The sequence below is a fragment of the Paraburkholderia sp. UYCP14C genome (genome assembly GCF_004197395.1).
Classification (GTDB): Bacteria; Pseudomonadota; Gammaproteobacteria; order Burkholderiales; family Burkholderiaceae; genus Paraburkholderia.
The window spans coordinates 115,344-170,346 of sequence record NZ_SELS01000004.1 but is presented as its reverse complement, the minus strand read 5'-3'; the positions used below and the strand labels follow the sequence as shown (position 1 = coordinate 170,346).

Below are 55,003 nucleotides of genomic sequence, written 5' to 3'. Positions count from 1 at the left end.
CTCAAAACGCTGATTGAGCGCTACATCGCCGAAGGTCAGCCGGTCGGCTCGCGCACGCTGTCACGTTACTCGGGCCTCGAACTGAGCCCGGCCACGATCCGCAACGTGATGTCGGACCTCGAGGATCTGGGGCTCGTGATCAGTCCGCATACGTCGGCAGGGCGCATTCCGACGCCACGCGGCTACCGTCTGTTCGTCGATACGATGCTGACGGTCGAGTCCGCCGCCGACGAGGAGGCGGTGATGCGCGCCGTCAAAACCACGCTGCAGGTCGGCGAGCCGCAGAAGATCGTTGCCGCGGCGGCGAGCGTGCTATCCAACCTGTCGCAGTTCGCCGGCGTCGTGCTCACCCCGCGCCGCAGCCACGTGTTCAAGCAGATCGAATTCATGCGCCTGTCCGACAAGCGCATCCTGCTGATCATCGTGACGCCCGAAGGCGACGTGCAGAACCGCATCCTCGCCACCCAGCGCGACTTTTCGCCGTCGCAGCTGGTGGAAGCCTCCAATTACATCAACGCGCACTTTGCGGGCCTCTCGTTCGACGAAGTGCGCCGCCGCCTGCGCGAGGAAATCGACGAGCTGCGTGGCGACATGACCTCGCTGATGCACGCGGCCGTCACCGCGAGCACCGACGAATCCGACGCCGGCGAGACCGTGCTGATCTCGGGCGAGCGCAATCTGCTCGAAGTCGCCGATCTTTCGTCGGACATGGCGCGGCTGCGCAAGCTGTTCGATGTGTTCGACCAGAAGACCAGCCTCCTGCAGTTGCTCGACGTGTCGAGTCACGCGGCCGGCGTGCAGATTTTCATCGGCGGCGAATCGACTCTGGTGCCGATCGAGGAAATGAGCGTTGTCACCGCGCCGTACGAGGTGAACGGCAAAATCGTCGGCACGCTCGGCGTGATCGGGCCGACCCGCATGGCCTACAACCGCGTGATTCCGATCGTGGACATCACCGCGCGGCTGTTGTCCATGACGCTCAGCCAGCAGTAGTCCTCGCGCTGCGTGGAGCTGCCGTCATCGCAGCCCGTGCCGGTCATGATGCGCGAACGCGAAGCGTCTGCCAATCGTCCGAATGGCCAGGGGTGTCTGGCGGCGCCGGGCAGGAACCGCGCCGCTATAATGAATCTCCATTGAATCGACTCGCCGCGTGAAGCGGTGATTTTCTGCTGCCTATGCGCTTCGACCTCGAGCGGCCATCACAGAACGCCACGTCGCATCGCGTCGCCGTGTTGCTGATCAATCTCGGCACGCCCGACGCGCCGACGCCGCGCGCGGTGCGCCGCTATCTCGCGCAGTTCCTGTCCGATCCTCGCGTGGTCGAGATTCCGGCGTTGCTGTGGCAACTGATTCTGCGTCTGTTGATTCTGCCGTTTCGCGGCCGCAGCTCCGCGAAAAAGTACGCGGCGGTGTGGATGCCCGAGGGCTCGCCGCTGCGCGTGCATACCGAAAAGCAGGTCGAGGGCCTGCGTCATCTGCTGCAACTGAACGACTACACGGTGCTGGTCGACTATGCGATGCGTTACGGCACGCCAGGCATTCCGGCCATGCTGAACCAGCTGAAGCTCGCGGGCGCCGAGCGCGTGCTGCTGATGCCGATGTATCCGCAATATTCGGCGTCGAGCACCGCGACCGCGTTCGACGAAGCCTTTTCCGCGCTCAAGCGCATGCGCAATCAGCCGGAAATCCGCACGGTGCGCCAGTACGCCGATCACCCGGCGTATATCGCCGCGCTCGCCGCCCAGGTGCATCACCACTGGCATCTTCACGGCCGCCCCGATTTCGCGGCGGGCGACAAGCTCGTGCTGAGTTTTCACGGTGTGCCCAAGCGCACGCTCGACCTCGGCGACCCGTATCACGAGCAATGTCAGCAGACCGCCGCGCTGCTGATGCAGGCGCTCGAATTGACCCCGGTCGAATGTCGCATCACGTTCCAGTCGCGCTTCGGCAAGGCCGAATGGCTGCAGCCCTACACGGCGCCGACGTTGAAGGAACTCGGCGCGGCAGGCGTGCGGCGTGCTGACGTGTTTTGCCCGGGTTTCACCGCCGACTGCCTCGAAACGATCGAGGAAATCGGCATGGAAGTGCGCGACGAATTTCTGCATGCGGGCGGCAAGGAGTTTCACCGCATCGCCTGTCTGAACGCGTCGCAGCCGTGGGTTGCCGCGCTCGGTGAAATCGTCGCGCAACATCTGCAGGGCTGGCCGGTGCAGGCGGTGCCGGTGCCGCACACCACAGGAGCTTGAATACGCAGATGAACTACCGCATTTCAACCGAACCGGGTGCGAAGCTGCGCATCGACAAATGGCTGTGGGCCGCGCGCTTTTTCAAGACACGTTCGCTGGCCGCGGATGCGGTCGACAAGGGGCGGGTGCGCATCGGCGGCGCGGCCGTGAAGCCGGCCAAAGACGTGCGTGTCGGCGATCTGGTCGAAATCGAGATCGAGCGCTACGTGTGGCAGGTCGAGGTACTGGGCGTGTGCGACGTACGCGGTCCGGCGAGCGTCGCGCAGACGCTTTATGTGGAAACGGCGGAGAGCAAGGCGAAGCGGCAGGTCGAGCAGGAGCGGCGCAAGGTGTACCACGAGCCGGCCGCCGTGCTGCAGGGGCGACCGACCAAACGCGACCGGCGCACTATCGACAGATTTTCGCGTGGGGATTGAAAAATTGCTCCACGGTGGCGTGTGCGCCGCCGTACTCGGTGGTGTGGTCGTTGACCGCACCGGACATGCAGATGGTCGTGGTGCCCGCGATCAGTACCAGTGCGACCACCCCGATTGCAACGGTCAGTTTCACGGTACTCCCCCACGTGGGCTGAAACAGGCTATCGGAACGACTGTCAGGTGTCGGTAAGGCTTACGTCAGATTAGGGTTAACGTGGCTTTGCCGCTCCATGAGTGGAGAATAGGTCAGTTGCGGGCTGCACTCAATCTCTATCTGATTGCGCCACATTAATGCTTGTTACGGCGCATTTCGCATGCACGACGGTGGTGCGAAAAAACGCCGGAAACCGCTTGAAACGGCATTTTCAGGCCCCATCTGGGGTCGGGTCTGGCGGATCGGCGCGAAGACGCGTGGCGCGATTGTGCGAAGCACGAATCGCCCCGCGCCGGAACGGCTTTTACCGCCTTTGGCTTTTACTTTTTAACGACTTTTCAGCGACATGGAAAACACGCAAGAGAACCCGACGAGCCAGAATCCCACGCCCGCCGACGAAGCCGCGCGCCAGGCCGCCGAGGCTGCCGGAGCCGCTGCTCAGCAGCAGGACGCCGGCGCCACCACTGAACCTGCCCAGGCAGCGGGCGAGCAGGCGCTGGCCGACGCTCAGGCGAAGATCGCCGAGTTGCAGGAAAGCTTCCTGCGCGCGAAGGCCGAAACCGAAAACGTGCGCCGTCGCGGCCAGGAAGACGTCGCCAAGGCGCACAAGTTTGCGATCGAGAGCTTCGCGGAGCATCTGCTGCCGGTGGTCGACAGTCTCGAGGCGGCCGTTGCCCATTCGTCCGACGACTTGCAGAAGGTCCGCGAAGGCGTCGAACTCACGCTGCGTCAGTTGAGCGGCGCGCTCGAGAAGGGCCGCGTCGTGGCGATCAATCCGGTCGGCGAAAAGTTCGACCCGCATCGCCATCAGGCCATTTCGATGGTGCCGGCCGACCAGGAGCCGAACACCGTCGTCGCGGTGCTTCAAAAGGGCTTCGTGATCGCGGATCGCGTGCTGCGTCCCGCCCTCGTGACCGTCGCGGCGCCGAAGTAAGCACGTCGACGCGCACTTCGGGCGTTTGCGCCTGCGTCGTCGCAGCGCGTCGCATCGCGTCGCAAAAGATCCAGTCGAATCAGGCACTTCCGGCGAACCACGCCGGGGGCGCCGTGCAGGCTGAGGGGGCGGGCTTGCAGCAAGGATTCGGCAGCGCGCCCCGTGATTGAAAAAAATTAAAGACCGCATCGCAAAAGAGGTCTTGAAAACGATGTGGCCGCACTTATTTTGAGTGCAGGTATGAATTCAGAGCGGATAGTCCGGCCGCCAGACGGGCCAACCGGGCGCTTTCCGCAGCGATCAAAGTCAGGAGATTTGTAAAAATGGGCAAAATCATCGGCATCGACCTCGGCACGACCAACTCGTGCGTGGCGATCATGGAAGGCAACTCGGTCAAGGTCATCGAGAACTCGGAAGGCGCGCGCACCACGCCGTCGATCATCGCTTACATGGAAGACAACGAGATCCTGGTCGGCGCGCCGGCCAAGCGTCAGTCGGTCACCAATCCGAAGAACACGCTGTACGCGGTCAAGCGCCTGATCGGCCGCCGCTTCGAAGAAAAGGAAGTGCAGAAAGACATCGGTCTGATGCCGTACAAGATCATGAAGGCCGACAACGGTGACGCGTGGGTCGAAGTGCGCGAACAGAAACTCGCGCCGCCGCAAATCTCCGCCGAAGTGCTGCGCAAGATGAAGAAGACCGCTGAGGACTACCTCGGCGAGACCGTCACGGAAGCCGTGATCACGGTGCCGGCGTACTTCAACGACAGCCAGCGTCAGGCCACCAAAGATGCCGGCCGCATCGCCGGTCTGGAAGTCAAGCGGATCATCAACGAACCGACCGCCGCGGCTCTCGCGTTCGGTCTGGACAAGGCTGAAAAGGGCGACCGCAAGATCGCGGTGTACGACCTGGGCGGCGGTACGTTCGACGTGTCGATCATCGAAATCGCTGATGTCGACGGTGAAATGCAGTTCGAAGTGCTGTCCACGAACGGCGATACGTTCCTCGGCGGTGAAGACTTCGACCAGCGCATCATCGACTACATCATCGGCGAGTTCAAGAAGGAGCAGGGCGTCGATCTGTCGAAGGACGTGCTCGCGCTGCAGCGCCTGAAGGAATCGGCTGAGAAGGCGAAGATCGAACTGTCGTCGAGCCAGCAGACCGAAATCAACCTGCCGTACATCACGGCGGACGCATCGGGTCCGAAGCACCTGAACCTGAAGATCACGCGCGCCAAGCTGGAAGCGCTGGTCGAAGACCTGATCGAACGCACCATCGAGCCGTGCCGTGTCGCGATCAAGGACGCGGGCGTGAAGGTCGGCGAAGTCGACGACGTGATCCTGGTCGGTGGTATGACCCGTATGCCGAAGGTGCAGGAAAAGGTGAAGGAGTTCTTCGGCAAGGATCCGCGCCGTGACGTGAACCCGGACGAAGCCGTGGCCGTGGGTGCCGCGATTCAGGGCCAGGTTCTGTCGGGCGATCGCAAGGACGTGCTGCTGCTCGACGTGACCCCGCTGTCGCTCGGCATCGAAACGCTCGGCGGCGTGATGACGAAGATGATCAACAAGAACACCACGATCCCGACCAAGCACGCACAGGTCTACTCGACGGCTGATGACAATCAGAGCGCCGTGACGATCAAGGTGTTCCAGGGCGAACGGGAGATGGCAGCGGGCAACAAGCTGCTCGGCGAGTTCAACCTCGAAGGCATTCCGCCGGCACCGCGCGGCGTGCCGCAGATCGAAGTGAGCTTCGACATCGACGCGAACGGCATTCTGCACGTCGGCGCGAAAGACAAGGCGACCGGCAAGGAAAACCGCATCACGATCAAGGCGAACTCGGGTCTGTCCGAAGCTGAAATCGAGAAGATGGTGAAGGACGCCGAAGCGAACGCGGAAGAAGATCACAAGCTGCGTGAGCTGGCCGACGCCCGCAATCAGGGTGACGCGCTCGTCCACAGCACGAAGAAGGCGTTGACCGAGTACGGCGACAAGCTCGAAGCCGGCGAGAAGGAGAAGATCGAAGCCGCGTTGAAGGACCTCGAAGACACGCTGAAGAGCAGCTCGAGCGACAAGGCTGCGATCGAAGCGAAGATCGAAGTGGTGGCCACGGCCTCGCAGAAGATGGGCGAGAAGATGTATGCCGACATGCAGGCTGCGCAAGGTGCCGAAGCGGCAGCGGGCGCGGCGGGCGGTGCCGGTGCATCGGCGGGCGCGAGCCAGCAGGCCGACGACGTGGTCGACGCTGAGTTCAAGGAAGTGAAGAAAGACTAAAGCCAGGTCGGCATCCGACCGTAAAGCCGTGCACGGCAATGTGCGCGGCCCGGCTGCACGACAGGGGCGCCCTTTGGGCGCCTCGAGTGCAAGAGCGGTTTTCGCGCCTGGCGAGCCCTTTGGGCTCTCCGGGCATGTTCGTTTTATGGAGGGCGTTGTTTTGAACCGTGGGCAAGCGCGGCGCAGACAGCGGCCGGACGAGTCGTGAGACTCCACAGCATTCACAAGGAGCTACCGCGTCGCTTTGCGCGGTGGCGTTGAACCGATATGGCGAAACGGGATTACTACGAGGTTCTGGGCGTCGCAAAGAACGCGAGCGACGACGAAATCAAGAAGGCTTATCGCAAGCTCGCGATGAAGCACCACCCCGACCGCAATCCGGGCAACAAGGATGCGGAAGAGCATTTCAAGGAGGTGAAGGAAGCCTATGAAATGCTGTCGGATTCGCAGAAGCGCGCCGCGTACGACCAGTACGGTCACGCGGGCGTCGATCCGAACATGGGTGGGGCCGGCGCACAAGGTTTCGGCGGCTTCGCCGATGCGTTCGGCGACATCTTCGGCGACATCTTCGGCCAGGCAGCCGGTGGTGCCGCACGCGGCGGCGGCCGCGCGGGCCCGCAGGTGTACCGCGGCGCCGATCTGCGCTACAGCATGGAAATCACGCTCGAGCAGGCCGCCCACGGCTACGACACGCAGATCCGCGTGCCGAGTTGGGTCTCGTGCGAAGTCTGTCACGGCTCGGGCGCGAAGCCCGGCACCAAGCCGGACACCTGCCCGACCTGTAGCGGCTCTGGTTCGGTGCGCATGTCGCAGGGCTTCTTCAGCATCCAGCAGACTTGCCCGAAGTGCCACGGCACCGGCACCTACATCCCCGACCCGTGCAATCACTGCCACGGCGCGGGCAAGGTGAAGGAAACCAAGACGCTCGAAGTCAAGATTCCGGCCGGCATCGACGACGGCATGCGCATCCGCTCGGCCGGCAACGGCGAGCCGGGCATCAATGGCGGTCCGTCGGGCGATCTGTACGTCGAGATTCATATCAAGCAGCACTCGGTGTTCGAGCGTGACGGCGACGATCTGCATTGCCAGATGCCGATCCCGTTCACTACCGCGGCGCTCGGCGGCGATATCGAGGTGCCGACGCTCGCCGGTCGCGCCAGCTTCACGGTGCCGGAAGGCACGCAGTCGGGCAAGACGTTCCGTCTGCGCGGCAAGGGCATCAAGGGGCTGCGTTCGAGCATCGCCGGCGATCTTTACGTGCACGTGCAGGTGGAAACGCCGGTCAAGCTCACCGAAGGGCAGCGCGATCTGCTCAAGCAGTTCGAAAAGGCGCTCGTGGAAGGCGGTGCGCGGCATAGTCCGCAAAGCAAGAGCTGGTTCGACCGCGTGAAGAGCTTTTTCGATTGATCTGATTTGGCGGTCAGCATGACGGTGGACAGTCGCGGCGCGGTGTTCGCGCTGCTCGACGATTGCGGTGCAACGGCGGCGCGTCCGTCGAGCCGCTTGTACACGGGTTTCGTGCGCGAGCGGGTGTGCACGGAGGCGGCGCAGCTCGAAGCCGTGTGCGATAGCGTCGCTGCGGATACCCGCAACGGCCTGCACGCCGTCGTGCTCGCCGACTATGAATTCGGCCGCGCGCTGATGGGTTTCGATGCGCGCCGGTCCTTTGAAACGCAGCGTGACAATGCCACGCTGCGTTTTTTATTGTTCGAACGCTGCGCGAAGCTTTCGCGCGACGAGGTCGACGCGTGGCTGATGACGGGCGACAACGATACGCCCGAACCGTCGGTCGCGGGCACGGCGAACGTGTGCGAGAGCGTCGATCGCGCCGAGTTCGATGCGGCGATCGACGCGATTCACGCCGCACTGCGTGCCGGCGATTCCTATCAGGTCAACTACACGTACCGCCTCGGCTTCGACGTGTTCGGCTCGCCGCTCGCGTTCTATCGACGTTTGCGGGCGCGTCAGCCGGTGTCGTTCGGCGCGCTGATCGCGTTGCCGGACGCTGCGTGGGTGCTGTCGTGTTCGCCCGAACTATTCGTCGAAAAGCACGGCCCGACGTTGCGCGCGCGGCCGATGAAGGGCACGGCGCCGCGCTCGCAGGATCCTGCCATCGACCGGAGCCAGGCCGAGTTCCTCGCCAGCGATCCGAAGAACCGCGCCGAGAACGTGATGATCGTCGATCTGCTGCGCAATGACCTGTCGCGGGTCGCGCGGATCGGCTCGGTCAATGTGCCGGCGCTGTTTTCCGTCGAGCCGTATGCGTCGGTTTGGCAGATGACGTCGACGGTGGAGACGACGCTGCTTGGCGGCATCACGTTCGCGACGATCCTGCGCGCGCTGTTTCCATGCGGCTCGATTACCGGTGCGCCGAAGCATCGCACGATGCAGTTGATCGACGTACTGGAAAGCACGCCGCGCGGTATTTATACCGGCGCGATCGGCTGGCTCGATGCGCCGGGCGACGATCAGGATTGCGGTGACTTCTGCATGTCGGTCGCGATTCGCACGCTGACCTTGACTGCGCCGACCGCGCAGGCCGGCGGCACGGACGCTCTGCGCGGCAGCATGGGCATCGGCGCGGGCATCGTGCTAGACAGCGTGGCCGCCGACGAGCACGAGGAGTGTCGATTGAAAGCACGTTTTCTGACGGGCGCCGAGCCGGGCTTCGAGCTGTTCGAAACGATGTACGCGACGCGGGAAGATGGCGTGCGGCATGTCGAGCGGCATCTGCGGCGCTTGTCGTCGAGCGCCGCGACGCTCGGCTTCCTGTGCGACGAAGCGCGCATCCGCGAGGAGATTTCAGCGCGCTGCGCCGCGCTGCCGGCGCAGACGCCGCATCGGATGCGGCTTGCTTTGAGCAAGAGCGGCGCGACCCAGATTACGACCGCGGTACTTACGCCATTGGCCGATGCGATGGTTGGTGTACTGCTCGGCTCCGACGCGCAGTTCGCGCCGACGCAAGCGGCCGATCCGCTGCTGCGTCACAAGACCACGCGCCGCGCCGACTACGACCGCGGCTGGCGCGAAGCCGAGGCGAAGGGCGCCTTCGATACGCTGTTCTTCAACGAACGGGGCGAGCTGACCGAAGGCGGCAGGTCGAACGTGTTCGTGAAGCTGGCGGGGCAATGGTGGACCCCGCCGCTCGCCTCAGGCGTGCTGCCTGGCGTGATGCGAAGCGTGTTGCTCGACGGGGAGTTGGGCCTGCAGGCAGCTGAAAAAGTGCTGACGCACGCGGATGTGCTGAACGCGGAAGCGCTGCTCGTGTGCAACGCGCTGCGCGGCGCGGTGCCGGCACGGGTCGTGGGTTAGCGCACTGAAACAAACCGGAATGCCGCGCGCTCGCGCGGCAAACGGGCATCAAAACGTGTGCTCGGCGCCCGGAAACGTCCCATCCTTCACCGCCCGCACATACGCCTCGACAGCCGCCTGAATATTGGGCTGTCCTTGCATGAAATCCTTCACGAAGCGTGGCCGCTTGCCGGGGAAGATCCCGAGCATGTCGTGCAGCACGAGCACCTGACCCGAGCAGTCGAGGCCCGCGCCGATGCCGATCGTCGGAATGCGCAGTTGTTGCGTGACCTCGCCCGCGAGTTGCGACGGGATCGCTTCCATCACGATCAGTTGAGCTCCTGCTTCCTGAACAGCGAGCGAGTCGCGCAGCAGCTGGCTCGCGCCCGCTTCGGTCTTGCCCTGCACCTTGAAGCCACCGAACGCATGCACCGACTGCGGCGTGAGACCCACGTGGGCGCACACCGGAATCGAGCGCTCGACCAGAAACCGCACCGTGTCCGTGAGCCATTCGCCGCCTTCGAGCTTGACCATCTGAGCGCCCGCGCGCATCAGTTCGACCGAGCTCCTGAACGCGTCTTCGCGCGTGCCGTACGTGCCGAAAGGCAGGTCGGCGACGATCAGTGCCGACGGCCTCGCGCGCGCGACGCTCGCGGTGTGATACGCGATGTCGGCCAGCGACACCGGCAGCGTGGTCGCCTGGCCTTGCAGCACGTTGCCGAGCGAGTCGCCGATCAGCAGCGCATCGACGCCCGCGCGATCGAGCAGCGCGGCGAAGCTCGCGTCGTAGCAGGTGAGCATCGCGATCTTTTCGCCGGCCTCGCGCATCGCCTGCAGTTTCGGCACGGTGACTGCGCTCCGGCTCGTCTCCTGCAAATAAGTCATGGTCAATCCAGTGAGAAAAATGAACAGGCCGCGCCGCTCACAGCGACGTGGCTTTGACGAAGAATTCCTTGCGGCCGCGCATCGTTTCGATGCGTTCGGCGAGCAGCGCAAGGTCCGCGTCGGAGTCGAGCGGATTCAGATGTTCGGCGTTGACCGTCAGCACGGGCGCGCGGTCGTAGTGGTAGAAGAATTCGTTGTACGCGTCGCACAGCGCGCGCAGATAGGCATCGGAAATCTGCAGCTCCATCGGCACCGCGCGCTTCTGGATGCGCGCGAACAGCACCTCGGGGCTCGCCTGCAGATAGACGACGAAGTCCGGCTCCGGCGCGCTGACGGCGAGCCGCGCGGCCAGCGTGCGATACAGCTGCCACTCGTCTTCCTGCAAGATCAGACGCGCGAACACGTCGTTTCGCTGCGTGATGAAGTCGGCGATTAGCGGCGTGCCGCTCGCCTGCGCGGCGCTCACTTGCTGCGCCTGCTGCGCGCGTTGCAGCGCGAACTGCAACTGCACCGGCAGTGCATAGCGCGTGGTGTCGCGATAGAAGCGCTCGAGAAACGGATTGTCTTGCGAGCGCTCGAACAGTTCGTGCATCGACCAGCGTTGTGCGAGGCGCCGCGCGAGCGAGGTTTTGCCGACGCCGATCGGCCCCTCGATCGCGATATAGCCGAACGGCGGGTGCAAGTGGGGCGCGGTGACCGTGAGCGGCGGCGAACTCATTCGCAGCGGCCTTTCTCGGCGGAATCGCCGGTGAGCGCACTGAGCATCGGGCACTGGCAGGGCGACTTCACCTTCTCGATGCGCTGATCGCTGACGCTGTCGAGCAGCGCGGCGGCCTGGCCATGCCGCGGAATGACGATCGCCGCGTCGATCTCGACGAGCGGCACTAGCGCAAACGCGCGCTCGACGAGGCGTGGATGCGGCACGATCAGGTCGGCTTCGTCGATGGATTGATCGCCATACAGCAGGATGTCGAGATCGAGCGTGCGCGGCGCATTGCGGAACGGCCGTTCACGGCCGAACTGATGCTCGATCTTGTGGCACAGCGCAAGCAGATGCCGCACGGGGAGCGTCGTTTCCAGCTTCACGACGCAGTTGAAATAGTCGTCGCCGCCCGCGTCGATCGGGGCAGTACGATACAGGCTCGATTTCGCGAGCACGGTGATGGCGTGCTGTTGTGCGAGGCACACCACCGCGTCTTTCAGGGTCTGGCGCGCGTCCCCGAGATTCGCGCCGAGGCCAAGATAAGCAACCGTCATGGCATAACTTCCTGCAACTATCGTTTTGACGGCTTTTCCGCGAACGCCGCGTCAGTCTTCGTGCGGGCCTTCATGACCCGCGTCGTTGTCCGTGCGTTCGGCGGAAGTGCCGCCCTCCACTCCGTCACCTGATTTGCGGTTTCTGGCGCCACCGCGCCGCCGTCGTTTTCTAGGGCTCCGGTCCTTCCCGCCTTGCGTGAGCAATGCCTCGCGCGCGGCGGCGTCTCCTTCGATGAACTCCGTCCACCACGCACCGACCGACTCGTCGAGTTCGCCCGATGCGCAGCGCAACAGGAGGAAATCATACCCCGCTCTAAATCTTTGGTGTTCCAGCAGCTTCAGCGCGCTGCGGCCCGAGCGTTTTTCGAGGCGCAGTTGCAGGCCCCAGATCTCGCGCATGTCGGCCGAGAAGCGCTTGTGGATCGCGAGCTTTTCGGTCTGCATGTCGAGCACTTCGTCCATCGCGCGATGCAGCGCGGGCACCGGGTACTCGCCTTCGGACTCGAACTTCTGCCAGCGCTGCTGCACGTCGTGCCACAACAGCGTCGCGAACAGGAAGCCCGGCGACACCGGCTTGCCGGCGAGCACACGTGCATCGGTATTAGAGAGTGCCAGAGAAATAAATTTCTCGCCGGTCGGCTGCTCGAGCACGACGTCGAGCAACGGCAGCAGCCCGTGATGCAGGCCTTCCTGACGCAGCCGCTTCAGGCACGCGAGCGCGTGACCCGACAGCATCAGCTTCAGCATTTCGTCGAACAGACGCGCGGCGGGCACGTTGTTGATCAGATCGGCCATCTTCTCGATCGGTGCGCGCGTGGCGTCGTCGATCTCGAAGTCGAGCTTGGCGGCGAAGCGCACGACGCGCAGCATACGCACCGGGTCCTCGCGATAGCGCGTGGCCGGGTCGCCGATCATGCGCAACAGGCGCGCGCGCATGTCGGCCATGCCGTTGTGGTAGTCCAGCACGGTTTGCGTGGCCGGATCGTAGTACATCGCGTTGATCGTGAAGTCGCGGCGCGTGGCGTCTTCGTGCTGCTCGCCCCACACGTTGTCGCGCAGCACGCGGCCGCTCGCGTCGACCGCGTGGGTGCGACGGTCGAGCTCGTCGCGCTTCAGACGCTTCGGCGGCGGCGCGTCGGCCGCGGGCGGATCGACCAGTGCGCGGAACGTCGAGGTCTCGATGATTTCCTGGCCGAACTGCACGTGCACGATCTGGAAGCGCCGGCCGATGATGCGCGCGCGGCGAAACAGCTTCTGCACCTGTTCGGGCGTCGCGTCGGTCGCGACGTCGAAGTCTTTCGGTTTTATGCCGAGCAGCAGGTCGCGCACCGCGCCGCCGACGATGAACGCGCGAAAGCCCGCCTGTTGCAGGCCCTCGGTCACGCGGATCGCGTTGCGCGAGATCAGCGTGGGGTCGATGCCGTGCACATCGTGCGGGATGATGACGGGGACGTCCGGCTCGGGCGGCGCTTTGGCGGCGGCAGCGGTGCCGGCGGACTTGCGACGCGGCCGCGCGGTCGTGCCGGAAGCGGTCGTGCCGGAAGCGGACTTGCCGCGCGCCGGCTTGCTGGCATGAGCATCGCCGTCGGCGCTGGCCTCGGCGCGGGTTTCGGCGGACAGCGTGTCGTCAGCGGTGGCCGCGTCCTGGCCGAATAGCTTGCGGATGAGTTTCTTGATCACGAGGGTTGGAAGAGTTCGAGGATGCGCCAGCCTTTGGCCTGCGCATGGGCGCGCAACGTGTCGTCCGGATTGGTCGCGATGGGATCGGTGACTTTTTCGAGCAGCGGGATGTCGTTGTGCGAGTCGCTATAGAAATAGCTGTGCTCGAAGTCGCTCCAGCTCTTGCCGAGCGACGCGAGCCACATTTCGGTGCGCACGATCTTGCCTTCCTTGTAGCTCGGCGTGCCGGTCGGACGGCCGGTGTAGGCGCCGTGCGGCTCGCCGCCGACGGTCTCCATCTCGCACGCGATCAGCGTGTCGACGCCGAACGCCTGCGCGATCGGCCGCGTGATGAATTCGTTGGTCGCCGTGACGACGCAGCACAGGTCGCCCGCTTCGCGGTGCTGTTTCACGAGTTCGATCGCCACCGGCTGGATGGCCGGCGTAATCACTTCGTGCATGTACTGCGCATGCAGGTCGGCGAGCTGCGCGCGCGTGTACTTCGCGAGCGGCGTCAGCATGGCGATCAGATAAGCGTGAATGTCGAGCTTGCCGGCCTTGTAGTCGGCGTAGAAGCGGTCGTTTTCACGGGCGAAATTTTCGGCGTCGACCATGCCTTTTTTCACCATGAAGCGGCCCCATTCGTGGTCGCTGTCGGTGGGAATGAGCGTGTGGTCGAGATCGAAGAGTGCAAGATTAGCCATGGGGGCCTATTTTACTTGAAGCGGGAACGCCGGCGTGTGAACCCGGCATGGTGGCGGGATCGGGCGACGCGAGCATGGTGCGCAACAGCGGCAGCGTGACTGCGCGCTTCTGTTCGAGCGAGAAGCGGTCGAGCGCGTCGAGCAGTGCCATCAGGCTCGGCATGTCGCGGCGAAAGTGCGTGAGCAGGTAGGCCGGCACGTCGTCGGCGAGCATGATGCCGCGCTCGCGCGCCGCGCGTTTGAGTACCGCGGCCTTGGCGGCGTCGGGCAGCGGCGCGAGGTGGAACACGAGACCCCAGCCGAGGCGCGTGCGCAAATCTTCACGCACCGTCATGCCGATCGGCGCCGCGTTGCCCGCGGCGACGAGCGCGCTGGTCGGATGCGCGCGCACTTCGTTGAACAGGTTGAACACGGCGATCTGCTGCGCGGCCGACAGCGCGTCGCAGTCGTCGATCGCATAGAGCGCGACACGCGGATCGAAACCGAAGGCGGCGAGGCTGCTCTGCGGGCCGGCGTAGCGCGCATGCCCCGGCGGCGCTTCTTGCACGAGTGCCTGCAACAGGTGCGTGCGGCCGCTGCCGGCTTCGCCCCAGATGTAGAAGGTGCGATCGGCGACCGGCCCGGAAGCGAGCGCGTCGTCGAGCTCACGCAGGCGCGTGACCAGCTCGGCGTTGGCGCCGGCGAAGAAATTGTCGAATGTCGATGGCGGCGGGGTGCCGAGATCGAGCGTCAGTTGACGAAGCACAGTAGGTTAATGCCGAAAATGAGGCTCGGGCCGCGAGTGGTCCGGTCCTCGGGGCCTGGAACGTTGCCAGGCGCTCAGTTGTCGTGAAGCGTGCTCGCCGGGTCGTGAGGCCGCGGGTCGCGAAGCGCGGCTAACGGAATTGTGCGGGTCGGCGGCGCCGGAATCGGGGTATCGTGTTGCAAAGTCGTTTCCAGGATCTCGTCGGAACGCGCGAATTCCAGCCGGGCGGCCAGCATCGGGTAAAATCGCATTTTACCGACCTTCTTGCTCTTCCCCATGAATCAACCGAAATCCGCCCCTGACGCCCAAGGTTTGTCGTATCGCGACGCCGGCGTGGACATCGATGCGGGCGACGCCCTCGTCGATGCCATCAAGCCCTTTGCCAAGAAGACCCTGCGCGACGGCGTGCTGGGCGGCATCGGTGGATTCGGCGCGCTGTTCGAAGTGCCGAAGAAGTACAAGGAGCCGGTGCTCGTGTCCGGCACCGACGGTGTCGGCACCAAGCTGCGTCTCGCGTTCCAGCTGAACAAGCACGACACGGTCGGCCAGGATCTGGTCGCGATGAGCGTCAACGACATCCTCGTGCAGGGCGCCGAGCCGTTGTTCTTCCTCGACTATTTCGCCTGCGGCAAGCTCGACGTCGGCACGGCGGCGACTGTCGTGAAGGGCATTGCGCAAGGCTGCGAGCTGTCGGGCTGCGCGCTGATCGGCGGTGAAACCGCGGAAATGCCGGGCATGTACCCGGACGGCGAATACGATCTGGCTGGTTTCGCGGTCGGCGCGGTGGAAAAGAGCAAGCTCATCGACGGCAGCAAGATCGCTCCGGGCGACGTGGTGCTCGGGCTCGCGTCGAGCGGCATCCATTCGAACGGCTTCTCGCTGGTGCGCAAGATCATCGAGCGCGCTAATCCCGATCTGAACGCAGACTTCGACGGCCGCTCGCTCGCGGACGCGCTGATGGCGCCGACGCGCATCTACGTGAAGCCGCTGCTCGCGCTGATGCAGCAGATCGAGGTGAAGGGCATGGCGCACATCACGGGCGGCGGCCTCGTCGAGAACATTCCGCGCGTGCTGCGCGAGGGTCTGACGGCCGAGCTCGACCATCGCGCATGGCCGCTGCCGCCGTTGTTCTCGTGGCTGCAGCAGCACGGCGGTGTCGCCGATGCTGAAATGCATCGCGTCTTCAACTGCGGTATCGGTATGGCGGTGATCGTGTCGGCGGCCGATGCCGAAGCGGCGATCGGTCTGCTGTCCGCGGCGGGCGAGCAGGTCTGGAAGATCGGCACGGTCCGTGAAAGCGCGGCGGGCGAAGCGCAGACGGTCGTGGTCTAAGTTTGACGAGGGTTCGCGTGGCGCGCCGCAATGGCGCGCCGCGCGGGCTTCGAAACCTTTGCTTTAAATCCCTCTCTTCAAATCTCCCGCTTCAAATCCCGCGCTTCAAGTCCCCGCTTTACATCCCTCCTGATTTCCTCCCGCCGACCGGCGTCTCAAACCAGTGTCTCGATCAACTCCACCACCCGCGCCGTCGCGTGCGGATCGCAGCAATCCACGACCTGTCTCTCCGGCATGCTGCGCAGCCAGGTGAGCTGTCGCTTGCAGAGTTGCCGCGTCGCGAAGATGCCCTTGTCGCGCATGGTCCGATAGTCGACCGCGCCGTCGAGGTATTCCCACACCTGCCGATACCCGACGCAGCGCATCGAGGGCATCTCGGGCAGCAGGTCGCCGCGCGCGCGCAGTTTCACGACTTCATCGATGAAACCGTGCGCGAGCATCGCATCGAAGCGCTGCTCGATGCGTGCGTGCAGCACGCCGCGCTCGGACGGCTCCAGCGCGACCGGCACGAAGCGCCATGCCGACGCGGAGTCGTCGGTGGGTGCGGGCGCGGCGAGCAGCGTCGACATCGGCTGGCCGGACAGCATGAACACTTCCAGCGCGCGCTGGATGCGCTGCGAATCGTTCGGCGCGAGACGCGCGGCCGTGACCGGATCGATTCCGGCGAGCCGCGCGTGAAGCGCCGGCCAGCCGTCGCGGGCGGCGTCGGCGTCGAGCGTCGCGCGGATTTCGGCGTCGGCGCCGGGCAGGTCGTTGAGGCCCTGCGTGAGCGCCTTGTAGTACAGCATCGTGCCGCCGACCAGCAGCGGCAACCGCCCGCGCGCATGAATCTCGCCGACGAGCCGCAAAGTATCGGCACGAAACTGCGCGGCCGAGTACGAGCCGGCCGGATCGACGATATCGATCAGATGATGCGGCGCGACCGCGCGTTCTTCCGCGGTCGGCTTCGCGGTGCCGATGTCCATCTCGCGATAGACGAGCGCCGAATCGACGCTGATGATTTCGACCGGCCGCCGCGCGGCAAGCGCGAGCGCGGCGGCGGTCTTGCCGGATGCGGTCGGGCCGAGCAGGCAGGGAATCGGAGTAGGGCGTGACGTCATGAGCAAGCGAACGAGGCGCGTTACTGGCCGCGCATGAACAGCCGATCGAGATCGGCCAGCGTCAGCTGATACCAGGTCGGACGCCCGTGGTTGCACTGGTCGGCGCGCTCGGTCGCTTCCATCTGGCGCAACAGCGCGTTCATTTCGTCGAGCGTCAGGCGCCGGTTCGCGCGTACCGCGTGATGGCACGCGAGCGTGCCGAGCAGTTCGTGCTGACGCTCGGTCAGCACGCGCGAGCCGCCGAACGCGTGCAGGTCGGACAGCACCGCGCGCGCGAGCGCTTGCAGGTCGGCGTCCTTCAGCAAAGCGGGGACCGCGCGGATCGCGAGCGTGGTCGGCGACAGCACCGCGAGGTCGAAGCCGAGCGCATCGAGCGTATCGCGCTCTTCCTCGACCGTGCCGATCTCGACCGGATCGGCCTGCATCGTCTGCGGGATCAGCAGCGGCTGCACGGCAATCGCGCGATCGGCGAGCGCGTTCTTGAACTGCTCGTACAGGATGCGCTCGTGCGCGGCATGCATGTCGACGATCACGAGCCCGTGGCGGTTCTGCGCGAGCACATAGATGCCGTGGATCTGGCCGAGCGCGAAGCCGAGCGGCTGGTCGTCGGTGGCGTCGAATGCTGGGGATGCGAGGCGCGCTGCGAACGGTGCTGAATCGTACGGCGGAGTCGTGTCGGTTGCCGAGTCGCGCGCTTCGAACAGCGACGCGCCTTCGACCCGGCCGGCAAGCGGATCCTTGCGGCCGAACAGCGCATCGTAACCGGCGAGCGGTTGCGCGACCGGTAGCGTGCCTTGCGTCATGCGCGCCTGGCGCATCCACGTGTTGCCGGGCTGCATTGCACCTGAGGCGCTGAATCCGCTGCCGCCGCCGCCAAAGCCGCCGCCGCTGCCGGCGCCGAAGCCAGCGCTGCTCGAAACACCAGCGCCCGCGCCAATCCCGTCGCCTACGCCGCTTGTCCCACCGAGCGGCGTCGACCCAAATGAAGCCGATCCGCCGGCCGACGGCTCAAGATGTGCCGCATGCCCGCCCGCCGTCGTTTCCGGCGACGCGCCCGCGTGCCGCGCGAGCGCGCGCTGCACCGCATGGAACACGAACTGGTGGATCGAGCGCGAATCGCGGAAACGCACCTCGATTTTCGACGGATGCACGTTCACGTCGACGCCTTCGGGCGGCAGATCGAGGAACAGCACGTACGACGGATAACGCTCACCGTGCAACACGTCTTCATACGCGGCACGCACCGCGTGCGTGAGCAGCTTGTCACGCACGAAGCGGCCGTTGACGAAGAAATACTGCTGATCGGCGCGACCGCGGCTCGCGGTCGGCAGACCGGCGCAGCCGTAGATCGCGAGCGGACCGGCGGATTCGTCGAGCGGCAGATGGGCGGTCGCGAACGTGTCGCCGAGAATCTTCGCGACGCGCGCGGGCGGCTCGCTCGCGTTCCAGTGTTCGACGGCCTTGCCGTTGTGCAGTACCGAAATCGCGACATCGGGCCGCGCGAGCGCGGCGCGGCGGATCTGTTCGAGACAGTGGCCGAGTTCGGTCTGTTCGCTCTTCAGGAATTTGCGCCGCGCGGGTGTGTTGAAGTACAGCTCGCGGACTTCGATCGTCGTGCCCTGGGTGCCGGCGGCGGGACTCAGCACGCCGGTTTCCGCGTCGATGCGCACCGCGTGCGGCACGTCGGCCGTGCGGCTCGTGATGCTCATCTGCGCGACCGACGCAATCGACGCCAGCGCTTCGCCGCGGAACCCGAGCGTCGCGACCGCTTCGAGCTCGGCAAGCGAGCGGATCTTGCTGGTCGCATGACGCGTCAGTGCGAGCACGAGTTCGTTCTCGGGGATGCCGCAGCCGTCGTCGGTGATCGAGATGCGTTTGACGCCGCCTTCGTCGAGCAGGATGCGCAGCGTCTGCGCGCCCGCGTCGAGCGCATTCTCGAGCAGTTCCTTGACCACCGATGCCGGCCGCTCGACCACTTCGCCGGCGGCGATCTGGCTGATCAGTTGATCGGGGAGCGGCTGGATCGCGCGCAGCGGACGCGGCGCGGGCGCCGGGCTGGAGGCTTCGGAAGGTGCGGCCGCGGCCGCGGTGCCCGCAGGCGTTTCGGAGAATTCGGACATGGCGAAATTATAGCGATTCGGCGCACAGTGCCCGCGCGCACGTCCAATCAGCAGATTTTCAATCGCGCTGAGGCACTTTCGGTATCATGTCGCGGTCAATTCGCAGTGGTCGGCCCGCCGCTTGCTTCTCCTGTTGCAGGGTCGCGCGGCGGCCGCTTCCCTCTACGCACACACTGGTTTAAAAGGACGTTCCTTGGATACGTTGCTACATTTCGCCAATCTTGTTCTGCACATCGACAAGTTTCTCGGGGACTTCATTCAGGTCTACGGCGCCTGGGTCTACGCGGTGCTGTTCGCGATCGTGTTCGCCGAAACGGGTCTCGTGGTGCTGCCGTTTCTGCCGGGCGATTCGCTGCTGTTCATCGGCGGCGCGTTCTGCGCGACCGGGCAGATGCATCTCGGCCTGCTGATCCTGTTGCTGCTGGTGGCGGCGGTCGCCGGCAATACGACCAACTATCTGATCGGCCGTGCGATCGGACCGCGTGTGTTCAATTCGCACATTCCGGTGCTCGAGCGCTTTCTCGATCGCGCCGCGCTGCAAAAGACTCACAACTTCTATGAGAAGCACGGCGGCAAGACCATCGTGCTCGCGCGTTTCATCCCGGTCGTGCGGACGTTTGCGCCGTTCGTCGCGGGCGCGTCGTCGATGACGTGGAGCCGCTTCCAGATGTTCAACGTCGTCGGCGCGCTGTTGTGGGTGCTGCTGCTGACGCTGCTCGGCTACTTCTTCGGCAACATCCCGTTCATCCGTCAGTATCTGAATGTGATCGTGCTGGTCGGTATCGGCGCGGCGATCGTGCCGGTCGTGCTCGGCGCGTTGTGGAAGATGCTGCGCAAGAATGGCGCGAACACGAGTCCGCGTTGACAACCGGTTGTTGAATACGCAAAAGGCGTCGCGAATCTCGCGACGCCTTTTTTTATGCCGCCGTGCCGACGCGGGTCGGGCCCGCGCGGACGTTGGATCAGATCAATCGCGCGTGATCGCGCGCGGTGCGAGCGGCGTTTCTGGCGTCGGGTAGCCGGCTTCCTTGAAGGTCTGCACGATCGCGCGATTGGTGTCGAAGTAGACCTGCCAATAGTTCTGGTTGGACGAGTAAGGACGCACGCACAGCAGCGGTCCTTCCGGCGTGAAGCTCAGGACCTCGATGTCCGGCGCCGGGTTTTCGGCCACGTTCGGAATCTTCGCGACGGCGGCTTTCAAACGCGCGATCGCATCGGTCGGATCGACGCCGTTGGCGATCTTTGCGGTCAACTCGACGCGCCGGAACGGCAGCACGCTGTAGTTCGAGATCGTGTCGGAAAAGATCTTGTTGTTGCCGACGATGGTCGTCACGTTGTCCGGCGTGACGATCGTCGTTCCGAACAGGCCCAACTCCGTGACGGTGCCGGTGACGCCCGCAGCCGTGACGAAATCGCCGACCTTGAACGGCCGCAGCACCTGCATGAACACGCCGGCCGCGAAGTGCGCGAGCAGGCCGCCCCACGCAGTACCAATGGCGAGGCCGAGACCGGCGAGCAACGCGGCGAACGACGTCGTCTGCACACCGAAGATTTGCAGGATCGCGAGGACGAGCAGCAGGTTCAGCAACGCGCCGAGAATCGATGCGAGGTAATGGGCGAGCGTCGGATCGACCTTGCCGTTGCGTGAGAGCATCTTGCGCAACAGGTTGGAAATCAACCCGATGACCCAGCGGCCGACGATCCACAGCACGATGGCGCCGATGACCTTGGTGCCGATGTCGATGCCCCGGGTCATGATGAATGCACGTACGGTTTCGATATCCAAGATGTTTCCTCGTTATAAGTTGCCATCAACGGATTGAACGACGGTGGTGCCATGACCCACAACGCGCGGTCTTCGGGAGTTATAGCCGACGCCGCCCGCATGCGCAAGGACCGTTCCTGCCTTGGGCGCGGGCGGCCATAGAGAGATGAAACATGGCGGGGATGGACGTGTAAGGCGGGGCGGGGCGTGCCGCACTTACATGCGCAGCCGCGATTCGGAATACGGTGACGTGCGGATGACAATCGCTTTGTCCCGGGCGTTTTTCAACGCGCGCCGGCGCGCCGATAGGCGATGCCACGAGAACGCGATCACGATTGCGAGCGCATACGCGCCAGCACGCTGAACAAACGACGTCGGCCGGACGAATTGTCCATAGCGGCTCTGCGCGTCGGCGAACACGACAAAGGTCAACAAGCCGTCGAGCACGCACGCGATCAGCGCGAGCATGATGAAAATTGCCGGGCCGCTCAACGGGGCGCCCGACCCGAACCGGTTATACAGCCGACAGGCCAACGATACGATGGCGAGCAAAGCGAGGTTCGACAGCAGATCGAACAGAAAGTTGGTCATTATCGGTTCAATGAAAAAGCAATGCGCCGTGGGGTTGCCGGAACGTTTGCTCGCGCAAGCATCAGACATGCTCCGCTGAGTCGGCGGCGATCATTGCATATCTTTTCATCTCGATAAATAACCGGAAAAAGCGAAGCTGCCGTCGCTCTTTCTCTCGTTTTCTTTTATTTGCAATTCTGATGTGAAATGTAAATTGCAAATTTATAGTACTGCAACGGATTTCGTGCGCTGGCTCTCAGAAGCGATATGAAATGCCGATCTGCAACGTCGGGTACCACCGGTAAGGCGACGCCTTGTCGCGCAGTTGCTGCAATCCGGTGTTGATGATCTGCTGACTCATCGCCGGTCCGGCCACCTGCGCCAGTGCCGGCGATATTGTGTACGAGGTCTTCGGAATGCCGTAGGCGACACCGAGATCGACCACGAGCCCCCAGCCTTTGGGTCTCGGGTGCAAGCCATAGCCGATGCCGAGGTAGGGCATCGCGGTCGGGTATCGGGCGGTCGCCGTCGCGTATTCGCCCGGGAAGGCCGGCGAGGCTTTGCCCTCGAATACGTACATGCCGTTGGTCGGAACCGAGTTGCCGCTGACTTCGTTGTCCGTCAGACGCAGGCCCGCGGTCACGCGAAAGCCGGTGCCGGCCCACGGAAAGAAATCGCTGTAGAGACCGCCTTGACGCAGCCGTATGCCGTCTTCGTAGCGGTTGCCGCCGACGTCGAAGTTGTGCGACAGATTGATCGCATTGAAGTCCGCGTGCACGCCGAACCACGACGTGATGCTCCACGCCGCGCCGACCCCGATGCCTAGCGTACCGCCCTGCAGATAGACCTCCTGCGCATGCGACGTTTCGATCAGACACGCCAAAGCCACTACCCAGATTACTTTTCCAGCTTTCATGGGTACCCCCTGAGCGGCGGGGCAGCCCGATCGTTTGCGGGAGGCGCTCGCCGTTTTGTCGTCTCTTCTTTCTCTCTTTGTTTCAGGACGCTCGAAGGCGTCGTGAAGCGATCATGCGAGCGGAGGGCGTGGATGGTCTGTGAGGTGCCGAACCATACGATCAAATGAATGGGGTCGGAGGCGCAATCAAGTGGGAACAGTCTTCTGGTGAAGAGGCGCGTCGCGTATGGCGGTCGAGTAAGGATTCGCTCCAGATTGGTGCGTCCTCAATCAATCAGGCGATGCCGCGCAAAACCTGCACTGTGGTGAAAACACCAAATCAATATTGTTTAAATTTTGACGAGTCGCGCCGTCCGTTTAGGCATGCGAGGATGAAATCGTCAATGGTTCCTGACATGCAGATCCAGTTACGGGGGCTCCATGAGTAGCATTCCGCTCATCTGGGCAGCGGTGCCGCATAACAGCGACGGTGTTGTCTTTCAGATCCGGCTTGGCCGCGGCCTTCAGCGGTTTCACGTGTCGCGGCGCGTGCTCGAGGATGTGTTCGAGCTCGAACGAAAAGCGTCCGATGCGCGCCAACTCGAATTCTTCTACGTGCACGAGCAACGCATCGTCGCACGCGCCAGCGCAAAGCGTGCGACGGCCTGCTCGGCCACCGTTTCACTACTGACGGCCGATTTCGGCGTGTCGAACGACCGGGAGCGTTGGGCGACGCCGGGCGGCGTCGCGCACGGCCTCATCTAGGCGAACCGACGTTTCGCCAGCCGCCGCGACCGGCGGCTGGGCGTGCGCCGAGCTTGCCCGTCAGCGCGCCTTGAGCTGCGCCTCGAGCACTTCGAACGTGCCGGGGATGACCATCGCGCGCGGATGAGGATTGGCGGCGGTGGCCGCTTCGGCCGCGCCGAACTTCGACGACACCAGATAGATCCGGTGCTGCTGCGCGTCGAGCGCCATCGTTTTCGCGCCTTCCAGCGTTGGCATGTTCTGCTCGACCGTGTAGTGGTCCGGATCGTCCTGATGGACGACCGTCAGCGTGCCGTCCGCGCCGTTTGAACTGAACGCGAGCTTCAAGGCCGGATCGAACGCCGCCGCGTCGGGGTGGCCGCCGATCAGCACCTCGGCCACGCGACGGCCCGACGTCGCATCGACGATCATCATGCGGTGATTGGCGCAAACCGAAAACAGGCGCTCGCTCGCCGGATCGATGGCGAGTCCGGTCGGCGACTCGCACCGTGCGAGCGGCCAATGCGCGTGCACCGTCGCGGACCGGCCGTCCATCTCGACGATCTCGGCGCGATCTTCGACATTGACGAACACGTGGCCGTGACTGTCCGCCGCGAGCGTCTCCGGCTTGCCGCCGACGCTCATCGTGGCGACGACCTTGTGCGCCGCGACGTCGATTGCGCTGACGCTGCCGTCGTGGCCATTGCTCAAGAAGATGCGCCGCAAGGCCGGCACGTACAGAATGCCGTCCGGGTCGGGGCCGCCGGCCTTGATGACGTCGACGACCTTGAGCGTGTCGAGATCGACGACGCTCACCGTATTGGCGCGGCCGCTGGTGACGAAGCCGAGCTTGCGGTCCTCGACGAACGCGAAGCCGTGGACGCCGTCGGTGTCGGCGATTTCGCCGATTGGTTTGCCGGTGCGCGTATCGATCACCTGCACGTGCGTGTCGCGGCTGATGAAGAGGTGTTGGCGAACTGCGTCGTAGGCCACGTAGTCCCAGCGTTCGCTGCCGTCGAGACCATAGCGTTTGGCGATTTCAAATCGATCCGCGTTGGCGGCCGTCGCTGCACGGACATTCGACCAAGTTGTTATTACGGATACCCAACGATATCGCGATCCGCATGCGAAGCGATGCGGCGCGCTCAGGTTTGTAAGTTTGCGGACACCGCTCGTTCATGCGTGTGCACTAGCATCGGCGGCGCCGTTCAGGCGGTGAATCACGTTGTGTCCTCTGTCGGCGATAGCGCCGTACCACTTCGCAGCAATCTCTCTTCATGTTCCGCACACGATGAAACGCCTTATCTGTTTGCCGCTCGCTGCTTCACTCTTCGTCGCTGCAAGCGCGGCGAGTTACGCCGCACCGTCCGCGGACGCGAGCTATCTCGACGCCCGTCAAATTCCGCTTGGCGCGCTGCTCGCGCCGCCTAGCGCCGATGGTTCCGAGCGCCAGCAGGCCGATCTCGACGCCGTGCTGAGCGCGCAGCGCAGCCGCACGCCGGAGCAGGTGGCGCGCGCGAAGGCGGACGCCATCAAGTCCGTGTTCCGATTCGCGGATGTGCTCGGGCCGGACTTCCACCAGACCGGTCTGCCGAACACCGCTGCGCTGTTCGAGGCCGTCGATCACGATGCCGAGCGGGTCGCAAAAGGCGGCAAGCAGTTCTTCAGCCGCGCGCGGCCCTTCGTCGCGAGCCGCGACGTGCAGCCGATCGTGCCGAAGCGGCCCGGCGACGATTACAACTCTTATCCGAGCGGCCATGCGACGTTCGGCTAAAGTTGCAGCCGGTATTGCAACTCGCGAGGCTACAAACCACCCGTGGCACAAACATGAATCGAAAATTACTAAAAAGATAAGAATGGAGTGGCGCGTGGTTGCTGGTTCGCGCTGTTTCGCGTTGTTTCGTTGAAGGGATGCCTGGTGTTTTGTGGGGGCGCGGAGGGGGAGGGAAGTGGCCTGGGCGGACGGCTACTTTGAGGCGGGGAAGAGGCGGCTCGCTTGCCGCGCGCACATCTGTTGCACGTGCGGCAACGGAAAAAGAAAAGGGCCGACATGCTTTCGCATGTCAGCCCTTGAATCTTTTGGTAGGCCGTACGGGATTCGAACCTGTGACCAACGGATTAAAAGTCCGCTGCTCTACCAGCTGAGCTAACGACCCAAAAGAGAAGCGAGATTATAGCGATGCGCCGATGACCTGTCAACTCAGCAAGGCCATCAGGCCAAAATGAAAAGCCCGGGCATCACTACCCGGGCTTTCAAGCGAGAGGCGCGCGTGACTATGACTTCGGGCACTGCGCGTTACTGCCGACAACTACATCAAAACGTGATCAATCCGCCGCCACGAACTACTTGATCTGCGACAGCTTGCTCTGCGCCGACTGCGCGACGTCCGAGCCGGCGTATTGCGAGACGATCTGCTCGAGCGTCTTTTTCGCCGCGGCCTTCTGGCCTTGTTCGAGCTGATTGTTGGCGATCGCGAGCAATGCTTCCGGCGCCCGCGGATGCTGCGGGTACTTGGCCACGACACCTTGCCAGACCGCCGTCGAACCCTTGTAGTCGCGCAGTGCATACAGCGCGTTGCCGAGCCAGTATTGCGCGGTCGGCTGATAAGGGCTGGTCGGATATTTGGAGATGAAGCTGCGGAACGATGTCGCCGCGTTCTTGAAGTCGCCGCTGCGGAATTGCTGTGAAGCCGCGTTGAACGCATCGGTTTCACCCGGCTGCACCTCGCCCTGGACGCCGTCCACCGTCTGCTGCTGCGGCTCGAATTTCTTCAGGCGCGTATCGAGATCGGTGTAGTAGTCCTTCTGCTGCTTTTGCAGCGTGGTGAGCTGGTTCGCCATGTCCTCGTTCTGCCCGCGCAGCGTCGCGACCTGCTGGTTCAGCTGGTCGAGACGGTTGGACTGATCGAGGATCGTGCGTTGCGCCGCCGACAGCTGGCTCGACAGACTATCGGTCTTCGAGCGCAGATCGAGAATGGCCTGGCGGGCCTGATCGTCGTCGAACATGCCCGCATGGGCGGGCACGGCCGCGAGGGCCGTGCCTGCGACGCAGGCCGCTGCGGCAAACCGCAGCCAGGAGAAACGATGCGTCATTCGGCTCATAACCCGTTGACTTACTGTTGATACACGAGGTCGGCGCGGCGGTTCTGTGCCCACGACGCTTCGTCATGACCGGTTGCCAGCGGCTTTTCCTTGCCGAGGCTCACGGCTTCCATTTGCGAATCCGACACGCCCATCAGCGACAGCGAACGACGCACGGCTTCAGCACGCTTCTGGCCGAGTGCGAGGTTGTATTCGCTGGTGCCGCGCTCGTCGGTGTTGCCCTGGATCAGCACGTGACGCTGCGGGTGGCTCTTCAGATATTGCGCGTGTTGTTGCAGCAGCGGTTGATAGTCGTCCTTGACCGAGTAGCTGTCGAAGTCGAAGTAAATGCTGCGCTTCGCGAGCGGGCTGTTCGGATCGTTCAGCGGGTCGACGTTGACCGTCGCGACGTCGTTCGGGTTCGGTTGAGCCGAGCCTGCGCCCTTGTTGGCGTTTTCGTCGAGCTTGACGCCCGAGTGACATGCGGCCAATGCACCGACCATCACGACGGCGAATGCGAAACGAAGTTTGGACATCATTTGATTACTCTCCTTGTGTTATTGCATCAACGTTATTGCATAAACGGGCCCCAGGACGGCTCGCGTACGCTGCCCCCCTGAACGGACAGGACCTGCCGAGTGCGACCGTCGGTCGATACTGCGGCCAACACGCCACGGCCGTTCACCTGAGTGGCGTAAAGAATGTACTGACCGTTCGCCGCGAAGCTCGGCGATTCGTCATGTGCAGTGTCCGTCAGGCCCGTGGCGGTTCCGCCTTGCAGGTCCTGGATGTACAGCTTGAATGCACCGCCGACGCGCGAGATGTAGGCAAGCTCCTTGCCGTCAGGACTCACACGCGGGCTGGTGTTGTAGCTGCCCGTGAACGTGACGCGTTGCGCGCCGCCGGCGCTTTCGCCTTGCGCCGACATCTTGTAGATCTGCGGTGCGCCGCCGCGGTCGCTCGTGAAATAGATCGACTGACCGTCAGGAGAGTAGGTCGGCTCGGTGTCGATCGAGCTGCCTTGCGTCAGACGACGCAGACCACTGCCGTCCGCGTTGACCGCGAAAATCTGCGTATTGCCGGTACGCGACAGCGCGACGGCGAGCGTGCGGCCATCCGGCGACCACGCCGGCGCACTGTTGTTGCCCTTCTGGTCCGATACGACGATGCGCTTGCCCGTGGGCAGGTCGTGGATATAGACGATCGGCTTCTTCTTCTCGAACGACACGTAAGCGACCTTGGTGCCGTCCGGCGACCAGGCCGGCGAGATGATCGGCTCGGGGCTCGACAGCGCGATATGCGCGTCCTGACCGTCGGAATCCGAGATCTGCAACTGGTAGCGGTTGCCCGACTTGATCACGTACGACAGGCGCGTCGCGAACACGCCGCGGTTGCCCATCAGCTTGGCGTAAATGTAGTCGGCGACCTTGTGCGCGCTCATGCGCAGACCGCTCTCCGGGCTCACCAGCACGAGGCCGCCGAGGCTTTCGCCCTTGACCGTGTCGTACAGCTTGAAGCGCACTTCGTACTGGCCGTTCGGCAGGCGGTTCACGCTGCCCGCGACGAATGCGTTGGCACCCTTCGCCTTCCACGCGCCGAGGTCGACGGAATCGGTCTCGGACACCGGCGACGAGCCCGCGTCGATGTTCGTGAATTTGCCGCTGCGTTGCAGATCCTGACGCACGATCGTGCTGACCTGCTGCGGAGAGTTCGCTTCATTGGCGAAATTCGCCGTTGCAATCGGAAACTGGGTGGATCCGACGCCCGTCACGAGGACGTTGAGTTGTGCGTTGGCGGCGCCGCCGACGGCGATCAGGCACGTTGCCACGAGTGTTCGCAGGCCTAGCTTGGTCATCAAACTCATGCTGTATGGGTTCCTCAAAACGGTTTACTTAATACTCGAAGACAGCAGACAGACCGGAAAACGGCTATTTCGTTCCCACCCACCGCCGCGCCTGGTGGGGCGCGGCGGTGGGTGTCGGTCGGCTGTCAGGCTGCCGGACGCAGCGTGATGGTGAAGAAGTCCGGCGTCTTGCCATTGACGTCCCGAGGCATCGGATCGGAGGCCTTCACCGCCCGCAACGCAGCGGCGTCCCACGCAGCGTTGCCGCTGCTGTGGGTAATGTTCGCGCTCAGCTGATTGCCATCCGGTGAGCAACGCACGGCGATCACGGTCTCCAGACCTTCCGTTTCGCCGCCCCAGGTCACATGCTGAAGCACCAGCCGGCGCACCTTGTCCGCATAACCCGGCGATGCCGCGTTGCCGCCCGAACCACTACCCGTGCCGCTCTTGCCCAGGCCGTTGCTGCTTGAACTGCTGCCGCCCACGCCCCCAGCGACGCCCTGCATCTGCGCAAGCCGCGCGCGACGCTCGGCGTCGAGCTGCTTCTTCGCCTGCGCGGCCGCATCGGCTTGCGCCTTCGCCTTCGCCGCTTTCTCGGCGTCAGCCTTCTTCTGCGCGTCCGCCTGAGCCTGCTTCTGCTGCTGCTCCTGCTGTTCTTTCAGTTGCTGCTGCTTTTGCTGCTCGGCAAGCTGCTGTTGCTTGAGCTTCTCGGCCTGCTGCTGTTGCTGTTGTGCCTGCTGCTGCTTGAGCTTCGCGGCCTTCTGCGCGGCGAGCTGGGCCGCCTGGTCGGCTGCCAGTTGCTGCTGACGCTTCGCTTCCGCTTCCTGCTGCTCTTTCAGCTTCAGCTGGCGCTGCTGCTCGGCGAGTTGCGCGGCGCGAGCCGCTTCCTGCTGCTGGCGTTTCTTTTCCTGCAGCGCGATGTCGGCCTGCTCGTCGCGCACGGGCGGGGCAGGGACGACCGGCGCGGGCGGCGGCGTGACGATCGGACGCGGGGGGATCGCCGAATCCGGCACCTCGGTCCACAGTTCCGCCTGCTCGCCCTCGGGCGTGCTGTTCTGCCACTGGATGCCGTGATACAGGAAGAATCCGAGCAGCGCATGCATCACCAGCGCGAACAGAAATGCTCGCCCGGTGCCGCGTTCACGCGGTGGCTGAAGCGGATATTCGGTGTTCTTGCGGATCATTGCGATTTGACGAGCAATCCAACGCGCTTGACGCCCTGAGCCTTCAACTCGGACATCACGTTCATCACGACTTCGTACTTCACGGTTTTGTCGGCGGCGATCACGACGGGCTGATCGGGGTGCGATTGTGCCCGATCGGCGATGAAACCTTTGAGGCCGGCTTTCGTCATGTCTTCCTGCTGCTGCGTGCCGGAGTCGTCCTTGTACTTGACGCTCATGTTGCCGTCCGCGCGGATGTTGACGATCACGGGCGGCGTCTGCTGCTGGGGCGCGGCGCCGCCGACGGTCGGCAGGTTGACGATCGACGGCGCGACGAGCGGCGCCGTGACCATGAAGATCACGAGCAGCACGAGCATCACGTCGATGTACGGCACGACGTTGATGTCGGCCATCGCGCGTCGCGAGCGCGAGCCGCGCATGCTGGAGGAGCGGGAGCCTGCCATCGTGGCCTCCTTAGTGTGCCTGGCGCTGCAGGATGTTCGAGAACTCTTCGATGAAGGTTTCGAAGCGGATCGCCAGACGATCGATGTCGTGCGCGTAGCGGTTGTAGGCGACCACGGCCGGAATCGCGGCGAACAGGCCGATCGCGGTGGCGGTCAGCGCCTCGGCGATGCCAGGAGCTACGTTCGCGAGCGTGGCCTGCTGCACGTTGGCAAGGCCGCGGAACGCATTCATGATCCCCCACACCGTGCCGAACAGACCGATATACGGGCTGACCGAACCGACCGACGCGAGGAATGCGAGGTTCGCTTCGAGCACGTCCATTTCGCGCTGGAACGCCGCGCGCATCGCGCGCCGGGCGCCGTCGAGAATCGCGCCGGGATCGTTCAGGCGTTTCTCTTTGCCTTTCAGGAATTCGCGCATGCCGGACTCGAAAATCCGCTCGAGCGCGCCGATCGTGTGGCGATTGTTCGCGGCGCTCTGATAGAGAGCCTGCAGGTCGCCGCCGGACCAGAAATCACGCTCGAAGCGTTCAGTTTGCGCGCGCGCCCGGCGAATCGCAAACCACTTGCGGAAGATGAAAGTCCAGGAGAGAAGCGACAGCAACAGCAGCAGAGCCATGACGGCCTGGGCCAGCAGGCTCGCGTTGAGTACGAGTGAAACGATCGACAGATCTTGTGTAGTGTTCATAAAGGTTCGTTTTAACGTCCCGGGAAGGGGGCGTCCGGCTGCAAGGCCGCTTCAAGCTTGCCGTGGGCAAAACGGAAGCTTCGGCGATATCGAAGCCGAACCATGCTTTGTGTTACCTGACCGGTATGAGTTCACTGGCCCCGTAACAACGAGGCGCAGGTATCGTCCGTTGACATGCCGCCGCTGCTCAGTCCGCGCTCTCGCTGACGCCCGGCCCGCGCCGCAGTGCGACGAGAACCGAAGGCGGGATCGCGGCTGGCCGCAGCGTCGCGCGGTCCACACAGCCAACCCGGACCGAACCGGTAGCAAGCAACGTGCCTTCGCGCCAAGCTTCCTGCACGAAATCTACCGAAGCTCGGCCAAGACGCTCGATCCGGCTGACAATTTTCACGATGTCGTCGAGCCGGGCCGGAGCCCGGTAATCGACCGCGGTACTGCGCACGATGAAAATCGCGTCGCTTTCTTCCGCAAGCCGATGCTGGTCGACGCCGCACGCGCGCAGCCATTCAGTGCGAGCGCGTTCGAAAAATTTCAGGTAATTGGCGTAAAACACGATGCCGCCGGCGTCGGTATCTTCGTAGTACACGCGGATGGACCACGTATAGCCGATTTCCGTGCCTGGCTGGCTGGTCGACATATTCATGCGGCGCATTCTACCGGAACGCACACCCGGGGGTCTGTTTCGAAGTGTGAGTTGCGTGTGGCGGGCGCCGGCGGCGCCGGGACTAGGGGCAGGTGACCGGCGCGGCGCGCGAACAAACGGGCATAGCGATGGGCGGCGGCGCGACCAGTAGAAGCGGCGGCCGCCGGCGCCTGCCTGCAAACTCAGCCGCGATTCACGGACAAACCGGCGAACGACTGCGCGACCGGCATCAGCTCGATCGTGTTGATGTTGACGTGGGCCGGGCGCGTGGCGATCCAGTAGATGGAGTCGGCGATGTCTTCGGCCGTCAGCGGCTGCACGTTTTCATAGACTTTGGCGGCCTTGTCGTCGTCGCCGCGATAACGCACGTTCGAGAATTCGGTGCCGCCGCACAGACCCGGCTCGATGTCGGTTACGCGCAGCGCGGTGCCGGCGAGGTCGGCGCGCAGGTTCAGACCGAACTGGCGCACGAACGCCTTGGTCGCGCCATACACGTTTCCGCCTGCGTACGGCCAGCGGCCCGCCGCCGAGCCCAGATTGAAGATATGCCCGCGATTGCGCTCGACCATGCCGGGCAACAGCGCATGCGTTACCTGCACGAGGCCCGTGCAATTGGTCTCGATCATGGTGTTCCATTCTTCGAGGCTCGCCTTGTGCGCCGGCTCGGTGCCGAGCGCGAGGCCGGCGTTGTTGACGAGCACGTCGATCGCGGCGAATTCGGCCGGCAGCGAGGCCGGCACGGCTTCGACGGCGGCGCGGTCGCGCACGTCGAGCTCGTACGGCAGCAGCGCGTCGCCGAGTTCGTCGGCGAGTGCATGCAGGCGGTCCTTACGGCGAGCGGTGGCGACGACACGATGGCCGCCCTTGACGAACGAGCGGGCGATGGCGGCGCCGAAGCCGGCCGACGCGCCTGTGACAAACACGATCATTGCAGTTCCCTGGTCGGTGCGAGACAAAGGCCGCAAGCCTACTTCCAATGCGGCGCTCCGGCAAGGATGCACGAGCCGGATCGGCTGCTGCTGCGGTGGCGCGCAACGGCTGCGCGGCGTGGCCGGCGCGCTTTCGTCAGAGGGTTGCGCAGCGGCGTCGCCGGTCCGTCCGGAGGCCCCGCCAGCGGCCGCCGGAGCACCCGCGAGTCGGTTGCCTATTCGAGCCTCTTCCAATACACTAACGCGCTCGACCCTGCGTGACTGGCGATAGAACCGAGTCGTCCGACTCAGCCGATTCAACCAATCGGGTTCAAGGTGGAACAACCCACCGTGAAGCGCAGGGTGCCGTTTTGCCGTTCGCCTGGGCAGCCGTGAACCGCGCGCACTAATCTGCGCTGACGGTGGCTGGCCTGCCTCGCGTGTGCGGCGACTCTCCACTCGCCACGTCAGGGCAAGCCTCGCCGCCCACAGTGCTGCGTACCCCGCTGTGTACCCTCTACGCAGGATTCGGCGCACGATCCGGTCAACCTGAAAACACTCAACGGAACCCGTATGTTTGACAGAGCCCAAAGCACCATCGCCAACGTCGATCCTGAACTCTGGAAGGTCATCGAGCAGGAAAACCGCCGTCAGGAAGAGCACATCGAACTGATCGCGTCGGAAAACTACACGAGCCCGGCCGTGATGGCCGCTCAAGGCTCGCAACTCACGAACAAGTACGCCGAAGGGTATCCGGGCAAGCGCTACTACGGCGGCTGCGAATACGTCGACGTCGCCGAGCAGCTGGCGATCGACCGCGTGAAGCAGCTGTTCGGCGCCGAAGCCGCGAACGTGCAGCCGAACTCGGGCTCGCAGGCGAACCAGGGTGTGTTTTTCGCGATGCTCAAGCCGGGCGACACGATCATGGGCATGAGCCTCGCGCACGGCGGCCACCTCACGCACGGCTCGCCGGTCAACATGTCGGGCAAGTGGTTCAACGTGGTCAGCTACGGCCTGAACGAAGCCGAAGACATCGACTACGACGCCGCCGAGAAGCTCGCGCAGGAACACAAGCCGAAGCTGATCGTGGCGGGCGCATCCGCGTTCGCGCTGCGCATCGATTTCGAACGCATGTCGAAGATCGCGAAGTCGGTTGGCGCGTACTTCATGGTCGACATGGCGCACTACGCTGGTCTCGTCGCCGCGGGCGTCTATCCGAACCCGGTGCCGCACGCCGATTTCGTCACCACCACGACGCACAAGAGCCTGCGCGGCCCGCGCGGCGGTGTGATCCTGATGAAGGCCGAGTTCGAGAAGCCGATCAACTCGGCGATCTTCCCGGGCATCCAGGGCGGTCCGCTGATGCACGTGATCGCCGCGAAGGCCGTCGCGTTCAAGGAAGCGCTGTCGCCGGAATTCAAGGCTTATCAGCAGCAAGTCGTCGAGAATGCGCGCGTGCTCGCTGAAACGTTGGTCAAGCGCGGTCTGCGCATCGTGTCGGGCCGCACCGAAAGCCACGTGATGCTGGTCGACCTGCGCGCAAAAAAGATCACCGGCAAGGCTGCGGAAGCGGCCCTCGGCGCGGCGCACATCACGGTCAACAAGAACGCGATCCCGAACGATCCGGAAAAGCCGTTCGTGACCTCGGGCATCCGCCTCGGTTCGCCGGCCATGACCACGCGCGGCTTCGGCGTAAAGGAAGCCGAGCAGGTCGGCAACCTGATCGCCGACGTACTGGACAACCCGGAAGACGCTGCGACGATCGAGCGCGTGCGCGCGCAAGTCGCCGAGTTGACCAAGCGCTTCCCGGTTTACGGCTAAGCCGTCATGCATTGCCCCTTCTGCCGCCACGCCGATACGCAGGTCGTCGACTCGCGCGTATCCGAAGACGGCGCGACGATTCGCCGGCGCCGCCGCTGCCCGGCCTGCGACAAGCGTTTCACGACGTATGAGCGGGTCGAGCTGGCGTTGCCGTCGGTCGTCAAGAAGGATGGCACGCGCACGGAATTCGATCGCCGCAAGATCGTCGCGAGCATGCAACTGGCGCTGCGCAAGCGCCCGGTTGCGGTGGACGCGATCGAAGCGGCGGTCGCCCGTATCGAGTATCAGCTGCTCGGCAGCGGCGAGCGCGAGGTGCGTAGCGAGCGCCTCGGCGAACTCGTGATGAACGAGCTGCGCGCGCTCGACACGATCGCCTACGTCCGTTTCGCTTCCGTGTACCGGCGCTTCGAAGACGTCTCCGAGTTCGAGGACGTGATCGAGGAATTCCGCCGCGCGGCTTCGCCGCCCAAGCCTTCCCGCAAGCGCTGAGCGCACGCGTGCCGCAGCTGAGCTGCGGTCATTCGCCTCCATCGCCTCGCGCATTTCGCGCTTTTCTTCTCGCATCGCTTCTCCCGCCTCCGTGATCGAACGTCACGTGCATTGTTGTGCACGCTAACGTCTGAATGCCACCTGGCCATTCGGACGATGGTCGGAGTGCTCGCAAATCGCTAGATTGGCTGCATCCATTCGAAACGCTCAGGGATGCAGATGAAATTCAAGGGGATTCGCCGGCCGTTGCGCGCCGGTTTCACGCTCGTCGAAACGCTGGCGGTGATCGCACTCGTGATGCTGATGGCCGTGATGGCGATGCCGTCGTTCGCCGCCTGGCACATGCGCGATCAGGTCGACGCGCGCTCGAAGGCGCTGCTTTCCACGTTCGCCTACGCGCGCAGCGAGGCGCTGCGGCGCGGCACGCGCATCACGGTGTGTCGCGTCGGTGCGGCGCGCGTCTGTCTCGCGTCGGGTCAGGCTTGCGCCGATGGCATCGCCGACTGGGCTTGCGGCTGGGCCGTATTCGTCGAGCGCGGCGGCAGGCCGTCGTTGTTGCGCGCGCAGCATGCGCTTGCGGCGGTGAGCATCACCGGCGTGCAGACGGAGATGACCTTCACGCCGCCGGCGGGGCAACTGATCGGTGCGTTCCGAAGTTTCGATATCGCGCCGCGAAGCCCATCGAAGTCGATGCAGGGGAACCCGTGGCGGCGCTGCATCAGTGTCGCGGCAGGTGGCCGCGCGCGGATCTCGGACGGCGCATGCGGAGCGACGTCATGAGCCGCCTCACATTCGATACCGGTGCGCGTGCATCGGCATGCGGCGGCAGTTCGCTGCTCGAGGTGATGCTGGCGGTCGCGCTGGTCGCGGTGAGCGCGCTGGGTTTGATCGCGGCGCAGCTGTGGACCGCGCGCGAAGCGCGCGCGATGACGCTGCGCGAGAGTGCCGCGTGGATAGCCGATTCGATAGCCGAAGCGACGCGCACGCCTGCCATGGGCGATGCCGCGCTCCATCAATGGAGCGCGTGGTCGAGCATTCTGTTGCCGCACGGCGACGCGTCGATCGGTGGCAGCGGAGCGGTCGCGACATCACGCGTGACGTGGGCGTCCGTGCGGGACCGGTCCATGGCGGGCGATGTGATCGCTGAACCGGCGGAGCCTTGTGGCGACGTCGATGCACCAGCCGGATCGTCGTGTGTCGCGTTGGGGTTCGTGAAATGAGGCGGCTGCAATGTTCACGCGGTCATACGCTGGTCGAATTCCTGATCGCGATGGCGCTCGGGCTGATCGTGACCGCGGGCGCCGTGTCCCTGTACACGGCGCAGCGCAACGCGTTCGTGCAGGCGAGCAACGCGACCAGGATTCGCGAAGCCGGGTTGACCGCGCTGATGCTGATCGGCCAGCAATTGCAGATGGCCGGCTTCGTCCCAGCGGATGTCGTCGGCTATCACGCGGCACCTGCGCTGTTCGGCTGCTCGGGCGGTCGTCCGAGCGGCGCCGACGACAGCCTCGCTTGCACTGCGTTGAGCACCGGCTCGGATGGCGTCGCGATCCGTTACGTCGCAGATGTCGTATCGACGTGGCCATCGTCGAGCGGGCAGGTCACCGACTGCGTCGGGCAGGCCGTCAAAAGCAGTGATGCGGTCCTTGGCGATCAGGGCGCGCCGGTGGTGAATCGCTACTTCGCCAACGTTAGCGGCTCGACCGGCGAGCCGGAGCTTTACTGCGCAGGCAGCGGCAATGCGGGGTCCGCGCAGCCGCTGGTCGAAGGCGTCGAGCGCGTGCGGTTGCGTTACTGGCTGGGCGGCGCGGCCGATGCGGTGACTGCGTCGGCCGTAGCCGCGAATCAATGGACGAACGTCGTCGCGGTCGATGTCTGCGTGCTGGTAAGCGGCGCGCCGCAAGGACAGCGCTCGAAGTACGTCGATTGCGATGGCGTGAGTACACTCGGCACCGACACGCGGCCTCGGCAAGTGTTTTCGCGCAGGGTTGCGCTGCGTAATCGCGCGGAGGCGTCGTCGTGATGCGCCGTGACGCGGCAATGCAACGCTGCCGTGCGTACCAAATAGGCGGCGCAGGCGGAACGGCGAAACACTTAGGCAAGCGAAATTGTCGGGGCGGTGCTCGACGGTCGGATCAACGCGGTGTGGTGCTAGCCATCGTGCTGTTGATCTCGGTCATGATGCTCGCCACGTCCGCGATCTGGTTCGAAACTTCGCTCGCGGCGGCACGCGCCGCGACCAATGTGCGCGACTATCTGCAGGCTTTTCACGCGGCGGATTCGGCGCTGACCTTGTGCGAACGCAGCGTGCTCTCGGCGAGTGGCGACGCGCCCGGAACACCGCTCCCGTCCGGCGAGCCGGCTCAATGGAGGCTTGAAACCGCGTTCGATGCCGCCGCGATCACGCCGATCGCGCAATGGCCGGGATCGGCGCGCGCGCCGCAATGTCTGATCGAGCCTTGGCGTCTCACGAACCGACCCAATGCTACTGCTTACCTGCTGACCGCGCGCGGCTTCGGGCAGAGCAGCGAGTCACAAGTCTGGTTGCAGATGGCGGTCGTGACCGAAGACGGCACGGTCGAACGTCATTGGCGGCGCGTTGCCGCAAGACCATTCTGAGGAACGCACCTACTGGACACCCATGACAAGGCCGACTACATTCGCATTCACGTTGCTCGAACTCGTGATCGCGCTCGCGATTGCCGCCACGCTTGCCGCGTTTGCCATCCCTTCGTATCGCAGCCACATCGCACGCACGCATCGTGTCGATGCGGCGTCGGCGTTATATCGGGTTGCGCAATTCGTCGAGGGAGCCGCGAGCGATGCTGTGCCGTCCTTGCCACCGGGCATCGATCAGGCGCCGCAGTTCGGCGCGCCGGTGTATCGCGTGCGCGTGTTGCCCGTGGGCGACACGAACGGCGGTTATTCGATCGAGGCAGCGCCCGTCGAAACGGGTCCGATGCGCGACGACCCGTGCGGCACATTCACGCTCGATGCGACAGGTCAGCGAGGCAATAGAAACGACGCGAGCGGCACGACGCTCACGAGCAGCGAATGCTGGAATACAGGTTAGCGGGTCAATGAAAGCTGACGCGTACGGCCGTGCGAGCGGGACATGCGATAGATCGCAGAGGGCTTCAGTAGCCGCTTCGCGTCGAATCGGCCTGCACAGCCGCCGACTGCGCAGCCGAAGCCGCCGAAGCCGCCCGCGCCGCCGCCGACTCGTTCTTCATCTGTTGCCAGATCCGGAACGCTTCCCACGCGCCGAGTGCAATGCTGCCCCACTTGAGCGCGGGCTTCGCGCCCGCGACGACCGTTGCGCGCAGCGGTTTGGCGAGCAACAGCGAAGCGAGCGAGCTGATGAACGGATACTGCTTCAGCAATGCGCCGATCGTGCCCGCGTTGAGCACGCTCGCCTTCGGGCCTTTACCGACGCGCACGCCGCCGAAGCCGGGAATCACGAACTTGAGCCAGCTGAAATGCGTGACGGCCTGGCGCAGTTCCAAGGTGGCCTGCGCGAGCTCGACGCGCTCGACGTCCGCGCGCACGAGCAGCAATTCCTTGCGCAGCGCCCGCAGATGCGGCGCACTCAGATCCTTCGACGGAAGGCGCTTGTTACGAAAGGCGGTATCGGGACGGGACTGGCTCATGGCGTGTCGGCGGCAGTGGAGGTGAAGCGAGGGATCGGATGCAAACAGACTTGCCCATCAGTCGCGGCTGCGAAACGCGTCGCGATCCTTTTCGAACTCGGCGATGGTCGCTTCGAATACCATCGGCGCGTTGCGCAATCCGCTGCGGGCCTTCAGCGCGCAGGCGAGGCCGGCAATCGCGTAGACCGCGGTGATGCCGGCAAGCGACTGCCATCGGTAGGTGTCCCAGAAGGCGATGGCGACCAGTGCGGTCAACGCGATCAAGGCCATCGTCGCGAGCATCATTGCCGCAAGGCCGAGAAACAGCACGCCGAGCAGGCGGTCTTTTTCCTCGGCGAGTTCGATGCCCACCAGTTCGAGCCGCGTCTGCAGGATTGCAAACACGGAACTGAGAATACGGCGCAACGGGCTGTGTTCTGCGCGCTGCGAGTGTGTTTCGGTCGTCATGGCTGTGGGCGTTGCGCGTGAGGGCCTGGCCGGCGCGCACGCGCGCCAGCAGAAGGGGACCGGCGAGGCTCGCGCCGGTCCGCCCGTGTCTCCGGTGCGCCGGACATGCGTGCTCCGGCGACCTCACCGGCCTTTACTTGCGATTGATCAGCAGACCGACCACGACGCCGATCCCGGCGGCGATGCCGATCGACGCCCACGGATGCTCGTGCACGTAGTCGTCGGTGGCGCGGGCCGCCTTCTTGCCTTTTTCGACGACCACGACCTGGACGTCGGCTGCCTTTTCTTTCGCCTGCTTCAGGCGCGTCAGCGCGGTTTCGCGCAGTTCCGATGCGCGTTCGCCGGTAGCGCTCGCGGCCTGTTTGAGCAGGTCTTCAGCGTCCGCGAGGACGGTTTTGATATCCGACATCAATCTCTCCTTGTTGACTTCCGACATTGACAGCTCCCTTTGTCTCACGCTACGCGTAAATCGTAACCAAAGAAACGGTCGCTGGCGAGCATAGTGCCGGTTGCGTGCCACCGCCGCCGCATGATCCGTTCCCGGCAGCGCGCGGCGACAGGACACCCGTTTGAGGGCACTCTGCTCCAGACCGGTATTGGATTGAGTTGATCTGTCCCGCAAAGTTTCCATCAAACGGGAGAAAATTACAAAAACGCATAAAGTACTGACGCGATGTTGGTTCGCCATGTACCACCGCGGCCTTATGCTTTATCGTGACGGGCCGCCGCGGGCACACGCCCGCGACCCCATCCGGATACCTTCCGAATACCCACAGGAGATGCACTATGAGTCTACGTCTTGGCGACATTGCGCCGGATTTCGAACAGGAGTCGAGTGTTGGCCGTATCAGGTTTCACGAGTGGCTCGGCAATAGCTGGGGCGTGCTGTTCTCGCATCCCGCCGATTTCACGCCGGTCTGCACGACCGAGCTGGGCCTGACCGCGAAACTTGCGAGCGAGTTCGAAAAGCGCAACGTGAAGACGATCGCGTTGTCGGTCGACAGCGCGGAGTCGCACAAGGAGTGGATCAAGGACATCAACGAGACGCAGGCCGCCAACGTCGGCTTTCCGATTCTCGCGGACGGCGATCGCAAGGTCTCGCAGCTTTACGACATGATTCATCCGAACGCGAACGAGACGTTCACCGTGCGCTCGCTGTTCGTCATCGATCCGAACCGGAAGGTGCGTCTGATCATCACGTATCCGGCGAGCACCGGCCGCAACTTCGACGAAGTGCTGCGCGTGATCGATTCGCTGCAACTGACCGACAGTCACTCGGTCGCGACGCCGGGCAACTGGAAGCAGGGCGATGACGTCGTGATCGTGCCGTCGTTGAAGGACGAGGAAGTCATCAAGCAGAAATTCCCGAAGGGCTACAAGGCGCTGCGTCCGTACCTGCGCCTCACGCCGCAGCCGAACCAGTAAGCTGCGCGGCCTCAAACAGAAAGCCGGTTCTTCGGAAGAAGAACCGGCTTTTTTGCACTAGCGGAACGCCAGCAGCGGAATCAGAAGAACGCCTGAATACCCGTCTGCGCACGGCCGAGGATCAACGCGTGAACGTCGTGGGTGCCTTCGTAGGTGTTGACGACCTCGAGGTTCACCAGATGGCGGGCGACCCCGAACTCGTCCGAAATGCCGTTGCCGCCGAGCATGTCGCGCGCGAGGCGGGCGATGTCGAGCGCCTTGCCGCACGAATTGCGCTTCATGATCGACGTGATTTCGACCGCGGCCGTGCCATCGTCCTTCATGCGGCCGAGGCGCAGCACGCCTTGCAGCCCGAGCGTGATTTCGGTCTGCATGTCGGCGAGCTTCTTCTGGATCAGCTGGTTCGCGGCGAGCGGCCGGCCGAACTGCTTGCGATCGAGCACGTACTGACGCGAGATGTGCCAGCACGCTTCGGCCGCGCCGAGCGCGCCCCAGGCGATGCCGTAGCGCGCCGAGTTCAAACACGTGAACGGACCGCGCAGGCCGCTCACGCCCGGCATGATGTTCTCTTCCGGCACGAACACTTCGTCGAGCACGATTTCGCCGGTGATCGACGCGCGCAGACCCACCTTGCCGTGAATCGCCGGTGCCGACAAACCTTTCCAGCCCTTCTCGAGAATGAAGCCGCGGATGTTGTCCTTGCCGTCTTCCTCGAGCTTCGCCCACACGACGAACACGTCGGCGATCGGCGAATTGGTGATCCACATCTTCGAGCCCGACAGCGAGTAGCCGCCGTCGACCTTCTTCGCGCGCGTGACCATGCTGCCCGGATCGGAGCCGTGGTTCGGCTCGGTCAGCCCGAAGCAGCCGATCCACTCGCCGCGCGCGAGCTTCGGCAAATATTTTTCCTTCTGCGCATCTGAGCCGAACTCGTAGATCGGCACCATCACCAGCGACGACTGCACCGACATCATCGAGCGATAGCCTGAGTCGACACGTTCCACTTCACGCGCGATCAGTCCGTACGCGACATAGTTCAGACCGGGGCCGCCGTACTGTTCGGGAATCGTCGGGCCGAGCAGGCCGAGCTCGCCCATTTCGCGAAAGATCCCGGCATCGGTTTTCTCGTGGCGGAACGCCTCCAGCACGCGCGGCAGCAGCTTGTCCTGCGAGTAAGCCGCGGCGGCGTCGCGCACCATGCGTTCGTCTTCGGTGAGCTGCTGATCCAGCAGCAACGGGTCTTCCCAATGAAACTGCGCGGCTACGGCCATGACGTATCTCCTGATTTCTCACTCAGAACAAGCTTGACTTGCGTTCCGCCTTGCGAAACAATGTTTTGCAAACGACGCCTGAGTGTATCACCCTATGACGCTGCCATCCACTTTCTCCGCTCCGCTCGACGAACGCAAATTCGTCGTTGCCCTTGCTCGCGGGCTGGACCTGCTGCGCGCGTTCCGGCCGGGCGACACGATGCTCGGCAATCGCGATTTCGTCGAACGCACGGGTTTGCCGAAGGCCACCGTGAACCGGCTCGCCTACACGCTGACCGTGCTCGGCTATCTGCGGCTCGACGAAAGACACGGCAAATATGCGCTCGACGCGGGCGTGCTGTCGCTCGGCTTCGCGCTGCTGTCTGGCTCCGATACGCTCGAACTCGCGCGCCCGCATCTGCGCAGCCTCGCGCGCGAAGTCGGCGCGGCGGTTTCGCTCGGGTGCCGGGACGGGCTCGACATGGTGTATCTGGAGACGATCCGCAGCGAAACCGCGCTGACGCTCGGCCTCGCATCCGGCTCGAAACTGTCGATGCTGACGAGCTCGATGGGCCGCGCCTATCTCGCGGTGCAGCCGCTCGAGGCCCGCACCGCGCTACTCGCGGAACTGAAAAAAGCCGCCGGCAGAATGGGGGCGATGCTCGTCGCCGAAGCCGAACAGGAGATCGCCGCGTTCGCGACCGAGCGCTGCTGCTATTCGTTTCGCGCGTGGCATGACGACGTGAACGCGGTCGCGGTGCCGTTTCGCGAGCCGCGCGAAAACCGCTGGCTCGTGCTCAGTTGCAGCGGGCCCGCTTCGTCGATGGGGGAGGAGGTGTTTCGCGAGAATGTCGCGCCGCGCCTGAAGGCGCTCGCGGCGCGCCTGGGGGAGCCGGGCTGAGGCGATGCCGGGGCGCCCCGGCCAATCGCGCCAACCTCGTGTCACGCCGCCCGGTCGTGATAATGCGCGTTGAACAATGGCCCTTGCACGAACCGCACGTCGTACTGCTGTAGCGCGGAGAACTGCGCCTCATCCATCACGCGATTGAAAATCAGCGGCACCCGCAGCCGCCCCGCGTAGCCGACGAGCGGCTTCACGGTCGCGTCGCGCAATGCGACCGACGCATCCATCTTGATGAAGTCGAGCCGCGCGGTTTCCGACACCGACAGAATCTGCCCCGCGTTCGACAGATTGCCCGCCACCTTGAACCCGTAGTGCTGATAGCTGCGCGTCAGATAGCCAAGAAACGTCTTGTGCGCGACCGCCGCCGCCGGCAGCTCGATGACGATGCGCGACGGACTCAGATTGAACGACGTCAGCACGCTCGAAAAATGCCGGCCGTGGTCGTACTTCACACTCTTCAATAGCCTCTCGTGCACGCGCAGAAACAGCAGCCCATGCCGTTGCGGGCCGAAGAAATTGATTGCGTGCAGCGCGCGCGACATGCGGTCTAGCGCGACCAGTTGCTGATCGTCGGCGATGTTGTCGAATGGATCGAACACGTCGAACGACGGCGCGCCGAGCCGGTGCGTGACGGCCTGAAAGCCGAGTTCGTCGCCGAACCGGTCGACCCCTTCCGCGCCGCATGACAGCGACTGTGCGAGCGCATGCACGCTGATGTCGAAGATCGGCTCGTAGGCGCTGGTGAGCTCGATGCCGTCGAAATGCGCGAGCGCGATGCCGGCGTGCGCGCCTTGTCCCAGGGCCAGATGCTCGCCGAGAAACGGGTGATGAGCGGCGCGGGCGATCAGATCGGGAATGGTCGGCGAAATCATGAAGGCGATTGAAAGGCGACGATGAACGCGCACCGGGCGCGTGGCGGCGCGACGCGATGGCCGCATGCATTGATGGTAGCAGTACGCGCCCCGCGCAGATTAACAAAATGGTCATAACGTTATGGGTCTCAGGCTTGTCGGCCGGGGCTGAGCGCGAAATCACGAGCTTGGCGAGCGAGCTTCCAGGGGTATACGTTAGTTTCACTATTCGTAATTCGTTTTACTATGCGTAAAACGCAATTTCAGTGAGCTTGAGGGACGACCCAATGAGTGACCAATCCGCCGCCAACGTGATCGAAGTCGAGCGCGTGCTCGCCGAAACGCATCGCCCGGCTTTTCAGGCGATGCTGCTCGCGCTGTGCGGGCTGTGTCTGCTGATCGACGGCTTCGACGCGCAGGCGATGGGCTATGTCGCGCCCAGCGTGATCGCCGAATGGCACGTCGCGAAAACCGCGCTCGGCCCCGTTTTCAGCGCGAGCCTGTTCGGCATGTTGCTGGGCGCGCTCGGGCTGTCAGTGCTGGCCGACCGCATCGGCAGGCGGCCGGTGCTGATCGGCGCAACGTTCTTCTTCTCGCTGTCGATGCTCGCCACGCCGTTCGTAGCGACCATTCCCGCGCTGATCACGCTGCGCTTCATCACCGGGCTCGGGCTCGGCTGCATCATGCCGAACGCGATGGCGCTGGTCGGCGAATTCTCCACACCCGCGCATCGCGTCAAGCGCATGATGCTGGTGTCGTGCGGCTTTACGCTGGGCGCGGCGGTCGGCGGCTTCGTCAGCGCCGCGCTGATTCCGGCCTACGGCTGGCGCGCGGTGTTCTGGGTCGGCGGCGCGGTGCCGTTGCTGCTCGCGTTCGCGATGCTGGTTGCTCTGCCGGAGTCGCTGCAGTTTCTGGTGCTGAAGGGCCGCGGCGAGCGCGCGGTGAACTGGCTGGCGAAGTTCGACCCGGCCTTGCCGATCGACGCGAACACGCGCCTCGTCGTCAGCGAAAAACGCAGCGACGGCGCGCCGGTCGCCGAATTGTTTCGCGCGGGCCGCGGTCCGGTCACGTTGATTCTGTGGGCGATCAGCTTCATGAACCTGATCGTGCTGTACTTCCTGTCGAACTGGCTGCCCACCGTGATGCGCGACGCCGGCTACACGGCGGGCACGGCGGTGATCGTCGGCACGGTGCTGCAGACGGGCGGTGTGATCGGCACGCTGCTGCTCGGCTGGTTCATCGAGCGCATGGGTTTCGTGCGCGTGCTGTTCGCGTGCTTCGCGCTTGCCGCGTTCGCGGTCGGCACGATCGGCGTGGTCGCGCATGTGCTGCCGTGGCTGCTCGTCGTCGTGTTCGCGGGCGGCTTCTGCGTGGTCGGCGGACAGCCGGCGGTCAATGCGCTCGCCGGGCATTTCTATCCGACCGCGCTGCGCTCGACCGGCATTGGCTGGAGTCTCGGCATCGGCCGGATCGGCTCGGTGATCGGGCCGCTCGTCGGCGGTCAGCTGATCGCGCTGAACTGGTCGAATGCCGCGCTGTTTCATGCGGCGGCGGTGCCGGTGCTGTGCTCGGCGCTGCTGGTGGTCGCACTCGCCGGTGCGACGCGGCAACCGAGGCGCGCGTCCGAAGCGGAGCCGGCCTGAGCCTCACTGCAAAGATCACGTACCAATCGGAAAAGAATCGAGCAACTCGCGGAGAACCTTGTATGGATACCTCAACACGTACGCCGGCCGACGAACGCCTGCGGCCTGAAATCGAGCCCGGCTATCAGTCGGGCTTCCTGAACGAATTCGCGACGGAGGCATTGCCGGGCGCGTTGCCGAGCGGCCGCAATTCGCCGCAGCGCGCAGCCTACGGTTTGTACGCCGAACAGATTTCGGGCACGGCGTTTACGGCGCCGCGCGGTCACAACCGTCGCTCGTGGCTGTACCGGATTCGTCCGGCGGCGATGCACAAGCCGTTCACGCTGATGCCGTCGGAGCGGCTCGTCGCGAACTTCGCCGAAGTGCCGCCGACGCCGCCGAACCAGCTGCGCTGGGATCCGCTGCCGATGCCGAGCGAGCCGACCGATTTCATCGACGGCTGGGTCACGATGGCGGGCAACGGCTCGGCCGAAGCGATGAGCGGTTGCGCGATCCATCTGTACGCGGCGAACCGTTCGATGCAGGACCGCTTCTTCTACAGCGCCGACGGCGAACTGCTGATCGTGCCGCAGCAAGGGCGCCTGCATATCGCGACCGAAATGGGCCGGGTCGATATCGAGCCGTACGAGATCGCGGTGATTCCGCGCGGCGTGCGCTTCGCGGTGAGCCTGCCGGACGGCAGCGCGCGCGGCTATATCTGCGAGAACTTCGGCGCGCTGCTGCGTCTGCCGGAACTGGGACCGATCGGCTCCAACGGTCTCGCGAATCCGCGCGACTTCCTGAGCCCGCATGCCGCGTACGAAGACCGCGAAGGCGCGTTCGAGCTCGTCGCGAAGATGAACGGCAATCTATGGCGCGCGGACATCGGCCATTCGCCGCTCGACGTGGTCGCATGGCACGGCAACTACGCGCCGTACAAATACGACCTGCGCCGCTTCAACACGATCGGCTCGATCAGCTTCGACCATCCGGATCCGTCGATCTTCCTCGTGCTGCAATCGCAAAGCGACACGCCGGGCGTCGATACGATCGACTTCGTGATCTTCCCGCCGCGCTGGCTCGCCGCCGAAGATACGTTCCGGCCGCCCTGGTTCCATCGCAATGTGGCGAGCGAGTTCATGGGCCTCGTGCATGGCGTCTACGACGCGAAGGCCGAGGGCTTCGTGCCCGGCGGCGCGAGCCTGCACAACTGCATGACGGGTCACGGCCCGGACGCGGACACGTTCGAGAAAGCGTCGCATATCGACACCTCGGTGCCGAAGAAGGTCGACGACACGATGGCCTTCATGTTCGAGACGCGCACGCTGATCAAGCCGACCCGCTTCGCGCTCGAAACCGCGCAACTGCAGGCGCATTACTACGAGTGCTGGCAAGGCCTCAAGAAACACTTCAATCCGGAGCAACGATGAACGCGGTAAACGATCTCCAGGCGACGCTCGATGCGTCGCGCAAGAGCTGGATCGAGTCGGCCAACGACCCGGCCAGCGACTTCCCGATCCAGAACCTGCCGTTCGGCATTTTCAGCGACCGCGGCAACGACGCGCGCCGCGTGGGCGTCGCGATCGGCGATCAGATCGTCGATCTGGCCGCGTTGCAGGCCGAGGGTCTCGTGAGCGTGCCGGCGCCGAACGTATTCGCACGCGATGCGCTGAACGATTTCATCGCGCTCGGCCGCGACGCGTGGCGCAGCGTGCGTATCCAGCTGAGCCGACTGCTCGCGCGCGATACTGCGACGTTGCGCGACGATGCCGCGTTGCGCGCGAAGGTGCTGGTGCTTGCGGCCGATGCGCGTCTGCATCTGCCGGTGCAGATTCCGGGCTACACGGATTTCTATTCGTCGAAGGAACACGCGACCAATGTCGGCTCGATGTTCCGCGATCCGAAGAATGCGCTGCTGCCGAACTGGTCGGAGATGCCGATCGGCTACAACGGACGGGCGTCGTCGGTGGTGGTGAGCGGCACGCCGGTGCGTCGTCCCAATGGTCAGCTGAAGCTGCCGGATCAGGAGCGTCCGGTGTTCGGCGCGTGCCGCAAGCTCGACATCGAACTGGAGACGGGCTTCATCATCGGCGGGGGCAATGCGCTCGGCGAGCCGATCGCATGCGAGGACGCGGAGGCGCACATCTTCGGCATGGTGCTGCTGAACGACTGGAGCGCACGCGACATCCAGCAATGGGAATACGTGCCGCTCGGTCCGTTCAACTCGAAGGGCTTCGCGACGACGATCTCGCCGTGGGTCGTCACGCTCGACGCGCTCGAACCCTTCCGCGTCGCGCAGCCGGTGCAGGAGCCAGAGCCGCTCGCATATCTGCGCCATCAAGGACAGCATGCGTTCGACATTCATCTCGAAGTGACCTTGCGTGCGCAACAGGCGCGGCAAGCGAGCACGATCGCGCGGACCAACTTCAAATACATGTACTGGACGATGGCGCAGCAGCTCGCGCATCACACGGTGGCGGGCTGCAACACGCGGGTGGGCGACCTGATGGGCTCGGGTACGATCAGCGGGCCGAGCGAGGATTCGTACGGCAGCCTGCTCGAGCTGACGTGGAACGGCAAGAAGCCGCTGGAGTTGAAGGAGGGCGGCACGCGCACGTTCATCGAGGACGGTGATGAGTTGACGCTGCTCGGCTGGTGCCAGGGCGACGGCTATCGCGTGGGGTTTGGCCCGTGTGCCGGAGAGATTCTGCCGGCCCGAGGCTGAGTGCGGCAGTCACGATGAACGAGGGCCGGCGCGCAAGCCGGCCCTGGTCGTTTTTCATCCACCCAGCAAGCCGAACACCGCTACGCCGTTCGTCGTGCCGACATACACCTTGCCGTTGGCGATCATCGGCGTGATGAACTTGTTGCCCGTGCCGACCTGATCGCGTATGCCCATCTGGTTGCTGTTGTACAGCTCGTTGAGCGTGACCGGATCGAACGCATGCAGGGCCGCGACAGTGCCGTTTTCGGCGGCCCACACGATGCCGTTGGTGGTGCCGTTCGCCGAGATGCTCGGCGTCGTGCCGGGATAGTCGAACGTCATCGCGCTTTGCGCGGTCGGTGTGATCGACAGCTTCGCGTTGGTCACGGTGAACGCCTTCAGATGATCGCCGACCGAGCCGAAATACACGCGCCCGTTGAAATAGGCGGGCATGCCGAATTCGCCGCCGGCCAGTTGCGCGGGAATCTCCTGATAGATGTTGTTGACCGTCGGGTTGAACTTGCCCATCGAGTCGCGATTCAGCACGTAGATGGTGCTGTCCTTGCCCGCGCCGAGCGCCAGATGCCGGACGGTGCCGCTCGCGTCGGTCAGGTCTGGCAGCACCAGTGCGCCGCCGGAGCCGAGGTCGATGTCGTCGCTGGCTTCCTGCACGACGTTCGTCATCGCGAAGTAGTCCGCCACCGCCAGGCCGCCGAACGTGCCGAGCTTCAGGAATGAATTGCCGAAGTCCTTGCTGGCCGGAAAGCCGCTCGAGGTCATCGTCGTATCGAAGGTGCCGTTGGCATCGAGCAGATAGATCGACGAGCCGTCCGACGCCGGTCCCGAGCCGCTCATCCAGATCGCGCCGCCGAGACCGTTAGGCGTCACGTTGAGCACCGTGGTCTGCTGCAGCGTGTCGGCGCCGTAGCCCATGATCCAGCCCGTATAGCCGCCGTCGTCGCAGTGCGAGGTCCACGCCGTGTAGACCGTGTTGCCGAGCAAAAGCAGACCGGCGCGCTCCGCATACAGCGACGGAGTGAACGGCACGACCCCGTTCGTCGTGCCCGCGCCGCCGCCCGGATAAGAGGCGGCGATCTCGGTGGGACCGTTCAGCAGTTCGGCGCCGCTCGCGAGGTCGAGCGCGTGAAGGCGGTGATGGTAGCCGCCGGCCGCGTCCTTCGACATCGCGACGACGTAGATCGTGCCGTGCGTGCCGCGCGAGCGGTCGATCACCGGCGTCGCGGTGATGCCGATGGTGTTCTCGATCTGGCCGCAGCCGCGGTCGTCGCTCGGGGTTTCGCCAGTGCCGAGCGTGCGCACCTGCCATAGGGTCGTGCCGGTGTCGGCATCGAATGCGAACAGGCTGTCGTTTTCGGTCGCGACGTACAGCACGTTGTGGGTGCCGCCCGCGATCGTCAATGCGCGCACGAATAACGGCTGCGCGTCGACCTTGCCGTCGACGCTAAAGAAGCCGACCTTGCCGAACGTCGAAGCCGTCACGTTGGCGGGCGTCAGCGTGGTTTCGCCGAGGTTCTGGCCGGTGCGCGCGATGTCGTCGTGAAAGGTGAGCACGTCCTGCGAGGCTGCCGACGATGCGCCGCTCATCGACGTGCCCATGCCGCTGCCCGAAGTACCCGTGCCGCCGGTGCCGGCGCCGCCGCTCGTGGTGCCGCCGCTGGTGCTGCCGCCGCTCGCCGCGCCCGGGCTGGAGGCGCCCGACGCGCCGCTGCCACCGACGCTCGAGCCCGACGGGGCGCTGCTGTTTCCGCCTCCGCCGCCTCCACAGTTCGCGGCGACGATCGCGGCTACCGCGATCGCCGTGCCCAACAGGCTTGCACGGAGCAACAGGCGCATCGAGACCATGGCGGACTCCCCGTTGCTTGCGGCGGCGCCACGAAATATGGGCCCTGCGTCAAATCTCCGCGCAACGTGGATTGAAGATTATCACCCTGCGTATAGATCGCAAAAGCCAGCAATTGGCGTCGATTCATCAACCCGGCGCCCGCGACACGAGGCGCCGGCGCTCCCACCACGCCGCCACTAAAAACGCGAGCGCCGAGCACAACAGCACGCCGACCACCGCATCGTGGCCGACCGTTTTCATCAACGCGCCGGCGACCAGCGGGCCGCCGAAACTCGCCGCGCTCCACGACGCGCCGACCAGCGAACTCGCCGACACCAGCGCGACACCGCGAAAGCGCTCGCCGCACGCCACCAGCGACAGCGTGTAGATCGCGCCCGCGGCCGCACCGAGCACATACAGCAGCGGCCAGCGCAGCCACGGCGAGCCGACTGCCCACGGCAGCAGCGGCAACAACGCGACCACCACGACGCCGCAGCCGATATGCACGCGTTCGCGGCCGAGCCGGTCGGCGAGCCAGCCGATCGGAAACTGCATCGTCGTATCGCCGAGCAGCAGCGCCGACGCGAACAGCACGGCCACTTCGCTCGACATGCCATGCGCCATCGCGAACAGCGGCAGCAGCGATAGCGCGATCGTGTCGAACAGCGCGAAGAAGCCGGTGCCGATCACGAGCGCGGGCATGCGAGGCAGTACGCGGCGCCAGCCGCCATGCTCGGCGTGTTCGTCGCTCGATGCGTGCGGGGTGGCGCGGATCGTCGCGAGCAGCGGCAGCGCGAGCAGGAAGATCGCGCCGCACAGCAGGAAGCGTCCCTGCGTGAAGCCGGCGATCTGGCTCACCAATACGGGGCCCGACATCTGGAACAGCGTGAAGTTGGTCGCGTAGATCGCGATCACGCGGCCGCGCGACGCATCGTCGGCGAGCTGGTTGACCCACGCTTCGCCGATCGTGAACAGCAGCATCAGCGCCGCGCCGCACAGCACGCGCAGCAGCGCCCATAGCCACAGGTTCGCGGTGAGCTGCATCAACGCGGTCGCGCCGGCCACCACCAGTACCGCGCCGACGATCACCTGACGGCCGCCGAAGCGCGCCGCGATCCAGCCGGCGAGCGGCACCACGACGAGACCGCCACCCGCCTGCGCGGCGGTCAGCAGGCCGACCACGTCGGTGCCGTAACCGGCTTGATCGAGCGCGAGGGCGGTGAGGGGAAGGGTGGCGCCGCTGCCGAGTCCGACGACGGCGACGCTCAGAATCAGCGCGAGGAAATCGCGGGTGAAGATGACTCTCATCGGCGGGGATGCTACTACGGGCAGGAAGGTTGGGCACCTGGCGGCGCCCGCTCCAGCATTACCCGGCCATCGCTACCCGTCGCTCGATCGACACCGACCACAACGTCAGCAGCAGTGCGCCGAGCGCGGTCGCGACGCCGACCCACGGCAGCGTCGTCAGCGGCGCGCCGGCGCCGATCGCCATGCCGCCGAGCCACGCGCCGGTCGCGTTGCCGAGATTGAACGCGCCCTGATTCAGCGTCGACGCGAGATTCGGCGCATGGCTCGCGCGATCGACGATCAGCATCTGCAGCGGCGGCACGATCGCGAAGGCGAGCACGCCCCACACGAACACGGTCAGCATCGCCGGAAAGCGCGCGTGCATCGTGCCCGCGAACACGCACAGGATCACGACGATCGCCATCAGGAACGCGACCAGCGACGGCATCAGCCGCCAGTCCGCGAGCTTGCCGCCGAGCGTGCTGCCGACCGTCAGGCCGAGGCCGAACAGCAGCAGCACCAGCGTGACCGCGTGCGGCGTGAAGCCGGTCACGTCCTCGAGAATCGGCGTGATGTAGGTGAAGGTCGAAAACAGGCTCGCCGACGCGAGCACGCTGATGCCGAGCACCATCAGCACCTGCGGGTTCTTCAGCACGCTGAATTCGCGCACGAGGCTCGCCTTGTGCATCTCGATCTTCGCGGGCAGGCACACCGCGAGCGCGGCCGCCGCCAGCACGCCGATGCCGGTCACGGCCCAGAACGTCGCGCGCCAGCCGACCGCCTGGCCGAGCGCGGTGCCGAGCGGCACACCCAGCACGTTGGCGAGCGTGAGGCCGGTGAACATCAGCGCGATCGCCTGCGCACGGCGATTCGGCGCGACGAGCCCGGCCGCGACCACCGAGCCGATGCCGAAAAACGCGCCGTGGCAGAACGCGGTGACGATGCGCGCGGCCATCAGCACCGCGTAGCCCGGCGCGATCGCGCACAGCAGATTGCCGACGATGAACACGCCGATCAGGCTCATCAGTGCCTTCTTGCGCGGCATGTTGGCGACCGCGATTGCGACGATCGGCGCGCCGATCGTCACGCCGAGCGCATACGCGGACACCAGCATGCCGGCCGCCGGAATCGACACGGACAGATCGCGCGCGACGTCGGGCAACAGGCCCATGATGACGAACTCGGTGGTACCGATTCCAAACGCGGCAACCGCGAGGGCAAGCAGAGGCAAAGGCATGGCGATGATGGGGTGTGACGCGTGAAGCGGCGCGAACAGCGGGCGCCGGGCGGGCGTTTCCGAGGGCGGGAACGCGGTCGCCGGATAGGGGGAAAACAGTAGGGGATTCTACCTAAGTCAAATCTGGCTTGCAGGCTGTCAGGGAAGGTGTTGTTTTTTGCGGAACGCGGCGGCGGCAACCCCCGGGCAGCCGGGCCGCGCTCAGCGCCGCGCGAGATTGCGCGCGAGCGCCGCGCAGCCCGCATCCGTTAGCGCTTCGACCACGGCGCTGCGCTCGTCGGGCTTGAAGTCGGCGATCCAGATCACGCGGCAACGCGAGGGCGTGTCGGCCACGACCTGCAGGGTCGCGTGATGATGCTCGAAGCGTCCGCCGCCTACCGAGTAGGCGAGCCGCATGTGCGCATCGTCGACGGCGATCACGCGTTCCTCGATCACGGTGCCGTCGGCGAAGGTGACCCAGCGCAGGTCGCCTTCCATGCGCGCCGCGATCAGCACACCGGCGAACACGCGCGCGACCCCGGCGGGATCGCCCAGCGCCGCCCATGCATCGGCCGCGGCGGTTTCCACGGCGATTTCCCGGTAGATCGTAGCCATCTCGATTCCTCTCGTTCGTTTCGGGTAATCCGGGTCTCATGTGCACGGCCGGTGTCACGAGGAGCGCTTGCAAACCTCGCGCCGATCGCGCCGCGCCGTCCTATCCGCGCTCCCCGTCGATGCTGCCGCCATGCCGGCCCGCGCCGGACGCAAAGCGCGCCGCACCCGCCACGCCCTCGGCGAAGACCGCCGCGTAGCCGCCGGCGCCTTCGCGCCGCAGCGCCTCGGCGAGATCGTCGAGCGTGCTGTTCTCGAGCGCGGAGCGGCGATCGGCGAGCAGCGCCGCCGGCGGAAAGGCGGCCAGCTCCGCGGCCAGTTGCTCGGCGGCCGCGCGCGCTTGGCCCTTCGGCACCACGCGGTTGGCGAGCCCGAACGCGAGCGCTTCGCGCGCATCGACCGCGCGGCCGGTCAGGATCAGATCGAGCGCGCGCGACAGACCGATCAGCCGCGGCAGCCGGATCGTGCCGCCGTCGATCAACGGAATGCCGACACGCCGGCAGAACACGCCGAGCACCGCGTCTTCCTCGACGACGCGCAGGTCGCACATCGCGGCAAGCTCGAGTCCACCGGCGACCGCATAGCCGGCGATCGCGGCGATCACCGGCTTGCTGAAGCGTGCGCGTGTCGGCCCCATCGGACCCGGGCCGCTGCCGTCCGCGTGCAGCTCGTTGCGGCGCGTGTCGTCGGCGAGTGCGCTCAGGTCCGCGCCTGCGCAAAACGTGCCGCCCGCACCGAACAGCACGGCCGCGCGCCACGCGGGCTCGGCCTCGAAGCGGCTGAACGCGGCGCTCAACGCATCGGCCACCTGCCGATCGACCGCGTTGCGGCGCGCGGGTCGGTCGAGAACTATCGTGGCGATCCCTTTGTCGTGATCCGCCTCTATTCGCACATAGTGATTGAAATATTGGTTGGCTATCATCGTTACGTACCTTAAGGGAGCCTGAAGGCCGGTGAATTAATCCGCCAGTGTTGCGGCACGCTCATGCAGCGTGATTAATCAGGTGGGAAGTCATGTTTCTGTCACACCCCGCTCGTAGCGTTAGCGCTCTATTAATGCGCTGGCTTCCTGCCGCCAGCTTGCCGAGCCTGCCTTTGTCCCTGTCTCTGCCCACTTCAACGCCGGCCCCTGTGCCGGGTTGCGCCGAAACGGTCTGGATCGTGCCGTTGCGCGAGCATTCCTGGTACGACCATGTGCGCCTGAAGCGCGTATTCGTCACCGACGGCACCCGTCACCAGGTCGTGCTCGTCGATCTGCGCAAGCTGCTCGCGTGCGCGGATCGCGACAACACCGACTACGTGCTGAAGCCGGTCGCCGAATGGCATGCGGGCAAGGTCCGCGGCATTCGGGAGTTTCTCGATCCCGACAGCGCGCGCATTCCGCAGATGCCCTACGTGACGATCTCCACGCGCCGCGGGCCTGGACTGCTCGGCTGGGTCGGCATCGAGCGCGAAGGGGTGGTGGCGTTTCGCAACGGCCAGCATCGCGCGCGCTATCTGGCCGAGGCGGGCGCGCGCTGGTGTCCGGTCGAAGTGCACGAGCGCGAGGCGGGCTTGCTGCGCGACCTGTGCGGCGCGGCCGATGACGCCCGCACCGAGATTCGCTCGACCCAGCTGGGCGGCGACAGCGACCTCTAGCTTTCGCGGTCCGCGGCAAGCCGCGTACGCCACGCTTACCACCGCTACCCCGCCCGCACGACGTTGCGCGGCGTGCCCGCCTGCCACGCCGCGATGTTCGCGAGCGTGGTCTGCGCGATCTCGGTCATCGCCTCGCGCGTGAAGAACGCCTGATGCGCGGTGACGATCACGTTCGGGAACATCAGCAGACGCGCGAGCACGTCGTCCTGCAGCGGCAGATTCGAATGATCCTCGAAGAAGATGCCGCCTTCCTCCTCGTACACGTCGAGCCCCAGATTGCCGAGCTGGCCGTCCTTCAACGCGCCGATCAGCGCGTTCGCCTCGACGAGCCCGCCGCGCCCGGTGTTGATCAGCATCGCGCCGCGCTTCATCTTGGCGAGCGCGGCGCTGTCGATCAGGTGATAGGTGTCGGGCAGCAGCGGGCAATGCAGACTGACGACGTCCGATTCGGCGAGCAACGTATCGAGCGGCACGTAGCGCGTGCCGAGCGCGAGCAGCTCGTCGGAGGGCGGTCCCGGATCGTAGGCGAGCACCTGCATGCCGAAGCCGGCCATGATGCGCGCGAACACCCGGCCGATGATGCCCGTGCCGACCACGCCGACCGTTTTGCCGTGCAGGTCGAAGCCGAGCAGCCCATGCAGCGAGAAGTCGCCTTCGCGGGTGCGCGCGACCGCGCGCGGCAGGCGCCGGTTCAGCGCGAGAATCAGCCCGACCGCGTGCTCGGCGACCGCATACGGCGAGTACGCCGGCACGCGCGCGACCGGCATGCCGAGCCGCTCGGCCGCCGCGAGGTCGACGTGATTGAAGCCCGCCGAGCGCAGCGCGATCATGCGCGTGCCGCCCGCGTGAAGCCGCTCGAGCGTGGCGGCGTCGACGTTGTCGTTGACGAACGGGCAGACCACGTCGTAGCCATGCGCGAGGATCGCGGTTTCGCTATCGAGCGGGGACTCCTGGAAATGCAATTCATAGCCGTGCGCGGCATTGGCCTCGGTGAAAGTGTCGACGTCGTATTGACGACTGCTGAACAGGATCGTGCGCATATCGGGCTCCGAAGAAGCGTGCTTCAGACGTTTTGCGAAGTCGGTTTTCCGTAAGAAAATGACATTGACAGAGTTGCCAAACTCCAATATCAATTAACCAGCATTCCGAACAAAGCATGTACAAACATGCTGCAAGAAACTGGCCAAACAGCAGATTATCTTTTTCACGATGTTAGGCGACTTCGCGATGAAAGAGTAACTGTTGGGCGTTCGGGAAATCGTTCCACCGCCGGCAATGCCGGGCGGCGCGTTCGTCCGGGCGTCCTGGTGCCCCGCTGTGCGGCTCTTCCGGCACCCAACGCGTGGATTTCCTTTCATAGCTGC

At 64.8% G+C, this 55,003-nt stretch carries 57 protein-coding genes, 1 tRNA gene and 1 riboswitch (1 of these 59 running past the window's edge); of the genes, 24 read left to right on the top strand and 34 right to left on the bottom strand.

The window, feature by feature from the left end; genetic code table 11:
- From hrcA to EVC45_RS05190, 3 genes are all read left to right on the top strand, one after another.
- A protein-coding gene (hrcA, locus tag EVC45_RS05200; protein ID WP_129956962.1) for a heat-inducible transcriptional repressor HrcA crosses the window boundary here: on the top strand, positions 1 to 993 show its 3' portion. Its footprint begins 27 nt before the window's first position; the window shows 993 of its 1,020 coding nt (coding positions 28–1,020); its start codon lies beyond the left edge, outside the window; it ends in the stop codon at positions 991 to 993.
- 182 nt (positions 994 to 1,175) lie between these two features.
- Complete coding sequence (gene hemH, locus EVC45_RS05195) at positions 1,176 to 2,246, top strand: ferrochelatase (RefSeq protein WP_129956961.1); 1,071 nt, start codon at positions 1,176 to 1,178, stop codon at positions 2,244 to 2,246.
- Between the two features lie 8 nt (positions 2,247 to 2,254).
- Positions 2,255 to 2,662: an RNA-binding S4 domain-containing protein gene (locus tag EVC45_RS05190; RefSeq protein ID WP_129956960.1), complete on the top strand. Its 408-nt coding sequence runs from the start codon at positions 2,255 to 2,257 to the stop codon at positions 2,660 to 2,662.
- Here the strand turns inward: EVC45_RS05190 and EVC45_RS45515 are convergent.
- The gene (locus EVC45_RS45515; RefSeq protein ID WP_168991409.1) at positions 2,634 to 2,795 is read right to left on the bottom strand and encodes a hypothetical protein; all 162 of its coding nucleotides are present in this window, start codon (positions 2,793 to 2,795) and stop codon (positions 2,634 to 2,636) included. The genes EVC45_RS05190 and EVC45_RS45515 overlap by 29 nt on opposite strands.
- A 367-nt stretch (positions 2,796 to 3,162) precedes the next feature.
- Here EVC45_RS45515 and grpE point away from each other — a divergent pair, with 367 nt between their 5' ends.
- From grpE to pabB, 4 genes are all read left to right on the top strand, one after another.
- Positions 3,163 to 3,750: a nucleotide exchange factor GrpE gene (gene grpE / locus EVC45_RS05185; RefSeq protein WP_129956959.1), complete on the top strand. Its 588-nt coding sequence runs from the start codon at positions 3,163 to 3,165 to the stop codon at positions 3,748 to 3,750.
- 323 nt (positions 3,751 to 4,073) lie between these two features.
- Positions 4,074 to 6,023, top strand: a complete 1,950-nt coding sequence (gene dnaK, locus EVC45_RS05180; RefSeq protein WP_129956958.1) for a molecular chaperone DnaK — start codon at positions 4,074 to 4,076, stop codon at positions 6,021 to 6,023.
- 267 nt (positions 6,024 to 6,290) lie between these two features.
- Positions 6,291 to 7,430 (top strand): molecular chaperone DnaJ, encoded by a 1,140-nt coding sequence (dnaJ, locus tag EVC45_RS05175; protein ID WP_129956957.1) that lies wholly within the window; start codon positions 6,291 to 6,293, stop codon positions 7,428 to 7,430.
- A gap of 18 nt (positions 7,431 to 7,448) precedes the next feature.
- A complete protein-coding gene (pabB, locus tag EVC45_RS05170) occupies positions 7,449 to 9,335 on the top strand; it encodes an aminodeoxychorismate synthase component I (RefSeq protein WP_129956956.1) in 1,887 nt (628 codons plus the stop codon).
- Positions 9,336 to 9,383: 48 nt separating this feature from the next.
- Here the strand turns inward: pabB and panB are convergent, their stop codons facing one another.
- The 7 genes from panB to EVC45_RS05135 form a co-directional block, all read right to left on the bottom strand.
- Positions 9,384 to 10,199 (bottom strand): 3-methyl-2-oxobutanoate hydroxymethyltransferase, encoded by an 816-nt coding sequence (gene panB / locus EVC45_RS05165; protein WP_129956955.1) that lies wholly within the window; start codon positions 10,197 to 10,199, stop codon positions 9,384 to 9,386.
- A gap of 37 nt (positions 10,200 to 10,236) precedes the next feature.
- The gene (locus tag EVC45_RS05160; protein WP_129956954.1) at positions 10,237 to 10,917 is read right to left on the bottom strand and encodes a deoxynucleoside kinase; all 681 of its coding nucleotides are present in this window, start codon (positions 10,915 to 10,917) and stop codon (positions 10,237 to 10,239) included.
- The gene (folK, locus tag EVC45_RS05155; protein ID WP_129956953.1) at positions 10,914 to 11,456 is read right to left on the bottom strand and encodes a 2-amino-4-hydroxy-6-hydroxymethyldihydropteridine diphosphokinase; all 543 of its coding nucleotides are present in this window, start codon (positions 11,454 to 11,456) and stop codon (positions 10,914 to 10,916) included. Before folK ends, EVC45_RS05160 begins: the two co-directional genes overlap by 4 nt.
- Before the next feature lie 51 nt (positions 11,457 to 11,507).
- Complete coding sequence (gene pcnB, locus EVC45_RS05150; protein ID WP_129956952.1) at positions 11,508 to 13,136, bottom strand: polynucleotide adenylyltransferase PcnB; 1,629 nt, start codon at positions 13,134 to 13,136, stop codon at positions 11,508 to 11,510.
- Positions 13,133 to 13,819 (bottom strand): HAD family phosphatase, encoded by a 687-nt coding sequence (locus EVC45_RS05145; protein WP_129956951.1) that lies wholly within the window; start codon positions 13,817 to 13,819, stop codon positions 13,133 to 13,135. Before EVC45_RS05145 ends, pcnB begins: the two co-directional genes overlap by 4 nt.
- Positions 13,812 to 14,564, bottom strand: a complete 753-nt coding sequence (gene hda / locus EVC45_RS05140) for a DnaA regulatory inactivator Hda (protein WP_129956950.1) — start codon at positions 14,562 to 14,564, stop codon at positions 13,812 to 13,814. Before hda ends, EVC45_RS05145 begins: the two co-directional genes overlap by 8 nt.
- Positions 14,565 to 14,638: 74 nt before the next feature.
- Positions 14,639 to 14,842 carry a hypothetical protein gene (locus EVC45_RS05135; protein ID WP_129956949.1) on the bottom strand — a complete coding sequence of 68 codons (204 nt, stop codon included), beginning with the start codon at positions 14,840 to 14,842 and terminating at the stop codon, positions 14,639 to 14,641.
- On the opposite strand from EVC45_RS05135, the gene purM reads away from it, so the two are divergent.
- On the top strand, positions 14,841 to 15,896 hold the full coding sequence (gene purM, locus EVC45_RS05130) for a phosphoribosylformylglycinamidine cyclo-ligase (protein WP_129956948.1): 1,056 nt from the start codon (positions 14,841 to 14,843) through the stop codon (positions 15,894 to 15,896). The genes EVC45_RS05135 and purM overlap by 2 nt on opposite strands.
- A 155-nt stretch (positions 15,897 to 16,051) precedes the next feature.
- On the opposite strand, the gene miaA is transcribed toward purM, so the two are convergent.
- Both miaA and mutL read right to left on the bottom strand, forming a co-directional pair.
- Positions 16,052 to 16,996, bottom strand: coding sequence for a tRNA (adenosine(37)-N6)-dimethylallyltransferase MiaA (gene miaA / locus EVC45_RS05125; protein ID WP_129956947.1), 945 nt, complete (start codon positions 16,994 to 16,996; stop codon positions 16,052 to 16,054).
- Positions 16,997 to 17,016: 20 nt separating this feature from the next.
- Positions 17,017 to 19,116, bottom strand: a complete 2,100-nt coding sequence (mutL, locus tag EVC45_RS05120; protein WP_129956946.1) for a DNA mismatch repair endonuclease MutL — start codon at positions 19,114 to 19,116, stop codon at positions 17,017 to 17,019.
- A gap of 193 nt (positions 19,117 to 19,309) precedes the next feature.
- Between mutL and EVC45_RS05115 the strand changes: the two genes are divergently transcribed.
- Complete coding sequence (locus EVC45_RS05115; RefSeq protein WP_129956945.1) at positions 19,310 to 19,981, top strand: VTT domain-containing protein; 672 nt, start codon at positions 19,310 to 19,312, stop codon at positions 19,979 to 19,981.
- Between the two features lie 102 nt (positions 19,982 to 20,083).
- Here EVC45_RS05115 and EVC45_RS05110 read toward each other — a convergent pair whose 3' ends face one another.
- The 3 genes from EVC45_RS05110 to EVC45_RS05100 all read right to left on the bottom strand — a co-directional run bounded on the left by EVC45_RS05110 (position 20,084) and on the right by EVC45_RS05100 (position 22,367).
- Positions 20,084 to 20,902, bottom strand: a complete 819-nt coding sequence (locus EVC45_RS05110; protein ID WP_129956944.1) for a mechanosensitive ion channel family protein — start codon at positions 20,900 to 20,902, stop codon at positions 20,084 to 20,086.
- A 195-nt stretch (positions 20,903 to 21,097) separates the two neighbouring features.
- Positions 21,098 to 21,472 carry a hypothetical protein gene (locus EVC45_RS05105; RefSeq protein WP_129956943.1) on the bottom strand — a complete coding sequence of 125 codons (375 nt, stop codon included), beginning with the start codon at positions 21,470 to 21,472 and terminating at the stop codon, positions 21,098 to 21,100.
- A 235-nt stretch (positions 21,473 to 21,707) separates the two neighbouring features.
- Positions 21,708 to 22,367: a hypothetical protein gene (locus EVC45_RS05100; protein WP_129956942.1), complete on the bottom strand. Its 660-nt coding sequence runs from the start codon at positions 22,365 to 22,367 to the stop codon at positions 21,708 to 21,710.
- A gap of 420 nt (positions 22,368 to 22,787) precedes the next feature.
- Here EVC45_RS05100 and EVC45_RS05095 point away from each other — a divergent pair, with 420 nt between their 5' ends.
- The gene (locus EVC45_RS05095; RefSeq protein WP_129956941.1) at positions 22,788 to 23,111 is read left to right on the top strand and encodes a hypothetical protein; all 324 of its coding nucleotides are present in this window, start codon (positions 22,788 to 22,790) and stop codon (positions 23,109 to 23,111) included.
- A 60-nt stretch (positions 23,112 to 23,171) separates the two neighbouring features.
- On the opposite strand, the gene EVC45_RS05090 is transcribed toward EVC45_RS05095, so the two are convergent.
- Complete coding sequence (locus tag EVC45_RS05090) at positions 23,172 to 24,083, bottom strand: YncE family protein (protein ID WP_129956940.1); 912 nt, start codon at positions 24,081 to 24,083, stop codon at positions 23,172 to 23,174.
- A 298-nt stretch (positions 24,084 to 24,381) separates the two neighbouring features.
- On the opposite strand from EVC45_RS05090, the gene EVC45_RS05085 reads away from it, so the two are divergent.
- On the top strand, positions 24,382 to 24,864 hold the full coding sequence (locus EVC45_RS05085; RefSeq protein WP_129956939.1) for a hypothetical protein: 483 nt from the start codon (positions 24,382 to 24,384) through the stop codon (positions 24,862 to 24,864).
- A 306-nt stretch (positions 24,865 to 25,170) separates the two neighbouring features.
- On the opposite strand, the gene EVC45_RS05080 is transcribed toward EVC45_RS05085, so the two are convergent.
- The 9 genes from EVC45_RS05080 to ydfG form a co-directional block, all read right to left on the bottom strand.
- A tRNA-Lys gene (locus EVC45_RS05080) sits at positions 25,171 to 25,246 on the bottom strand.
- 187 nt (positions 25,247 to 25,433) lie between these two features.
- Positions 25,434 to 26,183, bottom strand: coding sequence for a tol-pal system protein YbgF (ybgF, locus tag EVC45_RS05075; RefSeq protein ID WP_129956938.1), 750 nt, complete (start codon positions 26,181 to 26,183; stop codon positions 25,434 to 25,436).
- Positions 26,184 to 26,203: 20 nt separating this feature from the next.
- Positions 26,204 to 26,710, bottom strand: a complete 507-nt coding sequence (pal, locus tag EVC45_RS05070; protein ID WP_129956937.1) for a peptidoglycan-associated lipoprotein Pal — start codon at positions 26,708 to 26,710, stop codon at positions 26,204 to 26,206.
- 32 nt (positions 26,711 to 26,742) lie between these two features.
- Complete coding sequence (tolB, locus tag EVC45_RS05065; RefSeq protein ID WP_129956936.1) at positions 26,743 to 28,035, bottom strand: Tol-Pal system beta propeller repeat protein TolB; 1,293 nt, start codon at positions 28,033 to 28,035, stop codon at positions 26,743 to 26,745.
- A 125-nt stretch (positions 28,036 to 28,160) separates the two neighbouring features.
- On the bottom strand, positions 28,161 to 29,198 hold the full coding sequence (gene tolA, locus EVC45_RS05060; RefSeq protein WP_129956935.1) for a cell envelope integrity protein TolA: 1,038 nt from the start codon (positions 29,196 to 29,198) through the stop codon (positions 28,161 to 28,163).
- A complete protein-coding gene (gene tolR / locus EVC45_RS05055) occupies positions 29,195 to 29,641 on the bottom strand; it encodes a protein TolR (RefSeq protein WP_013088523.1) in 447 nt (148 codons plus the stop codon). The genes tolA and tolR overlap by 4 nt, the downstream gene beginning before the upstream one ends.
- Positions 29,642 to 29,651: 10 nt before the next feature.
- Positions 29,652 to 30,329: a protein TolQ gene (gene tolQ / locus EVC45_RS05050; protein ID WP_006047860.1), complete on the bottom strand. Its 678-nt coding sequence runs from the start codon at positions 30,327 to 30,329 to the stop codon at positions 29,652 to 29,654.
- A 187-nt stretch (positions 30,330 to 30,516) separates the two neighbouring features.
- Complete coding sequence (gene ybgC, locus EVC45_RS05045) at positions 30,517 to 30,981, bottom strand: tol-pal system-associated acyl-CoA thioesterase (protein ID WP_129957065.1); 465 nt, start codon at positions 30,979 to 30,981, stop codon at positions 30,517 to 30,519.
- Positions 30,982 to 31,154: 173 nt separating this feature from the next.
- On the bottom strand, positions 31,155 to 31,901 hold the full coding sequence (ydfG, locus tag EVC45_RS05040; protein WP_129956934.1) for a bifunctional NADP-dependent 3-hydroxy acid dehydrogenase/3-hydroxypropionate dehydrogenase YdfG: 747 nt from the start codon (positions 31,899 to 31,901) through the stop codon (positions 31,155 to 31,157).
- Between the two features lie 247 nt (positions 31,902 to 32,148).
- Positions 32,149 to 32,275: riboswitch (ZMP/ZTP riboswitch) on the top strand.
- 178 nt (positions 32,276 to 32,453) lie between these two features.
- On the opposite strand from ydfG, the gene glyA reads away from it, so the two are divergent.
- The 7 genes from glyA (at position 32,454) to EVC45_RS05000 (ending at position 37,263) form a co-directional block, all read left to right on the top strand.
- Complete coding sequence (gene glyA / locus EVC45_RS05030; protein WP_129956933.1) at positions 32,454 to 33,701, top strand: serine hydroxymethyltransferase; 1,248 nt, start codon at positions 32,454 to 32,456, stop codon at positions 33,699 to 33,701.
- Positions 33,702 to 33,707: 6 nt separating this feature from the next.
- A complete protein-coding gene (gene nrdR / locus EVC45_RS05025; protein ID WP_129956932.1) occupies positions 33,708 to 34,190 on the top strand; it encodes a transcriptional regulator NrdR in 483 nt (160 codons plus the stop codon).
- A 213-nt stretch (positions 34,191 to 34,403) separates the two neighbouring features.
- Positions 34,404 to 34,970, top strand: a complete 567-nt coding sequence (locus EVC45_RS05020; RefSeq protein WP_129956931.1) for a GspH/FimT family pseudopilin — start codon at positions 34,404 to 34,406, stop codon at positions 34,968 to 34,970.
- Positions 34,967 to 35,410, top strand: coding sequence for a hypothetical protein (locus EVC45_RS05015; protein WP_129956930.1), 444 nt, complete (start codon positions 34,967 to 34,969; stop codon positions 35,408 to 35,410). The genes EVC45_RS05020 and EVC45_RS05015 overlap by 4 nt, the downstream gene beginning before the upstream one ends.
- Positions 35,407 to 36,213 (top strand): PilW family protein, encoded by an 807-nt coding sequence (locus EVC45_RS05010; protein ID WP_129956929.1) that lies wholly within the window; start codon positions 35,407 to 35,409, stop codon positions 36,211 to 36,213. Before EVC45_RS05015 ends, EVC45_RS05010 begins: the two co-directional genes overlap by 4 nt.
- Positions 36,213 to 36,809: a pilus assembly protein gene (locus EVC45_RS05005; protein WP_211193371.1), complete on the top strand. Its 597-nt coding sequence runs from the start codon at positions 36,213 to 36,215 to the stop codon at positions 36,807 to 36,809. The genes EVC45_RS05010 and EVC45_RS05005 overlap by 1 nt, the downstream gene beginning before the upstream one ends.
- A 22-nt stretch (positions 36,810 to 36,831) precedes the next feature.
- Positions 36,832 to 37,263, top strand: a complete 432-nt coding sequence (locus EVC45_RS05000) for a type IV pilin protein (protein ID WP_129956928.1) — start codon at positions 36,832 to 36,834, stop codon at positions 37,261 to 37,263.
- A 64-nt stretch (positions 37,264 to 37,327) separates the two neighbouring features.
- Here EVC45_RS05000 and EVC45_RS04995 read toward each other — a convergent pair whose 3' ends face one another.
- From EVC45_RS04995 to EVC45_RS04985, 3 genes are all read right to left on the bottom strand, one after another.
- On the bottom strand, positions 37,328 to 37,840 hold the full coding sequence (locus tag EVC45_RS04995; RefSeq protein WP_129956927.1) for a DUF3318 domain-containing protein: 513 nt from the start codon (positions 37,838 to 37,840) through the stop codon (positions 37,328 to 37,330).
- Between the two features lie 57 nt (positions 37,841 to 37,897).
- On the bottom strand, positions 37,898 to 38,287 hold the full coding sequence (locus EVC45_RS04990; RefSeq protein WP_129956926.1) for a phage holin family protein: 390 nt from the start codon (positions 38,285 to 38,287) through the stop codon (positions 37,898 to 37,900).
- A 133-nt stretch (positions 38,288 to 38,420) separates the two neighbouring features.
- A complete protein-coding gene (locus EVC45_RS04985) occupies positions 38,421 to 38,723 on the bottom strand; it encodes a YqjD family protein (RefSeq protein WP_026225611.1) in 303 nt (100 codons plus the stop codon).
- Positions 38,724 to 39,073: 350 nt separating this feature from the next.
- Here EVC45_RS04985 and EVC45_RS04980 point away from each other — a divergent pair, with 350 nt between their 5' ends.
- Positions 39,074 to 39,712 (top strand): peroxiredoxin, encoded by a 639-nt coding sequence (locus tag EVC45_RS04980; protein ID WP_129956925.1) that lies wholly within the window; start codon positions 39,074 to 39,076, stop codon positions 39,710 to 39,712.
- An 80-nt stretch (positions 39,713 to 39,792) separates the two neighbouring features.
- Here the strand turns inward: EVC45_RS04980 and EVC45_RS04975 are convergent, their stop codons facing one another.
- Positions 39,793 to 40,983, bottom strand: coding sequence for an acyl-CoA dehydrogenase (locus EVC45_RS04975; protein ID WP_129956924.1), 1,191 nt, complete (start codon positions 40,981 to 40,983; stop codon positions 39,793 to 39,795).
- Between the two features lie 94 nt (positions 40,984 to 41,077).
- Here EVC45_RS04975 and EVC45_RS04970 point away from each other — a divergent pair, with 94 nt between their 5' ends.
- The gene (locus tag EVC45_RS04970; protein WP_129956923.1) at positions 41,078 to 41,863 is read left to right on the top strand and encodes an IclR family transcriptional regulator; all 786 of its coding nucleotides are present in this window, start codon (positions 41,078 to 41,080) and stop codon (positions 41,861 to 41,863) included.
- 41 nt (positions 41,864 to 41,904) lie between these two features.
- Here EVC45_RS04970 and EVC45_RS04965 read toward each other — a convergent pair whose 3' ends face one another.
- Positions 41,905 to 42,738 (bottom strand): EAL domain-containing protein, encoded by an 834-nt coding sequence (locus EVC45_RS04965; protein ID WP_129956922.1) that lies wholly within the window; start codon positions 42,736 to 42,738, stop codon positions 41,905 to 41,907.
- 266 nt (positions 42,739 to 43,004) lie between these two features.
- Here EVC45_RS04965 and EVC45_RS04960 point away from each other — a divergent pair, with 266 nt between their 5' ends.
- The 3 genes from EVC45_RS04960 (at position 43,005) to fahA (ending at position 47,064) form a co-directional block, all read left to right on the top strand.
- Positions 43,005 to 44,360 (top strand): MFS transporter, encoded by a 1,356-nt coding sequence (locus tag EVC45_RS04960; RefSeq protein WP_129956921.1) that lies wholly within the window; start codon positions 43,005 to 43,007, stop codon positions 44,358 to 44,360.
- 62 nt (positions 44,361 to 44,422) lie between these two features.
- A complete protein-coding gene (gene hmgA / locus EVC45_RS04955; protein WP_129956920.1) occupies positions 44,423 to 45,769 on the top strand; it encodes a homogentisate 1,2-dioxygenase in 1,347 nt (448 codons plus the stop codon).
- Complete coding sequence (gene fahA / locus EVC45_RS04950) at positions 45,766 to 47,064, top strand: fumarylacetoacetase (RefSeq protein ID WP_129956919.1); 1,299 nt, start codon at positions 45,766 to 45,768, stop codon at positions 47,062 to 47,064. Before hmgA ends, fahA begins: the two co-directional genes overlap by 4 nt.
- 54 nt (positions 47,065 to 47,118) lie before the next feature.
- On the opposite strand, the gene EVC45_RS04945 is transcribed toward fahA, so the two are convergent.
- The 5 genes from EVC45_RS04945 to EVC45_RS04925 all read right to left on the bottom strand — a co-directional run bounded on the left by EVC45_RS04945 (position 47,119) and on the right by EVC45_RS04925 (position 52,923).
- Positions 47,119 to 48,906 (bottom strand): PQQ-binding-like beta-propeller repeat protein, encoded by a 1,788-nt coding sequence (locus EVC45_RS04945; RefSeq protein ID WP_129956918.1) that lies wholly within the window; start codon positions 48,904 to 48,906, stop codon positions 47,119 to 47,121.
- A 127-nt stretch (positions 48,907 to 49,033) separates the two neighbouring features.
- Positions 49,034 to 50,194: an MFS transporter gene (locus EVC45_RS04940; RefSeq protein ID WP_129956917.1), complete on the bottom strand. Its 1,161-nt coding sequence runs from the start codon at positions 50,192 to 50,194 to the stop codon at positions 49,034 to 49,036.
- Positions 50,195 to 50,252: 58 nt separating this feature from the next.
- A complete protein-coding gene (locus EVC45_RS04935) occupies positions 50,253 to 51,410 on the bottom strand; it encodes an MFS transporter (RefSeq protein WP_129956916.1) in 1,158 nt (385 codons plus the stop codon).
- Positions 51,411 to 51,611: 201 nt separating this feature from the next.
- Positions 51,612 to 52,004, bottom strand: a complete 393-nt coding sequence (locus EVC45_RS04930) for an SRPBCC family protein (RefSeq protein WP_129956915.1) — start codon at positions 52,002 to 52,004, stop codon at positions 51,612 to 51,614.
- Between the two features lie 100 nt (positions 52,005 to 52,104).
- Positions 52,105 to 52,923, bottom strand: coding sequence for a crotonase/enoyl-CoA hydratase family protein (locus tag EVC45_RS04925; RefSeq protein ID WP_129956914.1), 819 nt, complete (start codon positions 52,921 to 52,923; stop codon positions 52,105 to 52,107).
- 92 nt (positions 52,924 to 53,015) lie between these two features.
- Between EVC45_RS04925 and EVC45_RS04920 the strand changes: the two genes are divergently transcribed.
- Positions 53,016 to 53,639 carry a hypothetical protein gene (locus tag EVC45_RS04920; RefSeq protein ID WP_129956913.1) on the top strand — a complete coding sequence of 208 codons (624 nt, stop codon included), beginning with the start codon at positions 53,016 to 53,018 and terminating at the stop codon, positions 53,637 to 53,639.
- A gap of 44 nt (positions 53,640 to 53,683) precedes the next feature.
- On the opposite strand, the gene EVC45_RS04915 is transcribed toward EVC45_RS04920, so the two are convergent.
- The gene (locus EVC45_RS04915) at positions 53,684 to 54,679 is read right to left on the bottom strand and encodes a 2-hydroxyacid dehydrogenase (RefSeq protein ID WP_129956912.1); all 996 of its coding nucleotides are present in this window, start codon (positions 54,677 to 54,679) and stop codon (positions 53,684 to 53,686) included.
- Positions 54,680 to 55,003: the final 324 nt, after the last annotated feature.

Coding starts and splice junctions, on each gene's coding strand:
- hemH (WP_129956961.1), top strand. CDS start 1,176: ATGCGCTTCGACCTCGAGCGGCCATCACAGAACGCCACGTCGCATCGC.
- EVC45_RS05190 (WP_129956960.1), top strand. CDS start 2,255: ATGAACTACCGCATTTCAACCGAACCGGGTGCGAAGCTGCGCATCGAC.
- grpE (WP_129956959.1), top strand. CDS start 3,163: ATGGAAAACACGCAAGAGAACCCGACGAGCCAGAATCCCACGCCCGCC.
- dnaK (WP_129956958.1), top strand. CDS start 4,074: ATGGGCAAAATCATCGGCATCGACCTCGGCACGACCAACTCGTGCGTG.
- dnaJ (WP_129956957.1), top strand. CDS start 6,291: ATGGCGAAACGGGATTACTACGAGGTTCTGGGCGTCGCAAAGAACGCG.
- pabB (WP_129956956.1), top strand. CDS start 7,449: ATGACGGTGGACAGTCGCGGCGCGGTGTTCGCGCTGCTCGACGATTGC.
- panB (WP_129956955.1), bottom strand. CDS start 10,199: ATGACTTATTTGCAGGAGACGAGCCGGAGCGCAGTCACCGTGCCGAAA.
- EVC45_RS05160 (WP_129956954.1), bottom strand. CDS start 10,917: ATGAGTTCGCCGCCGCTCACGGTCACCGCGCCCCACTTGCACCCGCCG.
- folK (WP_129956953.1), bottom strand. CDS start 11,456: ATGACGGTTGCTTATCTTGGCCTCGGCGCGAATCTCGGGGACGCGCGC.
- EVC45_RS05145 (WP_129956951.1), bottom strand. CDS start 13,819: ATGGCTAATCTTGCACTCTTCGATCTCGACCACACGCTCATTCCCACC.
- purM (WP_129956948.1), top strand. CDS start 14,841: ATGAATCAACCGAAATCCGCCCCTGACGCCCAAGGTTTGTCGTATCGC.
- EVC45_RS05135 (WP_129956949.1), bottom strand. CDS start 14,842: ATGGGGAAGAGCAAGAAGGTCGGTAAAATGCGATTTTACCCGATGCTG.
- miaA (WP_129956947.1), bottom strand. CDS start 16,996: ATGACGTCACGCCCTACTCCGATTCCCTGCCTGCTCGGCCCGACCGCA.
- mutL (WP_129956946.1), bottom strand. CDS start 19,116: ATGTCCGAATTCTCCGAAACGCCTGCGGGCACCGCGGCCGCGGCCGCA.
- EVC45_RS05105 (WP_129956943.1), bottom strand. CDS start 21,472: ATGACCAACTTTCTGTTCGATCTGCTGTCGAACCTCGCTTTGCTCGCC.
- EVC45_RS05100 (WP_129956942.1), bottom strand. CDS start 22,367: ATGAAAGCTGGAAAAGTAATCTGGGTAGTGGCTTTGGCGTGTCTGATC.
- EVC45_RS05095 (WP_129956941.1), top strand. CDS start 22,788: ATGAGTAGCATTCCGCTCATCTGGGCAGCGGTGCCGCATAACAGCGAC.
- EVC45_RS05085 (WP_129956939.1), top strand. CDS start 24,382: ATGAAACGCCTTATCTGTTTGCCGCTCGCTGCTTCACTCTTCGTCGCT.
- ybgF (WP_129956938.1), bottom strand. CDS start 26,183: ATGACGCATCGTTTCTCCTGGCTGCGGTTTGCCGCAGCGGCCTGCGTC.
- pal (WP_129956937.1), bottom strand. CDS start 26,710: ATGATGTCCAAACTTCGTTTCGCATTCGCCGTCGTGATGGTCGGTGCA.
- tolB (WP_129956936.1), bottom strand. CDS start 28,035: ATGAGTTTGATGACCAAGCTAGGCCTGCGAACACTCGTGGCAACGTGC.
- tolA (WP_129956935.1), bottom strand. CDS start 29,198: ATGATCCGCAAGAACACCGAATATCCGCTTCAGCCACCGCGTGAACGC.
- tolR (WP_013088523.1), bottom strand. CDS start 29,641: ATGGCAGGCTCCCGCTCCTCCAGCATGCGCGGCTCGCGCTCGCGACGC.
- tolQ (WP_006047860.1), bottom strand. CDS start 30,329: ATGAACACTACACAAGATCTGTCGATCGTTTCACTCGTACTCAACGCG.
- ybgC (WP_129957065.1), bottom strand. CDS start 30,981: ATGCGCCGCATGAATATGTCGACCAGCCAGCCAGGCACGGAAATCGGC.
- ydfG (WP_129956934.1), bottom strand. CDS start 31,901: ATGATCGTGTTTGTCACAGGCGCGTCGGCCGGCTTCGGCGCCGCCATC.
- glyA (WP_129956933.1), top strand. CDS start 32,454: ATGTTTGACAGAGCCCAAAGCACCATCGCCAACGTCGATCCTGAACTC.
- nrdR (WP_129956932.1), top strand. CDS start 33,708: ATGCATTGCCCCTTCTGCCGCCACGCCGATACGCAGGTCGTCGACTCG.
- EVC45_RS05020 (WP_129956931.1), top strand. CDS start 34,404: ATGCAGATGAAATTCAAGGGGATTCGCCGGCCGTTGCGCGCCGGTTTC.
- EVC45_RS05015 (WP_129956930.1), top strand. CDS start 34,967: ATGAGCCGCCTCACATTCGATACCGGTGCGCGTGCATCGGCATGCGGC.
- EVC45_RS05010 (WP_129956929.1), top strand. CDS start 35,407: ATGAGGCGGCTGCAATGTTCACGCGGTCATACGCTGGTCGAATTCCTG.
- EVC45_RS05005 (WP_211193371.1), top strand. CDS start 36,213: ATGCGCCGTGACGCGGCAATGCAACGCTGCCGTGCGTACCAAATAGGC.
- EVC45_RS05000 (WP_129956928.1), top strand. CDS start 36,832: ATGACAAGGCCGACTACATTCGCATTCACGTTGCTCGAACTCGTGATC.
- EVC45_RS04995 (WP_129956927.1), bottom strand. CDS start 37,840: ATGAGCCAGTCCCGTCCCGATACCGCCTTTCGTAACAAGCGCCTTCCG.
- EVC45_RS04990 (WP_129956926.1), bottom strand. CDS start 38,287: ATGACGACCGAAACACACTCGCAGCGCGCAGAACACAGCCCGTTGCGC.
- EVC45_RS04985 (WP_026225611.1), bottom strand. CDS start 38,723: ATGTCGGAAGTCAACAAGGAGAGATTGATGTCGGATATCAAAACCGTC.
- EVC45_RS04980 (WP_129956925.1), top strand. CDS start 39,074: ATGAGTCTACGTCTTGGCGACATTGCGCCGGATTTCGAACAGGAGTCG.
- EVC45_RS04975 (WP_129956924.1), bottom strand. CDS start 40,983: ATGGCCGTAGCCGCGCAGTTTCATTGGGAAGACCCGTTGCTGCTGGAT.
- EVC45_RS04970 (WP_129956923.1), top strand. CDS start 41,078: ATGACGCTGCCATCCACTTTCTCCGCTCCGCTCGACGAACGCAAATTC.
- EVC45_RS04965 (WP_129956922.1), bottom strand. CDS start 42,738: ATGATTTCGCCGACCATTCCCGATCTGATCGCCCGCGCCGCTCATCAC.
- EVC45_RS04960 (WP_129956921.1), top strand. CDS start 43,005: ATGAGTGACCAATCCGCCGCCAACGTGATCGAAGTCGAGCGCGTGCTC.
- hmgA (WP_129956920.1), top strand. CDS start 44,423: ATGGATACCTCAACACGTACGCCGGCCGACGAACGCCTGCGGCCTGAA.
- fahA (WP_129956919.1), top strand. CDS start 45,766: ATGAACGCGGTAAACGATCTCCAGGCGACGCTCGATGCGTCGCGCAAG.
- EVC45_RS04945 (WP_129956918.1), bottom strand. CDS start 48,906: ATGGTCTCGATGCGCCTGTTGCTCCGTGCAAGCCTGTTGGGCACGGCG.
- EVC45_RS04940 (WP_129956917.1), bottom strand. CDS start 50,194: ATGAGAGTCATCTTCACCCGCGATTTCCTCGCGCTGATTCTGAGCGTC.
- EVC45_RS04935 (WP_129956916.1), bottom strand. CDS start 51,410: ATGCCTTTGCCTCTGCTTGCCCTCGCGGTTGCCGCGTTTGGAATCGGT.
- EVC45_RS04930 (WP_129956915.1), bottom strand. CDS start 52,004: ATGGCTACGATCTACCGGGAAATCGCCGTGGAAACCGCCGCGGCCGAT.
- EVC45_RS04925 (WP_129956914.1), bottom strand. CDS start 52,923: ATGATAGCCAACCAATATTTCAATCACTATGTGCGAATAGAGGCGGAT.
- EVC45_RS04920 (WP_129956913.1), top strand. CDS start 53,016: ATGTTTCTGTCACACCCCGCTCGTAGCGTTAGCGCTCTATTAATGCGC.
- EVC45_RS04915 (WP_129956912.1), bottom strand. CDS start 54,679: ATGCGCACGATCCTGTTCAGCAGTCGTCAATACGACGTCGACACTTTC.